The following is a 57,671-nucleotide window of genomic DNA, read 5'->3' on the forward strand; positions in this document are numbered from 1 at the left end:
TGCCTGGCAGGCTTTCCAGTCATGTTCATCGAAGCGTTGGGCGAAGGCACGGCGCTGACCCAGGCTCATCGGTGCCAATAGCAGCCGGGCGGCACGTTGTTGCGGGCTGTTGGGCGCTTCGGCTGCCAGTGCCCGTTGGCGTGCCATGAAGACCGGGCCTTGCTGGCGTTGCAACAGCCGCGCCCAATCTTGCGCCGGGCAGTCATGACCGGCGCCGCCATGCCAGTGCTGGCCGGCGCACACCGCGTCGAAGACCGTGCTCGACCAGTAGTGATTCTGCGCCAACAGGCGGGCCAGCCATTGGTTGAACCACTCGGCATGGGGATGATTGTTGACCCAGGGATGCTCGGCGCGCGCGGCATAGGCAGTCAGGAACGCGGCGTCGTCCTGTTGCTCCAGAGCCTGGCGCAACGGGTTCTGCAGGGCGCTGCGGTGCTTGCGCTCGAGCTTTTCGATCAGCTCGTCGGGCAACTCCAGGCGTTGCCACGCCGTCAGCCAGTTGAAGGTTTCAAAGGCCCAGCGGGCTTCTTCGGGGGTGAGATGCCCCTCGATAGCGCGCAGCAATAGATGGATTTCAAAGTGCAGCGCACTGCCATTGGTCATTGCCGCTTGATACTGCACGCCCAGGCTATCGCCCTGGGTTTCGATAACGACTTCGTCAGCGTCCTGCCGGCTTTGGCTCCACTCCAGCGCAGCCTCGTAGGCTTCGCGCAGGCGCTGGAAACCTTCGGGGTCGTCATCCGGCCGGGTTTTCTTCAGTAGCGCCGCATAGGTGCGCTTGATCGTGCGGCTATCGGCATCCGGCGCCAGGCCAAGGACATTCCAGCAAGTCATGCGCAGTGCAACTCCTTAGGCAATCGCGCGCACATTACCGGTTTTACGGGTTGATAAACCAGCGGTATCAGGGGGTAGCGCTCGCGGCAGGACAGGCCCGGTCCATCCCTGCGGCGACCGGGCACGTGGTGTTACTTCAGTGGCGTCAACGGCGGCAGCTTCCACTGGCCGTTACCCACTTCAGGCTTGGGCAGATAAATCCGCAGTACGGCGTAAAACGGACCCGGTGGGGCCGGCAGCCAGTTGCTCTGCTCGGCCTTCGGTGGCTCGTGGTGCTGCAAAGCCAGGGTCAGGCCACCGTCGGCGTCCCGCTTAAGGCTGGAGAGCATGCGCGAGTTGATCAGGTAGCGTTTCTTGTGGTTGGGCACCAGCTGCTTGGTCTTGGCGTCGTACATGGTCAGCGACCAGAACGCATCGGCTGGCGGCAACTGGTCCTTGGCGAAATGCACGGTGTAGCTGTGGCGTGCGCCGTTGGCAGGCTTGCCCTCGCTGTCGATGACGTAGCTCAGGTACGCGACCTCATCGCCGGAGTTACCGAAAATCCCCATGTCCGCACCGGCATAGCGGTACAGGTAGTTGTTGTTCAGGTGGTCGCGGCTGCCGTACAAATCGGCACTGGAGACCTGATGGGTGTCGACCTTGTCCTTTTTGAACGCGGCAAACTCGGCGCGGGCATCGGAGATACCGTCTTCCAGGGCCTTGCGCTGTTCAGCGGTCAACGCCTTGACCTTGAAGGGCGCGCCTGGGGCGATACCGATCCTGGCGAAGCGCGCCAGCAGGTCTTTCTCGCTGTCCTGGGGCGCGGCGAAGGCCAGCATGAAGTTCAGGTAGCGAAACAGTTGCGGGCCTTCGGTCATGGTCGCCATGGGCTTGGGCCACTCCACTTTCGGAGCCTTGGCCGGCGCGGCTTGCTTCACGTAGCTGCTCAGTGACTGTACTTTGTAGCCGTTCTGGATCTGCTTGACCTTGTTCAGGTCCTTCTCGTCGAACAACTGCGTACGGTAGAGGGCGTAGGCGATGTTGCTTTCGCTGTACACCACACGGTCCACGTTGACCGGCTGCTGACCTTTCCAGTCAGGGCCGGCGACCATGTAGTGGCCGCCGTTGTTGCCGGTGCTGCGGGTGCCCAGGTAGGCGATGTTCTGCGTATAGAGGTCGATCAACTGCACCGAGTAATAACGGTTGTCTTCGATCCTGGGCAGTGTCAGGACCTGAGGCTCGCTGCGCAGGTCCAGCCAGACAAAGGAGTAGGGCGTGTCCAGGTTCGGGGTGACGACCGCGGTGTCCTTGGGGGTGAACACCTGAGCTGTATTGCCGATATGGTTGAACGGCGCCTTGAAGTTGGCGCCGCCCTTGTCGACGGCCTGGGTGTAGAGCGTCTTGTACATCTCCACCACCGGGTAGCCATACAGGTAGGCTTCCTTGGCGATGGCCCGGGCTTCGCTGGGGGTGGCGGTGAAATCGGCCCAGGCGCCGGTACTCATGAGTATCGAGAGGCTCGCCAACAGCAGGCGCGTCGGTTTTCCAATCATGTTGTCGCGTCCTTCCAAAGTGCGTTTGACTGACGGGGAATAAAGGCGATGAGTTTCCTGTTTTATTTTCCGAACGTCACGTTAATCCCTGCGAATTATGCGAACTCGTCAATGCCGACCCGTACGGCGGCTTGAACCTGTGAGTAAAGACGCACAAAAAACCGCCTTGATGGGCGGCACTGTGTAAAAGAGGAGGGTCAGGCGGAAGGCAGCATCGATTTGACTTTATCGCGCAATTGATCGATGGAGAACGGCTTGGCGATCACCTGCATGCCGGCGGGTACATCGATGTTCTCGGCATAGCCGCTGGCAAACAGGATCGGCAGGGTGGGCCGCACTTCACGCACCTTGGCTGCCAATTGCTTGCCGTCCATGTCCGGCAGGCCGACGTCGGTCATCATCAGGTCGAGGTGCTGCGCGGCATTTTCGACAATCTTCAAGGCTTCTTCAGCGTCTGCAGCTTCAAGCACCAGGAACTCCAACTCTTCGAGCACATCAACGATCAACATGCGCACGATGGCATCGTCTTCGACGACAAGGAGGGTGGAGGGGGCTGAAGACATAATGAGGGTTCCCGAAAAAATGGAGGTGCAGGTCTTTAGCGGTTGAAAGACCATTCTCTAATGAGTCGCGTCAATCTCGGCAAGTTCCCACAGCAGGCGAGTATTGTGACGGCAACGGGCCAGAATGTCCCGTTTGGGAAAGAGAAGCAGGGGCATTTTTTGTCTGGTTGAGCACGGGGCCCATCAGTGTTGGCCGCGCACCTGAGCCTCACGCCTTCAAACGAGGCGAGGAGGCTCAGCGGACTCAATGCCCGAAACCGTACTTCATAGCGGCGTAAAGACCAGATGCGCTACGGCCAAGTCGTCAACCTTGTCGTAAACCACGTCGCGAGAATGGAACTCACTGACGTTGTACTCGATCGTCCCGCGTTTTGTGCCATAGGGATTTCGTGTTGGGGCAGTCAATCCGCTACTTAACACTTTATCCAATCCCTCTTGCATGGATTGCAATGTTTGAAACTTTACCAATCCCGCGTTTGGGTCGTAGAAAAACCAATCCGTAGTCCCATCCTTGACCCTGATGCCGGCAATTAATCCATGGTCTTTTTCACCGATTCTGAGTGTCTTCGATGTAGGGGAGTTGGTGAGATCCTCAATGATCTGCGCGACATTCAATTTCTTGAAGGGTTGATCTAAGTGATAACTTATCTTATGACCAGCGACGTCCTGGAAAGACCTCAGCGTCTTGATGAATTTTTGCGATTGCTGCGTGAGCGGAGAGGCCGCTGCGCGGTAAAGATTCGTCAGGAATAGATCCTCCTTTCCTTGCTCGATAGCCATGGCCATCGTATTTGCCATTGCGGCGCATTCGCCCCGTGACGCGGGGTCGACATGGGCGAGGTAGTGATGCTGTGAGGCAGGAGTCAACTGCACACCCGGAGCCTTGACGTCGGCATTAAGCAGTTGAGAGGCGTACTTGGCTTCCTCAATTGCCTTTAATTTTATTTGCTTGGCGAGTATGCCAATCTCCTCCGCTGTCAGGCTTGGGTCGGAAATCAGCTCGATGAGACCACTGCCGCTGATATTGGAATGGTAATTACGAAGTTTTGTCACTTCCCCATGGTCGTAGCCGCGATTTAAGTCGGAACGATTCTGCGGCTGTTGCGCCCGTTCCAGGTTTTGCTTGAACCCCTCATGATGAGACCCGTTCAGAGGGGTAGCATCGTTGATAGTTGTCACCCTGCCATTAATGGGGGTGAAGTCTTGCAAGGGGGCGCCAAAGGGTTGCTGCTTGACCGCGTCGTACGCATACCAGTTCCCGTCCCGGTGTACGGCGATCCCGTCGATATTACCCTCGGCAGCCTTGAACGATCCGATGGTTGCGGTGCCGTATTCCTTGTTTGCGGCCTTCAACAGGTCATAGCTTCCGGATGCGCCACGCACCTTGTTGATCAGTACCTGCCCGGAATCGCCGAGAAATCTTGCGCCGCGCGTGGCGAGCTTGGCGGCTCCCGTCGCCGCGCCCCTCACTCCGCTCAACGGGTTGAGCGAGCTGATAAGGCTACTGCCGATGATGCGACCCGCCTGCAATGCCTTTACGGCAGCGGACGCCGAGGATGCAGCCACCTTGGCGAGCTTTGCGGCAGCACCGTAACCCATGGTCAGCAGCCCGAGAGCATCCAGGCCGAGGTCGAAAAGCCCGGCTTCATAGTCACCGTCACGAAAGTTGACAATGGCCGATCTCAAGGGAATCAAGTTGAGAGAAAACTGCTTGAGTCGCTCATCACTTTCTTTCTGCTGATCGAGTGTCGTGCTTCCCCTGGCTTGCTGCCATTGGTTCCTGATACCAAGGTGCTCAAAAAAAGCGCCTGCCAGGTCGTGTGTTCGGGTAGAGGTGAAACTCGATGGGGGACGAGAAGGGTCCTCCGGCGGCTGTTCTCGCTCGAGCCGGTCCTTGTGCTCAGGGGCGAACTTTTCTACTTCGGTCGATATATTCGCGTCGCGCCATCCACCCCGCGTAATGGCTGCCTCACTCTGTCGCTTGACGATGCGTTTGTTCCGGATATCGATCTCATAAACATTGACCTGGGTTTCTCCGTCAACCTGCCTTTCGGTTCTTACCAGCAATTCATTGAGCCTGGATTGGAAGGTGGCCGGGTTTATGAAACCCCTTCCAATCTTGTATTGGTTGTATTGAAATAATTCGATTTTACCGAACTCCAGGTTTTTCCGATCGTCCAGTGGCAGCTCGGAAATCATGTGTTTTACCTGGGTCTGAATGCCTTCTTCGAGTGATTTGATCGCCGATTCGTATTGCTCTAGAAATATCCCATTGACGTTGAGCCGGGGTTGCTGATTGATCACATCGATCGGAAGGTCAGGGTCGTCGGTTTTCCAGTTGACGTTGATGCCCATCATGGCCATGTCCAGCATCGAGTACTTGCCATCCAGTTGCTTGGCTTTGTCATCGGTGACAGTTGAGAGACTTTTCGACTCAAAGTCCGTGCGCTCACCAAAATGCTCCTTGAGTTTTTCCAGGGCGATGGCTTTTCTACTTGGAATCTCGGCAGTGATTAATTGGGAGGCCTTGATTCTGGCGCTTAACTGCTCATTGAACGCGGTCCGGATGCTGTCCACTTCCTCAGGGGTGTAGAGGGCATCGTCCTTCTTTTCGACCAGACCATTGGACACTCCCCAATCCAGTAACAACGGCGTGATGGCGTGTTCCGCAGGACCATTCAAGGCTTGTGCGGCACTCATGACCTGGCCGTAGCTCATCTGCGATGCGGTCCCCGGCGCACTCGCTTCGACCTTGGCCACCGCAAGGCAGAAACTCACCCAGGCCTGGCTGCCGTTCACCAGTGTGTCGGGAATGTCCTTGACCAGGAACTGGGGCGCTATGCGTGACAGCAACAGGTGGGTGGCCAGCTTGGCTGTGGCCGTCGTGGCCCTGCCTTTAGTCACCAGATGTTTACTGAGCCCCTGGACGATGGCTGACGGTGGCAGGCCCCAATAGTCTTGATGGCCCAAGTCAAAGCCGGCGATTGAATTTCTCACAGGCAACCCGACGGACTCACGATCGAGACCGATGTGAAGGGCGGCCAACACGTAATCGCTGATACTGGCTGGCGTGGCGATACCATTCAGCCCGTCCTGGATCCCTTGCCCTATTGTCTGGGCCATCGGGGACTTGAGCAGGGTGTCCAGCGCCCTGGCCGGGTCTTGCAGTTCGACCTCCGAAAGAGCGCTGGCCTTGATAAGCGCACCCAGCGCCCCTTTGGCCAGCTCCGCCCGGAGTAAGGCGGGCTCGGTCCGGATATTGCCGCGCAGGATGCTGGACTCGACGATGACCCGTATCTTGTGCCGTTGTTCCAGGGTCAGGGGAAGGGGCCAGGATAAGCCCCCACCGAGATCACCCAGCGGCGGTTCCAGGGCGCGGGCGTTCGCGGCATCAGCCAAGTGAACCAGGTCGGCTCGGGTTTCAGGGATAGGTAAATCATGGTGCTTGATAAAGCTTTCCAGGTTGACAGTGGAGTCGCTGCCCGGCGCGCCGGACGCGTGAAAGGTCGAGTGTGGATCAATGACTGTTTGAGTGGTTTTCAAATGTGACAACACGGCTGCTGGAGTCGCGTCCTCTTCCAGGCTCTTCGTCACCTCGGTGAGCTGGTGCGCGAGGTTTTTCCAGTTCTGTGCGTTTGCCTGTGCGCGTGCTTGTGGTGAAAGAGGCAGCGACTCATCCGAGGAGCGTCGTGCAGGTGTGGAAGTTGGGTCGCTGTGTATGGACAGGGTGTTACCAGGGGTGGCCTGCGACTGAGCAGGCGTCGATGCAATGGAGTGATCTATAACCTGGGGCCGTGGCTGGAGGCTCATTGAGGATGCCATCTTCATTACCTTTGGTTGTTGGTCCTCCCTGGACCCGACTCAGACCTCTGTTGAGTGTCGGGGACGCACCCAGGTGTTCCTCCGGCATTGGTTCCATAAATGTCGGGCATCGGCGGTGGCAAGTTTGAGGTGTTCATGTGTTTAAACCTTAATCCGCGTCAGAAACGTAGCCCTCTACCGGCACTTTGGGGCAAACTCCCGGTTTTTCCCTATTTGGCCAAGGCATGCCCATGACTCCCGCGTCGTCCGTCGATGAAAAGAGCTTTCGTACACTGCTCAGCCGAAACGTGGCATTGCCCCTGGGTGTGGGCGTGCTCAGCGCGGTGTTCTTCGTCTGTCTGATCAGCTATTTGCTCTCGGTGATCCAGTGGGTGGAACACACGGACCGGGTCATCAACAACCTCAACGAGTCGTCCAAGCTGACCGTCGATCTTGAAACCGGCATGCGTGGTTTCCTGATCACCGGGGACGAGCACTTCCTCGACCCGTACGAAGTGGCCAAGCCGCGCATCATTGCCGACCTGCGTAACCTGCAGGAGCTGGTGGCGGACAACCCGCAACAGGTGGACCGTCTGAAACGCCTGGAAGCCCTGCAAGCCGAATGGAACAAATACGCCCAGTCGATGATCGACCTGCAGCGCGAAAGCGGTGACTATCGCAACGCCGTCAAGTCCGGCCGGGGCAAGCGCCTGACCGACGAAATTCGCAAGGAATACGAAGACGCGGTGGCGATGGAGCAGCAGTTCCGGATCACTCGCAATGAACAAGTCACGCGCACCACGGTGATAAGCGTCACTCTCTATCTGTTGTTCGTTCTCGGCCTGAGCGGGATCCTGGCCTATATCGGTAGAAAAAATTTAATCGCCCTGTCAGTTAGTTACAGCGCAAACCTCGCGTCACAACAGAAGATCGCACAACGCCTGGAGCGGCAGGCATGGCTGCGTAACGGCCAGACCGAACTGGCCGAACAGGTGCTCGGCCAACTGACCTTGAACATGCTCGGGCGCAATATCCTGCAGTTCTTTGCCCAATACATGGGCTCGGCGGTGGCGGCGCTGTATGTGCGCGAAGAGCACGGCGGCCTCAAGCGTGTGGCCACCTATGGCTTCTCCCGCGAGCAGGAACAGCTGGAGCAGTCGATCTACAGCGATGAGGGCATCGTCGGGCAGGCCGCCCAGCTCGATCGCCTGATTCGCCTGGACGACGTGCCGGTGGACTACTTCAAGGTCAGCTCCGGCCTGGGGGAAGGCTCGACCCGCAGCGTGCTGGTGGTTCCCACCAGCGATGACGACCGCGTCAACGGTGTGATCGAACTGGGCTTTTTGCGCCCGCTGGAGGAGCGCGACGTCGAACTGCTGGAGCTGATCGCCGGCAATATCGGCACCTCCATCGAAGCCGCCCGTTATCGCCAACGCCTGCAGGAAGTGCTGGCCGAAACCCAGCAGCTCAACGAAGAACTGCAGGTCCAGCAGGAAGAACTCAAGACCGCCAACGAAGAACTCGAAGAACAGTCGCGCATCCTCAAGGAGTCCCAGGCGCACCTGGAAACCCAGCAGGCCGAGCTGGAGCAGACCAACGAGCAACTGGCCGAACAGACCCAGACCCTGGCTGAGCAGCGCGACGCCATGGACCGCAAGAACGTCGAACTCAACCAGGCCCAGCTGGAGCTGGAAGATCGCGCCGATGAATTGCAGCGCTCCAGCAAGTACAAGTCCGAATTCCTCGCCAATATGTCCCACGAATTGCGCACGCCGCTGAACAGTTCGTTGATCCTGGCCAAGTTGCTGGCGGAAAACCCCCAGGAAAACCTCAGCGCCGAACAGGTCAAGTTTGCCGAGTCGATCTATTCGGCGGGCAATGACCTGCTCAACCTGATCAACGACATCCTGGATATTTCCAAGGTGGAAGCCGGCAAGTTGGAAGTGCGCCCGGAAAACTCAAGCGTCACGCGCCTGGTCGATGGCCTGCGCGGGATGTTCGAACCGTTGGCCGCCGACCGTAAGCTGGGCTTCCAGGTACAGGTGCAGGCCGATGCACCGATCATGCTGTTCACCGACCGCCAGCGCCTGGAGCAGATCCTCAAGAACCTGCTCTCCAACGCGATCAAGTTCACCGAGCAAGGCGAGGTCAGCCTGTCGGTCTCCCGCGCGCCGGGGGAAGGCATCGCCTTTACCGTGCGCGATTCGGGCATCGGGATTGCCCCGGACCAGCAGGAAAGCATCTTCGAGGCGTTCCGCCAGGCCGATGGCACCACCAACCGCCGTTACGGCGGCACGGGCCTGGGCCTGTCGATTTCCCGCGACCTGGCCGCGTTGCTTGGCGGCTATATCAGCGTGACCAGTGAGCCCGGCAAAGGCAGCACCTTTACCCTGGTGCTGCCGGAGCAGTATGTCGAACGCGAGGAAGATGCCGCGCCGATCGAGCAACCGCGCCAGGTGATTACCGCGCCCGCACCCACGCCCGTCGCAATTTCGCCGCTGCCGGTGGCCGACACCAAGCAGATCCCGCGCTTCGCCGATGACCGCGACAAGGCGCCGTTCACCACCCGCTGCATCCTGGTGGTGGAGGACGAACCGAACTTCGCCCGCATCCTGTTCGACCTGGCCCATGAGTTGGGTTACCAGTGCCTGGTGGCCCACGGCGCGGACGAGGGCTACAGCCTGGCCGAGGAGTACATTCCCGATGCGATCCTGCTGGATATGCGCCTGCCGGACCATTCCGGGCTCACCGTGCTGCAACGCCTCAAGGAGCACGCCAACACGCGCCATATCCCGGTGCACGTGATTTCCGTGGAAGACCGTGTCGAAGCTGCCATGCATATGGGCGCCATCGGCTATGCGGTAAAACCGACGACGCGCGAAGAGCTCAAGGACGTGTTTGCACGCCTTGAGGCCAAGCTGACCCAGAAGGTCAAGCGCGTATTGCTGGTGGAGGACGATGACCTGCAGCGCGACAGCATTGCCCGCCTGATCGGCGACGATGACATCGAAATCACCGATGTCGGCTATGCCCAGGCCGCCCTGGAGCTGCTGCGCACCAACGTCTATGACTGCATGATCATCGACCTCAAGCTGCCGGACATGCTGGGCAACGAGTTGCTCAAGCGCATGGCCACCGAAGATATCTGCTCGTTCCCGCCGGTGATCGTCTACACCGGGCGCAACCTGACCCGCGATGAAGAGGCCGAACTGCGCAAGTATTCGCGCTCGATCATCATCAAGGGCGCCCGTTCGCCAGAGCGCCTGCTCGACGAAGTCACACTCTTTCTGCACAAAGTCGAATCCCAGCTGTCCCATGACCGCCAGAAGATGCTCAAGACCGCCCGCAGCCGCGACAAGGTCTTCGAGGGGCGCAAGATCCTGTTGGTGGACGACGATGTGCGTAACATCTTCGCCCTGACCAGCGCCCTGGAGCACAAAGGTGCCGTGGTGGTGATCGGGCGTAACGGCCGCGAAGCCATCGAGAGACTCAATGAAGTCGACGATATCGACCTGGTGCTGATGGACGTGATGATGCCGGAGATGGACGGCTACGAGGCCACCGCCTTGATCCGCCAGGACCCGCGCTGGAAGAAACTGCCGATCATCGCGGTGACGGCCAAGGCCATGAAAGACGACCAGGAGCGCTGCCTCGCGGCGGGTTCCAACGACTACCTGGCCAAGCCGATCGACCTGGATCGCCTGTTCTCGCTGATTCGCGTGTGGCTACCGAAGATGGAACGCATTTAAGTGGAGCAACGTTTTTTGGAGAAGAGCAGCGATATTGAGCTGCGCCTGTTGATCGAGGCGATTTACCTCAAGTACAGCTACGACTTTCGCGACTACTCCGGTGCGTCGGTCAAACGCCGCGTGGCCCATGCCTTGCGCCAGTTCGACTGCGCCACGATTTCAGCGCTGCAGGAGCGGGTGCTGCACGACCCGGCGGCGTTCATGCAGTTGCTGCAGTTCCTGACGATCCCGGTGAGCGAGATGTTTCGCGACCCGTCGCACTTCCTGGCCATTCGCCAGGAAGTGGTGCCGCTGCTCAAGACCTACCCGTCGATCAAGATCTGGATTGCCGGCTGCAGCACGGGGGAGGAGGTGTACTCCATGGCCATCCTGCTGCGTGAGGAAGGGCTGCTGGAACGTACGATCATCTATGCCACCGATATCAACCCCGCGTCCCTGGATAAAGCCAAGCAAGGCATCTTCTCCCTGGAGAACGTGCGGGCCTACACCGCCAATTATCAGCAGGCCGGGGGGCAGCGTTCATTTGCCGACTACTACACGGCGGCTTACGATTACGCGATCTTCGACAAATCGCTGCGGGAGAATGTGACGTTTGCCGACCACAGCCTGGCGACCGATAGTGTATTCTCAGAAACTCAATTAATTTCATGTCGTAACGTACTGATTTACTTCAATAAAAAATTGCAGGATCGAGCATTTGGGTTGTTTCACGAGTCGCTGTGCCATCGAGGCTTCCTGGTGCTCGGCAGCAAGGAAACCCTGGAGTTTTCGGGGTACAGCAAGCAATTCGAGCCCTTGGTCAAGCAGGAACGGATCTACCGCAAATCATGAACGACGTTGCCGCCAACCCGATTCGCGGGATTGAAGCCATCGTCGTCGGCGCCTCCGCCGGCGGCGTCGAGGCGTTGCTGAGTATTTTCAGCGAACTGCCCGACACCTTCGGCCTGCCGATCATTGCCGTATTGCACCTGCCGGATGAGCGTCGCAGCCAACTGGCGGAAGTCTTTGCGCGACGCCTGTCGATTCCGGTACGGGAAGGGCAGGACAAGGAAGCGATCCAGGCAGGCACGTTGTATTTCGCCGGTCCCGGTTACCACCTTTCGGTCGAGCATGACCGCAGCCTGTCCCTCAGCCAGGAAGAGCGGGTACACCATTCCCGGCCGGCGATCGACTACCTGTTTGCCTCCGCCGCCGATGCCTATGGCAAGGGCCTGCTGGCGATTTTGTTGACGGGGGCCAACCAGGACGGCGCCCACGGGCTGGCCCATGTCAAGCATTCGGGCGGCACCACGGTGGTCCAGGACCCCAGCGAAGCACGGATTGCCGTGATGCCGCGGGCGGCCCTGGCCCTGCACACCCCTGACCATATTCTGACCCTGAGCCGCATTGCCGCATTGCTGGCTTCCCTGGAATCCTCCCCATGTTAAGTACTGTCCAGGCCAAACTGCTGATCGTCGACGATCTGCCGGAAAACCTGCTGGCCCTCGAAGCGTTGATCAAGCGCGAGGACCGTCAGGTCTTCAAGGCATTGAGCGCCGATGAAGCCTTGTCCCTGTTGCTGGAGCACGAGTTCGCCATGGCGATTCTCGATGTGCAGATGCCCGGCATGAACGGGTTCGAACTGGCCGAGCTGATGCGCGGCACCGAGAAAACCAAGAACATCCCGATTGTGTTCGTCAGCGCCGCCGGCCGTGAACTCAACTATGCGTTCAAGGGCTATGAAAGTGGCGCCGTGGACTTCCTGCACAAGCCGCTGGATATCCACGCGGTCAAGAGCAAGGTCAATGTGTTTGTCGACCTGTACCGCCAGAGCAAGGCGATGAAGCAGCAAGTCGAAGCCCTGGAGCGCAGCCGCCGCGAGCAGGAGCTGTTGCTCACGCGCCTGCAGGCGACCCAGGCCGAGCTGGAGCAGGCGGTGCGCATGCGCGACGACTTCATGTCGATCGTCGCCCACGAGGTGCGTACGCCCCTTAACGGCCTGATCCTCGAAACCCAGCTGCGCAAGATGCACCTGGCCCGGGATAACGCCGCCGCGTTCACCCTGGACAAGATGCACGCCATGGTCGACCGCGATGAGCGCCAGATCCAGAGCCTGATCCGCCTGATCGAAGACATGCTCGACGTCTCGCGTATCCGCACCGGCAAGTTGTCTATACGCCCGGGGCGCTTCGACCTGGCGCAATTGGTGAGCAACCTGGTGGAGAATTTCGCACCGCAGGTGGCTGCCGCCGAATCGTCGATGCACCTGGCGGCCGAGGGGCCGGTGCTGGGCAATTGGGATGAGTTTCGTATCGAACAGGTGGTCACCAACCTGCTGACCAACGCCCTGCGCTACGGGGCCAAGAGCCCGGTGGAGGTGCGCGTGTATACCGAGCATGAGGAAGCCAGGGTAGAAGTGCGTGACCACGGGATCGGCATCAGTGAAGAGAACCAGAAGCGTATTTTCCAGCAGTTCGAACGGGTGTCAGCCAGCCAGGTTGCCGCGGGACTGGGCCTTGGGTTGTTTATTTCCGAGCAGATCGTGGCAGCCCATGGCGGCACCATCGAGGTCGAGAGCCAGATAGGCGAGGGCGCCTTGTTCCGGGTGTGCCTGCCCCTTGAACCGTCGGCATGAAATCAATCGTCACCCCGACGCAACCTCTACGTGACCCCATGGTCGTAATTGCAGCAATTGACCGGACAAAGGCTTCCCATGAGTGAAGATGCACAAGATGTCGTACTGATCGTCGAGGACGACGAATCCATTATGTTTGTGCTGGGTGAGTACCTGGCCGGCCTGGGTTATCGGGTATTGAAGGCGATCAATGGGGAGCAGGCCTTTGAAATCCTCGCCACCAAGCCGCACCTGGACCTGATGGTTACTGACTACCGTTTGCCCGGTGGGATTTCCGGCGTGCAGATCGCCGAGCCGGCCATCAAGTTGCGCCCGGAATTGAAAGTGATCTTTATCAGCGGCTACCCGCAGGAGATTCTCGACTGCAACAGCCCGATCACGCGCAATGCACCGATCCTGGCCAAGCCGTTTGATCTGGATACGTTGCAGGAGCATATTCAGCGGTTATTGGCCTGATGGCGGGGCGGCGTCGAAAGTCCGACGCCGCTGCTTTCGCTTTCATAGGTTCAAAGTGTCAGTTTTTTCCTATTGGTATTGAGCGTACCCTGAATGAGAGGTGCCTTAGCTCACCATAAATGCCGGCGGTATGTCCCCTTTGACATAAAAGACCTCTAACTCCTGCCCGTTCAATTTTTCAACGGCTTGCAGAAGGGTTGCTTTAGTGATTTTTTTATCCCTGACCAGTCTTTCCCCGTCTTTAAGAACGATATCGACCACCGTTCGAAATGCGTCCGGGTCTTGGGTTGTGTCGACAGTAAAGACGGGGACCTTCTTAGTGGGTGTTGAGTACTGAGTGGCAAAACTATTGGCTTTGGCCTTGCTCGCGCTGAATGACATGACTTCACCGCCACTGCCTGATGTTCTTGCCGTATGTTGGATAATCGCAGCCAGATAGTCGTCGCCGGAAGAGTCCGTTCCCGCTGCACGCCTGAGGCCGGTCGCGAGAGTATCCCCGATAGCTGTATGCCCTCGAAATATTTGGGTTGGGACAGCGAAGTCAAATTTCTTCAGTTCCTCAAGAGTTCGGACACTCGCCTTGCTCCCGGGCGTGGCAAGACGTTCATTGAGTAAACTAACCATGAACTTTTCAGCACTTCTTTCGCTGTCTGGTCGGATGGCGAGTTGTGCGTCATACAGCTTTTTAACATCCGTACTCAGCACACTGTTTGTTCGCTGCCACGCATCAGTATGATCGAAGACCTTGAACTCCAACTTAGCGGGGTCAGTACTATGAGTCACGTAGCCTGGCTTCAGTTTCTTGTCGCGAGTCAGTTTCTCCAGTGCCTTTTCCATGTCCTGCGCATTGGAAAATTTCGCAAGCCCATGATTAGGGTCATAGAAGTAGAAGCTCTTTCCTGTGTCATCAACCCTTACGCCAGCCGCCATGGCGTGACCAGGAGAGTCGATCATTATTGACTTGGATACGCTGGCATCGGCCAGCTCATTCACGATGCCTTGAACCGTCTCCTGACGCACCGTCTGTTGAGCATGAAAAGCACTTCGCGCGCCGACTTGGGTTTGGATCTTGCTCAGTTTGGCAGTAAATTCTCTGGAGGCCGGATCGGCCGGGTAGGCCGCTGCACTGAGCATGTTTTTGATCAATAACTGTTCTTTGCCTTCTGCCATGGCGTCCGCCATGACGCGTGATAGCGCGGCACATTGCCCATTGGAAAATTGCCCGGTCTTGGAAAGGTATATGACTTGAGGCACAGGTATTACGCTTCCGAGCCCTGGTTCTATGGCATCGATAAAACGAGCTGAGCCAACTCGACCGATTTGGTAAGAGAGATCGTCGAACCGCTTGAGCAGCATCCCGACCTCCTTGGCGGTAAGGTTTTTATTGCCAGCCAAGGTTATGATATCTGCAGGCTTCATGGAATTGGAGAACCCTGTGATAGTTTGGGGGGTTCCTGATTGGTACCCGCTTTCAAACTGAGCTTTTTGCGGTCCAGTGCGATGGTCGTTAACGGTCTTTTTCCAGCTTTTGACAACGGCCTCATCGAGTGTCTTTCGGGGGCTGTCCGCAGTCGCCCATTTCCCGAGTTCTGCCATTTGGGCCTGCAGCGAGGGCAAGAAATCCTCCAGCGGTGCGCCATAAGGCTTTAGTGACAAGGGATCAAGTGCGTACCACTTGTTATCTTTGAACGCTGCCGCACCCTCCATAACTTCGCCTTGATACTTGAAGGTACCCATCGACACGCCGTCCAGGCCGTTAGGAGCATTGAGCAAACTGCGGCCAGACATCTGTAGGGAATGAACACCGTCAGAGAGTGACGATGCTGCGGATCTCGCACCTTTCGTCAACAAGCGCGTCAGGTCCGCCACGTCAGCGAAAAGATTGGCGTCTTTAAGCACGGCGCCACCGAATTTCTTGACGCCTGTCAGTAGCCTCATAGCCGTTGTTTTACTGGTTCTGTTAACAATGCCGCTGCCTTTGGCGCCAGGATTATAAAGCGCTATCAGATCCAGCATTGCATCGCCGATGGCGTCATCCCATTTACCCTCAATCGCGTTTTCGATAGCGGATTTGAACGGAATAATTACATTCAGAATGTCATTGCTGAGTTTATTGTTTTTCCGGTACCGCTTCTCAAAGTTTGTTTCACCTGAAGCATTTGCCTCGAAACTGTCCTTGTCGCTGAAAAAATGCTCGCTGACGGTCTTGGCAATCGCATCGGTCTTCGCGGTAAAGAATGTCTTGAGGGGGGCAGTTGTCGAATTCGGTTCGTCGGCGCCGGAGGTGACTGACGCGGGCTGGATATTGACCCGATCAATGATGACGGGGACTTTTGGCGGTGGTAGGCCTCCATTCCCGATCCCATACTTATCCAGGTCGAACGGCAGCCGTTCAAACCCTTCGATATATTTATCGCCGTCTACCCCACGGAAGATACGGGTTGCACCGATGGGCAGATCGTCAGGCAGGTCGGTTTTTTTGCGAATAGTCTGATCGCTTACAGAAAACTCATAGTAGGTTGATTTATCGCCACGCACCGTTTTAAACAATATGCAATCGCGTCCAATTTTTTTGTATTGTTTTTGACTGATATCATTTTCTCCATCTTCATGCAGTGGTAGGCGAACGGAGTAAGCCGTTAACCCCCCGAATCCAAAATTTTTTCGGTCTTCTAAAGGGAGTCGTGAAATTTGATTCTTTATACGCGAGGTAAAGGCTTTTTTTACCCCGTCGAAATAAGGCGTGAACGTTTCTTTAAATACTTCTTTGATATCGGGAAGCTCATCGAATTTAGGCTCGAGTTTTTTTAGTAGCTCCTTGTCAAAATCAGACCTGAGTGTATCGGCCTTGAGCCGACCCGACATATATAGATCAATAATCGAGTATGCTGTGCCACCTCTGTTTTGGCGGCCCAGCTTGATGAATTCTTTCTCGAGAGGGACGTCATCGCCCAGTACTTTTTTGAGTTCGGCTTCTGCCAAGGCTTTTCTGGTCGGCAGCGGTGAGGAGAACACCGCGAGGCGTGTACTCAGTTCTGTTATCTGCTCGTTGAATTTGCCCCGCGTGTGCTCAATCGCTGCTGGATCGTAGTTGTCATCGTCATTCTTGATGAGAAAACCATTGACGATACCCCAGTCAACCATGGCGTTGCGTTCAGCAAGGGCGGCGTGCACCGCTTGGCGCTCGCTGACCGCAGAGGTGTTGCCGAACTCGATCACTTGGTCAAATGTCATAGTCGCCGCAGTACCGGGCGCCTGTTGCTCAATGCGCGAAACGGCAGCACTGAACACAGCCCACTCGTTGGAACCGTACACCAGGTTTTCGGGCAACTGTTTGACCAGAAACTGCGGTGCGACCCGCGAGAGCAGCAAATAACCCCTCACGTCAGGGACATTGGCGTTTTCACGTTCTAGATGGTCATTGACCGCCGCGATGATCGCCGAAGCGGGTTTGCCCCAATTGTCGGGCTGGTTCAGGTCATAGCCTGCGATACGGTTGCGTTGTGTTTCGGGCGTGATGCCCAGTTCCAGTGCCACCGCTGTCATCAACCATTCATTGACACTGGTTGTGGTTGAAATGCCCTGCAGTTCGGCTTCCAGTTTCTGACCCAGTGCCTGCGCCTGGGGGTTTGCGATCAACTGTTCGAGTACCTTGCGAGGGGTTACGGGTGATTCCGTGTTGGTGACAGCGTGTATGATCAAGGACTGAATGCTGGTATTAGCTGATTCGTCGACGATAGCGCGCACGCGATCTTGCTGGGATTGAGCCAGGGGTACCGTCCGACCCAGCAGCCCCCCGAAATCACCCAGCGCAGGCGGTGCGGGCAATGGCATGGCAATTTTCTGGGTCAATCGCAAGGTCTCTTGCCAACTGGTGGGTAACGGCAAGCCCAGCGCCTGGATGTATCGTTCGGCGCTCATGCTTTGCCCTTCGAGAAGGTTGTTCTTGCGCGCAATGTAAGATTCTGGTGGCAGTGTTATCTGCAGGGATCTAAGCCGCCGTTCAGTGCCATAGTATCGATGTTTCTGCAACTCACCTGTTTTAGTCAGGCCATCGATAAGTGCCTGTAGGCCAATGGCATCTGCTGGCGTCATCGAATTTTTTTGCGGAGGTGGTGGCAACTGATTCTGGACACTTTGTTGGGCGAGAAGCGATCTCTGCCCAATGCTCCGAATAGATCGTTGATTACGTATCGGATCGATGTCCCGCTCGGAAGAGGATTCAGCAAGAGGCGCATGGGACGAGGCGGAAGTTGATGTTAGCGGGGCGTTCTGAAGATGGTGGCGGGGAAGAGTAACGCTATCGGGTGAAATCATGAGGGGCATTCTCTGAGAGGCAAATGAACATACCCCGGGTTTTGTAACTGCGCCCGCGGTTAACACTTGGTATTGGCATTAGCCTCTAGCGTTCCAACTCTACTCTTTGCCGGAAGTTTCTAAATGCGCTGGGCGCCGATACAAAAGTGATTCACCCGACGGCATTTGAGTATTACTTCCTATATCTACAAGTAAAACTTTAGACATTGCAGGTCATTAACGAAGTTTGCAATGAGCCAAATTCGTCCCTTCAACGTAAATAGCCTGTCAGCGGGCCCGATCGAGCGCCAGCGTTTCGCTTGGCCTGCGCCTCATTCACTGGCCCTTATGCCCGAATCATCTCCCGCACCTTCGCCGTCAACAAATCAAACGTAAACGGCTTGGTGATCAACTGCATCCCCGGATCCAGGAATCCACCACGCACCGCCGCATGCTCGGCATACCCGGTAATGAACAGCACTTTCAAGTCCGGTCGAACTTGCCTACCGATCTCTGCCAGTTGTCGCCCATTCATGCCGGGCAAGCCGACGTCGCTGATCATCAGGTCAATGCGTTGGCTGGATTCGATAATCGGCAGTGCGCCATTGGCATCGCCCGCTTCAACAAAAGCGTAGCCCAGCTCACTCAACACCTGGCTGACGAGCACGCGCACCGCCGGGTCGTCCTCGACGATCAGCACGGTTTCCCCGCTGTTGGCAATCGGCAACAGGGCAGGGTCCACGGTCACATCGGGGGTGATTTCGCCGACGAAACGCGGCAGGAACAGGCTCACCGTGGTGCCTTTGCCTACCTCGCTGTGGAGTGTCACGTGCCCGCGCGACTGGCGCGCGAAACCGTAGATCATCGACAAGCCCAGGCCGGTGCCCTGGCCAATGGGCTTGGTGGTAAAGAAGGGGTCGAAGACCCGGCCCATCAGGCTTTCCGGAATGCCGCAGCCGGTGTCACTGACGCTCAGTTCCACGTAGTCGCCGGGCTTGAGCGTGCCGTAGGCGGCGGTGAAGACGCTGTCGAGGTGACGGTTGCAGGTTTCGACAACCAGGCGGCCCCCACTCGGCATGGCATCCCGGGCGTTGAGCGCCAGGTTGAGCAGGGCACTTTCCAGTTGATTGGGGTCGGCCTCGGCGGTCCACAACTGAGTGTCCAGGCGCATGTCCAAGGCGATGCTTTCGTTGAGGCTGCGTTGCAGCAGCTCGCCCATGGACGTCACCAGCTGGTTGATCTGTACCGGCTTGGAATCCAGCGATTGGCGCCGCGAGAACGCCAGCAGGCGGTGGGTGAGGCCGGCGGCGCGGTTGGCGGAGGTCACGCCGAGGTCGATCAGGCTGTCGAGATCGTCCAGCTTGCCGCGGGACACACGCCTTCGCAGCAGCTCCAGGCTGCCGATAATGCCGGTGAGCATATTGTTGAAGTCATGGGCGATACCGCCGGTCAATTGGCCGACGGCTTCCATCTTCTGGGATTGACGCAAAGCTTCTTCATTGCTGCGCAACTGCGCCGTGCGTTCCTCGACTTGCTGCTCCAGGGTCTCAAGGGTGCGCTGCAGACGCAGTTCGCTCTCGCTCAGGTCGATCAACCTGTCCCGTGCCTCATATTGCCGACGCCGCCCGCGCAGGGCGGCGCTCACCAGGCTGATCAAGGTCACGGGGTGGAAGGGGCGCTCCAGGAACGTCACGTTGCCCAGCAGGCCGCTGAGGTGGGAAGAACCGTTCTGCTCACTGCCGCCGTGATGGGTCATCAGCACGATGGGCAGGTCGGACCAGGCGGGCTGCTGGTGCAGGTATTCCAGCAGGGGCTCCAGGTCCGCGCCGCGCAGGGCTTCGGCTGCGATGATAAGCATGCCGGCGCCTTGCTCCACGGCCTCGCACAATGCGGGCAGGCTGCTGGCAATCACGCCAGTGTAGCCGGCTTCCTTGAGCATCATCAGCGCCAAAGAGCCATCACGGCCCATGGGCGCCAGGACGATTGCGCGTTCGGATACGGGTGAAAGGTTGGTCACACGGCCTCATCCTTGAGCAAAGGCGAACCGGCGCCCATGTAGGTCGGGATGCCGCGCAAAACTCCTTGGAAATTGTCCAGCGGTTCCCCGACGGTCATGCCGCGGCTGCTGATACGGTATTCACGGATAGTCGACTCGTGGGCGCCGGTGCGTTTCTTGATAATCGAGATGGCGCGGCGCACCTTGCCCAGCGCCTCGAAATAACGCAGCAGAATCACGGTGTCGGCCAGGTAAGTGATGTCGACAGGAGCCTGCATGTCGCCGACCAGTCCATGTTGCGCGACGGTCATGAACGTCGCCGCGCCACGGCGGTTGAGGTACAGCAGCAGTTCGTGCATATGCAGGATCAGCGCGTTTTCTTCCGGCATCGCCGCCTGGTAGCCATTGATACTGTCGATGACCACCGTCTTGATCCCACGCTCGTCCACGCAACGACGCACGCGGTGGGAAAACTCGCCGGGGGACAGCTCGGCTGCGTCCACCTGTTCGATCAGCAGGTTGCCGGTGGCCTGCAGGGCGGCGAGGTCGATGCCCATATTGTTCATGCGCTCGAACAGCAGGCCCAGTTCTTCATCGAAGATAAACAGCGCGGCCTTTTCGCCCCGGCCTACCGCCGCTGCGGCGAAGATCATCGAGATCAGCGATTTGCCGGTACCGGCCGGGCCGAGAATCAGGCTGCTGGAGCCGGTCTCGACGCCGCCGCCCATCAGGGCATCCAGCTCGCGAATGCCGCTGCTCAAGGTCTGGCGTATGTAACCGCCACGATGCTCGGCGGCCACCAGGCGCGGGAATACGTGGATGCCATCGTGCATGATGGTGAAGTCGTGAAACCCACCCCGATATTTCTGCCCACGATATTTCACCACCCGCACGCGACGGCGTTCGGCGCCGTAGTTGGGGGTCAGTTCTTCCAGGCGAATCACCCCGTGGGCCACGCTGTGCACGGTTTTGTCGAGGGATTCGGTGGTCAGGTCGTCGAGCAGCAGCACGGTGGCGTCGTAGCGCACGAAGTAATGCTTGATCGCCAGGATCTGGCGGCGATAGCGCAGCGAGCTTTGCGCGAGCAGGCGGATTTCCGAGAGGCTGTCGATGACCACGCGGGTCGGCTTGACCCGCTCCACCACTTCGAAGATCTGCCGGGTCGCTTCGCCTAGCTCCAGGTCCGAAGAGTACAACAGGCTCTGCTGATGCTCGGCATCCAGCAGGCTCTCCGGCGGGGTCAGTTCGAAGATATGAATATTGTCGTCCAGGTCCCAACCGTGGGACTCGGCGCCCTGGCGCAACTCACGCTCGGTTTCGGACAGTGTGATGTAGAGCGTTCGCTCACCCGCTTTCGCCCCGGCCTGCAGGAAGTGCAGGGCGACCGTGGTTTTACCGGTGCCAGGTTCACCTTCCAGCAGGAACAGGTGGCTGCGCGATAGCCCTCCGGCAAGAATGTCGTCGAGACCTTCGATGCCGATGGCTGCTTTTTCGGTTAACAACGCTTTGGATGTAGACAAGAAGTGCCCTCAGGTCACATACGAGTAGAGGATGCGCATCCAGGTGGACGCGCCATGTTCTCTTGACCGTAGCGCTTTGTGGCGGTTCAAACTGATGCGCGATTATTGTGCCTACAGGCCTTGCTGCAGTGCCGGATCGTCAGGGTTTTGCTGTTCGAGCTGGGCGAGCAGCACCTGCACATTCTGCAATTGGCCGCTTTCTTTCCAATAGTTGACCAGCAACACCCGCGCCTTGCGATTGGCCGGGTGACGCTGGACGATTTCCTCCAGCTGGCGCTGGGCCGCTTCCAATTCCTGCTGGGCATGCAGGGTCGTGGCGAGGTCGTAGCGGTAATCCTGATTGTCCGGTTCCAGCTCCACGGCCTTGGACAGGCCGAGCAGGGCATAGGTGCGCTCGCCATGGTGCAGCAGCCACATACCCAGGGCATGTTGCAGGTAGGCCGACTCAGGGTGCGCCGCCAGTTGCCGGGCCAGCAGTTGGCGGGACTCATCGGTCTTGCCCTGTTTATCCAGCAACTCGATCTGCGCGACCACCGCTTGCAGGTTGTCCGGTTGCAAACGCATGGCCTGTTCCAGGGCGTTTTGCGCTTCCGGCAGCAGGGCGCTGTGAATGTACAGGCGCGCCAGTTGAATCCAGCCTTCGGCCGTTTCCGGCTGGGCCTTGAGCTTTTTCACGAACTCGTCCAATACCTGCTGCAACGGCCCGAAGTACAGGCCCAAGGTGTCGGGCGACAGGCCGAGCAGGGCATTGGCGGCGGCAAAGCGTACGCTTTGTTCGGGATCGTCGAGCACCGGGCCCAGCAGCAGGGTGCGCTGGCCGCTGGGCACCAGGCCGACAATGCTGTGGATGGCCGCTTCGCGCACCTGCGGGGCGTCGCTGGTGAGGTCTTTGTCGGCGAGCTTCAAGGCCTGGGGGCTGGGGTAGTTGGGCAATTCGGCATGCAGCGCGGCGCGGCGTTCGGGTGACAGGTCCGGCCGGCCCAATTGCTGATACAACACGCGCGCGGCGCCCGGCTCACCGTTACGTGCCTGCTTCAAGGCTTTCGAATAACCGTGGGCAATGGCCGCAGGCACGGCCACCTGGGTGGTGCGGGAGAAATACCAGGTGATCAGCACAATCAACAACAGGGCGCACAGGCCGACGATGGAGTAACGGCGTGACTTTGACATGCAGGCGTCCGAAAAGCTGAAGAAGCAAAGCCGCAAGCTTCGGCCAGACCACGGCAGGTGTCAAACCCGCGTCAGGTCAGCACGTATTCCACCGGTTCCAGGGCCGGCGGCAGGTCGGTTTCGCCGAGGGCGGCGAGCAGCTCACGCTCCAGGGTGCGCAGGATCGCATTGCAGGGCAGGTCGTTTTCGTCAAAGCCGAAAGGGTCTTCCAGGTCGTCGCCGATCTCATCGAGGCCGAAGAAGGTGTAGCTGACAATGGCGGTAAACACCGGCGTCAGCCAGCCCAGGGGTTCTGCCATGGCGAACGGCAAGAGGATGCAGAACAGGTAAATGGTGCGGTGCAGCAGCAAGGTATAAGGGAAGGGCAGCGGCGTGCTTTTGATGCGCTCGCACGCGGCCTGTACTTGGCTGAGGCTGACCAGGCGGGTTTCCAACTGGGTGTAACGCCATTCGCTGAGGGCGCCTTGCTCGGCCAAGGCGGAAAATCCCGCGCCAATCTGTTGCAGCACCCGGTCAGGCAGGTTGGGATGACTCGCTTCCACACTGGCCCAGGGCTGGATCGCCCGGGCTTCGTCTTCGTGGCGCAAGCGCGCGACCAGCCCGTGGGCGAAGCCGCCCAGGCCCCGCAGCAGGCGCCCACGCTCCGTCGGGTCAGTGAGCACCTGGGTCTCGCGAATCAGCGAGCGCACCTCAATGATCATCTGCCCCAGTTGCTTGCGGCCTTCCCACCAGCGGTCATAGCAGGCGTTATTGCGAAAACTCATGAAGATCGACAGCGACAGCCCGAGCAACGTAAAGGGCGTGGCGTTGACCTTGGAGAAATAGGCCGGGTGCAGGGTTTCCACCAACACGATCACCGACGCCAGCAGCGTGACCAGCAGGCTGCGCAGAGCGATGCGCTTGGCAATCGAGCCCTTGAGGGAAAACAGGATGCCCAGCAGGTTCGGTTTGGGACGTACGATCATCGGGCGGAGGACTTCTTCGGTGGCGCAGGCCCTCAGGTTAGGAGCTTGCACGGCGCACGTCCAATCGCTTGGGCTGACCGGCCGATCAGCGCGGTCGATGATTGGCCAAACCAGTCAGCCATGTTGAAGGCTTTGACCATTGCTGCCGTGGCGTTGCAGAGCGACTATTTCGACGATCTCGACCGTTCAAGGAAACAATAATGCAGATTGAGAACAAGGTTTTTCTGGTCAGCGGCGGCGCGTCCGGCCTCGGTGCAGCCACCGCAGATATGCTGGTCGCGGCCGGCGCCAAGGTCATGCTGGTGGATTTGAATGCCGACGCCGTGGCGGCCAAGGCCAGGCAGCTCGGCGGCAACGCCCGCAGCGCAGTAGCGGATATCAGCCAGGAAGCGGCTGCCGAAGCCGCCGTGCAGGCAACCGTCGCGGTGTTTGGCGGTTTGCATGGCTTGGTCAATTGCGCGGGGGTGGTACGCGGTGAAAAGATCCTCGGCAAGACTGGCCCCCACGGGCTGGCCAGCTTTGCCCAGGTGATCAACGTCAACCTGATCGGCAGCTTTAACCTGCTGCGCCTGGCGGCAGCCGCCATCGCCGAAACTGAAGCGAACGCCGACGGCGAGCGCGGGGTGATCATCAACACCGCTTCGGTGGCTGCATTCGACGGGCAGATCGGCCAGGCCGCTTATGCGGCGTCCAAAGGCGCGATAGCCAGCCTGACCTTGCCCGCCGCACGGGAGCTGGCGCGCTTCGGCATTCGCGTGATGACCATCGCCCCGGGCATTTTCGAAACCCCGATGATGGCCGGCATGACCCCGGAAGTACGCGACTCCCTGGCCGCCGGCGTGCCGTTTCCACCACGCCTGGGCAAGCCTGCCGAATACGCCGCGCTGGTGCGGCACATCATTGAAAACAGCATGCTCAACGGCGAGGTGATCCGTCTCGACGGCGCCTTGCGCATGGCGGCCAAGTAAGGAGGATGAGCCATGAATGATCCCATCGTGATTGTCAGCGCCGTGCGCACCCCCATGGGCGGGTTCCAGGGCGACCTCAAGGGTCTCACCGCACCGCAACTGGGCTCTGCGGCTATCCGTGCGGCGGTCGAGCGTGCCGGCATCGCCGCCGACGCCGTGGATGAGGTGTTGTTTGGGTGCGTGCTGCCCGCCGGCCTGGGCCAGGCGCCTGCGCGTCAAGCCGCCTTGGGCGCCGGGTTGGATAAGTCCACGCGTTGCACCACCCTCAACAAGATGTGCGGCTCGGGCATGGAAGCGGCGATCCTCGCCCATGATTCGCTGCTGGCCGGCAGCGTCGACGTGGTGATCGCCGGCGGCATGGAAAGCATGTCCAACGCGCCCTACCTGCTGGACCGCGCCCGCAGCGGCTATCGCATGGGCCATGGCCGCGTCATCGACCACATGTTCCTTGACGGCCTGGAAGATGCGTATGAAAAGGGCCGCCTGATGGGCACCTTTGCCGAAGAGTGCGCGCAGCTCAACGGCTTCAGCCGTGAGGCGCAGGATGCGTTCGCCATCGCGTCGCTGACCCGTGCGCAGGAGGCGATCACCCATGGCAGCTTCGCCGCCGAAATTGTCCCGGTACAGGTCACCGTCGGCAAAGAGCAGAAAACCATCCTGCATGACGAACAACCCCCCAAGGCCAGGCCGGAAAAAATCCCCGGCCTCAAACCGGCGTTCCGCGAAGGCGGCACGGTGACGGCGGCCAATTCCAGCTCGATTTCCGACGGCGCGGCCGCATTGCTGCTGATGCGTGAGTCCGAGGCGCAAAAGCGTGGGCTCAAGCCGCTGGCGGTGATCCACGGGCATGCGGCGTTTGCCGATGAACCGGGGCTGTTTCCGGTGGCGCCGGTGGGCGCGATTCGCAAGCTGATGAGCAAGACCGGCTGGAGCCTCGACAACGTCGATCTGTTCGAAATCAACGAAGCCTTTGCCGTGGTCAGCCTGGTGACTATGAGCAAGCTGGAAATCCCCCACGCCAAGGTCAATGTCCACGGCGGTGCCTGCGCCCTGGGCCACCCGATTGGCGCGTCCGGCGCGCGGATCCTGGTTACCCTGCTCTCGGCCCTGCGCCAGAAAGGCCTCAAGCGGGGCGTCGCCGCCATTTGTATCGGCGGCGGTGAAGCCACGGCCATGGCCGTCGAATGCCTGTATTAAGGACTGAGCCCAATGCTGCCCAATGACGAACAACTGCAAATCAGCGACGCCGCCCGGCAATTTGCCCAGGAGCGGCTCAAACCGTTTGCCGCCGAGTGGGACCGTGAGCACCGCTTTCCCAAGGAAGCCATCGGCGAAATGGCCGAACTGGGCTTTTTCGGCATGCTGGTGCCGGAACAGTGGGGCGGGTGCGACACGGGTTACCTGGCCTACGCCATGGCCCTGGAAGAAATCGCCGCCGGTGACGGCGCCTGCTCCACCATCATGAGCGTGCACAACTCGGTGGGCTGCGTGCCGATCCTGAGCTTCGGCAACGATCAGCAGAAAGAGCAATTCCTCAAGCCCCTGGCCAGCGGCGCCATGCTCGGTGCTTTCGCCCTGACTGAGCCGCAAGCCGGTTCGGATGCCAGTGGCCTGAAAACCCGTGCACGCCGTGAAGGCGATCATTACGTGCTCAATGGCTGCAAGCAGTTCATCACCTCCGGCCAGAATGCCGGGGTAGTGATTGTGTTCGCGGTGACCGACCCCGCAGCGGGCAAGCGTGGCATCAGTGCGTTTATCGTGCCCACTGATTCGCCGGGTTACAGCGTGGCGCGGGTCGAGGACAAGCTCGGCCAGCATGCCTCCGATACCTGCCAGATCCTGTTCGAGAATGTAAAGGTCCCGGTGGCCAACCGTCTTGGGGAGGAGGGCGAGGGTTACAAGATCGCCCTGGCCAACCTTGAAGGCGGTCGCGTCGGCATCGCCTCGCAATCGGTGGGCATGGCCCGCGCCGCTTTCGAGGCTGCACGCGACTACGCCCGCGAGCGTGAAAGCTTCGGCAAGCCGATCATTGAGCATCAGGCCGTGGCCTTTCGCCTGGCGGACATGGCCACGCAAATCGCCGTGGCGCGGCAGATGGTGCACTACGCCGCCGCCCTGCGGGACAGCGGCAAGCCGGCGTTGGTCGAAGCTTCCATGGCCAAGCTGTTCGCCTCGGAAATGGCCGAAAAAGTCTGTTCCGCCGCCTTGCAAACCCTCGGCGGTTACGGTTACCTGAGCGACTTCCCCGTGGAGCGGATCTACCGCGATGTGCGGGTCTGCCAGATTTACGAAGGCACCAGCGATATTCAACGCATGGTCATCTCACGCAATCTCTAAGGAGCCGATACATGAGTTACGACACCATTTTGCTCGACGTTCAGGGCCGCGTCGGGTTGATTACCCTCAACCGCCCGCAAGCCCTGAATGCCCTGAATGCGCAGTTGGTCAGTGAGTTGAACCAGGCGCTGGATGGCCTGGAAGCCAACCCGGAAATCGGCTGCATCGTACTGACCGGCTCGAAAAAAGCCTTCGCCGCCGGCGCCGACATCAAGGAAATGGCCGAGCTGACCTACCCGCAGATCTACCTCGACGACCTGTTCAGCGACAGCGACCGCGTGGCCAACCGCCGCAAGCCGATCATCGCCGCGGTCAACGGTTTCGCCCTGGGCGGTGGCTGCGAGCTGGCGCTGATGTGCGACTTTATCCTGGCCGGTGACGGCGCCAAGTTCGGTCAGCCGGAAATCAACCTCGGCGTGCTGCCGGGCATGGGCGGCACCCAGCGCCTGACCCGCGCGGTGGGCAAGGCCAAGGCCATGGAAATGTGCCTGACCGGACGGTTTATCGATGCGGTGGAAGCCGAGCGCTGCGGGATCGTCGCGCGCATCGTGCCCGCCGATGAACTGCTCGACGAGGCGCTGAAAGTCGCCACGCTGATTGCCGGCAAATCGGTGCCGATCAGCATGATGGTCAAGGAAAGCGTGAACCGTGCGTTTGAAGTGAGCCTGTCGGAAGGCGTGCGCTTTGAGCGCCGGGTGTTCCATGCCGCGTTCGCCACGCAGGACCAGAAGGAAGGCATGGCGGCGTTTGTGGCCAAGCGCGCGCCTGAGTTCAAGGATAAGTAGTCGTTGCCAGCTGTATAGCTTCAAGCTGCAAGCTGCAAGTAATCGCCAATGCGCTTTTACTTGAAGCTTGCAGCTTAAGACTTGCAGCTCCTACAGCTGGTAGTTTTTGAGTTCCCGGGCAATCACCATCCGCTGTATCTCGCTGGTCCCTTCGTAAATCTGCGTGATCCGCGCGTCCCGGTAGTAACGCTCCACCGGGTAATCCTCCAAATATCCATAGCCGCCATGAATCTGCATTGCGCTGGAGCAGACTTTCTCGGCCATTTCCGAGGCGAACAGCTTGGCCTGGGACGCTTCCGAGAGGCAGGGCTTGCCGGCGCTGCGCAGGCGCGCCGCGTGCAGGATCAGTAAACGGGCAGCGTTCAAGCGGGTTTGCATGTCCGCCAGCAGGTTGGCCACGCTTTGGTGTTCGATGATCGCCTTGTCGAATTGCACCCGGTCGCGGGCATAGGCCAGCGCCGCCTCGAAGGCCGCACGGGCGATGCCCAGGGCTTGGGCGGCAATGCCGATGCGGCCGCCTTCGAGGTTGGACAGGGCGATGGCCAGGCCTTTGCCGCGCTCGCCGAGCAGGTTGGCCTCGGGCACGCTGCAGTGGTTGAGGGTCACCGCGCAGGTGTCCGAGGCTCGAATACCCATCTTGTGTTCGGTACGGTCGACCACAAACCCTGGGGTATCGGTGGGTACCAGGAACGCGGAAATGCCTTTCTTGCCCAGGTCCGGGTCGGTCACGGCAAATACAATCGCCAGCTTGGCGCGCTTGCCGTTGCTGACGAATTGCTTGGCGCCATTGATGACCCACTGGCCATCGCGCAGTTCGGCGCGCGTACGCAGGTTGTGGGCCTCGGAGCCGGCCTGGGGTTCGGTCAGGCAGAAGCAGCCAATCGCCTGGCCACTGGCGAGGTCGGCCAGCCAGGTGTGTTTCTGGGCATCGGTGCCGTAGTTGAGGATTGGCCCGCAACCCACTGAATTATGGATACTCATCAGTGCGCCGGTGGCGCCATCGCCGGCCGAGATCTCTTCCACGGCCAGGGCATACGCCACGTAGTCGACATAGGTGCCGCCCCATTCTTCCGGCACTACCATGCCCAACAGGCCCAGTTCACCCATCTTCGCCACCAGGGCGTCGTCGATCCAGCCGGCTTTTTCCCAGGCTTGGGCATGGGGGGCGATTTCGCCACGGGCGAAGTCGCGCGCCATGTCACGGATCATTACCTGTTCTTCAGTATATTCAATGTCTTGCATGGCTTATTTCGCAACCTGCTCGAAGTGATGGAAGAAGCTGTCGACATGGCTTTTGTCCAGGCCATGGAGCGTCGGCGGGTTCCAGCGAGGGTTCTTGTCCTTGTCGATGATCAGCGCGCGGACCCCTTCGATCAGGTCGCCGCGTTCGAACCATTGGCGGTCAAGGTGCAGCTCCAGGGCAAAGCACTGTTCCAACGGCAGGCGCCGGCCGCGTCGCAGCATTTCCAGGGTCACGGCCATGGCCAGGGGCGAGCGGGTTTGCATCAGGTGGACGGTGTTCAGTGCCCACTCATGGCTGTCGGCGACGGTGACTTCCTGGAGTTGCTCGACGATGCTCGGAATATCCGGCAGGCCGAAGAAGTGGTCGATAGCGGGGCGCAATGCGGCCAGCGGCGGGTCGGGCAGGCGCTGCACCGCCAGCTTGGCCAGCACGCCTTGCAGGTCTTTGAGGGGCGACTCATGCCATTGCAGGCTGTCGAGTTTCTCGTCGAGGCTGGCCAGCTTGGCGCTGTCCAGGTACCAGTTGGCCAACCCGCAATACAGGGCGTCTGCCGCGCGAACCTGCACGCCGGTCACACCGAGGTAAATGCCCAGCTCGCCGGGAATGCGCGGCAGGAAGTAGCTGCCACCGACGTCCGGGAAGTAACCGATCGCCACCTCCGGCATCGCCAGGCGGCTGCGTTCGGTGACGACGCGCAAATCCGCACCCTGCACCAGGCCCATGCCGCCGCCCAGGACAAACCCGTCCATCAGGGCCAATACGGGCTTGCGGTAATGGTGGATGGCCAGGTCCAGCGCGTACTCCTCGACGAAGAAGTCTTCGTGCAGGGTGTCGCCGCGTTTGAAACTGTCATACAGGCAGCGGATATCGCCGCCGGCACAAAATGCCTTTTCGCCCGCACCGCGCAGGACTACAGCATGCACCTGCGGGTCGTCTGACCAGGCTTGCAGCTGTTGCGACAGGCTGCGGACCATGTCCAGGGTGATGGCATTCAAGCCGGCGGGGCGATTGAGGGTGAGGTGACCGATATGGTTGCGTACTTCGGCCAGTACGTCGTCCTGACGCCTGTCGGCGCTGCTTGCTTCGCTTGAAACCTGAGCAGTCATCTGTAACTCCCTGCTTTTATTGTTCTTTATCAAGATGGTCGTGCGCAAACACTCCCGTGATCGTACCAGTGCAAATTTGCACAGTACAACCCGGAATCATGCAGGTCGTTTTTGCATTTATGCAGGGTGTCGGGCGCGGGTTCAGGTCACGCGGGTTGCCAGTACTTCACCGATGCTGCGGCGCCGCGCGTGGGTTTCTGCAGCGTGGATCAATTGTTCCAGCTCCGTCGGGGCCACGTCGTAGAATTGCTCCATGTCCGCCAGCGCCAGCTTCAAGTCGGCGGCCGTAATAGCGGGGTCTCGGGCGGCCCTGGGGTCAGGCAGGACAGACGTCGACGTCTCGACAGCTCCCTTGGGGTAGCGCGTTCGCGTCGCATTATTGTAGGCCAGTGCGCAGGCCAGCAAGGCGCCGGCACCGAGTAATACGGCCCCCAATTCGTGCCAGCCCAGGGCGGCGGAGGCAGGGTCGGCCAGGACCAGGCTCATGGCCAGTCCACCGGCGGGCGGGTGCAGGCACCGCAGCCAGCACATCAGCACCACGGCCATGCCGGCCGCCAGGCAGGCACCGCCCAGGGTGCGCCCCAGGACGCGGGCCACCAGCAATGCCACGACACCGGCGCACAGGTAGCTGCCGATGATCGACCAGGGTTGTGCCAGCGCACCGGACGAGACCGCAAACAACAACACTGCCGAAGCCCCCAGCGGGCCCAGCAGGTGCAGCGCCACCTCCATGCCAAAGACCTGGGCGCAGAGCCACACACTGAAGAATGTACCCAAGGCCATGCCAATCGCGGCACGGCTCCATTCGGTGGGGCGGGTGTTGATAGCAGCGGGAAACCAGCGAGAGCGCATTGAAAGGAAATCCATAAACGGCGGGCAAAAAAAAGGCTTGTCTGGTCGCCCGGAAAAGCCCTTTGAAAGTTCCTGCATTTGGGGGAGGAACCCGCGCAGTGTGCCGTGCCTGCCAGGGCACCGCCAATGCATATTAATGAGGGTTAAATACAAAAATAATGAGTTTATCAGGGCATGACGGGAGAATTGAGCTTGCCCAGCACACGAATATCGGTCTCTTCATTGAACAAATGTTTTTGCAGGTTTTCCTGCAACCCTGGCTCCCCGGCCAGTGGACCTTTGAGGGCCACCAGGGCATTGCGCAGCCACATCAGCCGATCCAGCGGCGCAATGGGCACGTAGCCAATATGGATTTCATTACGGGTCATTGAAGCTGGGGTATACGGTAAACGCTCATCCGGCACGGTTTGCCCTCTCACGAAGTAAGCCGCGGTGCTGGCTGCGGCTCCTGGCGTCCTTGTTGTTATCCATGGCCTGTGGCGGTAGACAGTTACCGCGCGTGGCCATCGAGTTTACAGTTGGGTTTCAGACGCGGGAAAGGGAAATGACACCAGCCATTACGCATAGCTGCGTAGGATCTTTCTGCGTCGCAACTCAAGGCTGAGGGGCTTTGGCCAGGTACAGCAGCACATAGGGGTTTCGGTCGAACTCACCGCTCAGGGTTGGACTAATTGCACGCAGGCGCGGGTCCTGCAAACCGTCGAAATCCGCCTGGCTCATCACCAGCCACGCCGGCCCTTGCAGCGGTGCCAGGTCAGAGGCTTGTTGGGTAAACAACGGCACCTGGTCGCAGTCGAGGTTGACCATGTATTTGATCGCCTTGGCGTCTTTGCCCAGGCCGTGCAATACCACGGGGGCGCGCTGTTGCTTGACCTGCTCATGCACTTGCAGGGTAAAGGTGCGGGTGTCGTAGACGCTGCGCTCGAGCGGTTCGACCACGGCAATATAGGTTGCCCACACCGCAAGCACGGCGGCAAGCGCCGGACCCAGCGGCCGCAGGCGAGCCCTGAACAACGCCAGCAATGCCAAGGCTTGCAACACGCCGAGAACGGCGAACACCGGCCCCAGCTCGCTCAACTGCTGCGGATAGCGTGGCCGCGCGAATACCACCCCGACGATCAGCAGGCATGGCAGCAGCGTCCATAGACCCAGCATCAGCCCACGCAACCCTGCAAACAACCGCCCCTCAGCGGCCTGGAACGGGTACGCCGCAATGATCGCCGCCATAGGCAACATCGGCAGCACATAGCGGGCCTTCTTTGCCTGGGGAATCGACAGGCCCAGCATCACCAGCAAGCCTGCGGCGGCGCAATACAGCACCAGTTGCAACGCCGGCGTCGGCACGCGGCGCCCACCGACCGCAACCGCCAGCAGCACCAGCAGCGCCACGGGATAGGCGAGCGCGTAGTTGCCCAGCGAGCTGGTGAAGTAATACAACGCGCCGCTGGAGCCTTCACTGCCGTCCATGCGCCCCAGGAACTGCATGCGGATCACATCCTGCATGAAGCTCTCGCCGCCACTGAGCTTGGCCATCAGCAACAGCAGGCCGACACAGGCCCCCAGCAGCGCCAGGGCCAGCAGGCCAAAACTGAACAGTTGGCGCCATTGCCGGTTGATCAGGTAGTAACTGCACAGCACGCCCGTGGGAATGACCAGCCCGATCGGCCCGCGAATCGCAAAGCCGAGGATCAGCAGCAGGTACAGCCAGTACAGGCGTCTGCCCGCACCGAAATGGTCATGGGCATAACCGAGGTAGAACACCGCCAGGGCGATGGCGGCGAGCATCTGGTCGAGGGATACCGCACGGGTTTCACTGACGAAGGTACTGCTCAGCAACAACAGGGCGATGCTCAGCAGGCCCCAACGCTGGGAGTAGGGCGCCGTCAGGCGATACACCAGGATGACGATCACTGCCGAGGCAATCGACGTGGGCAGCCAGGCCGTGAGGCTGGTGACCTGGCCCAGGGGCAGGGACAACAGCCAGGTCATCAGCGTCGAGGTGGCCAGGTAATCGGCATACGGCTGTCCGTAGGTGGTGGGGAAAAAGCCCGGCCCATGGCGCAGCATCTCCTGGGCAAACACCACGAAGCGTGAGTCGAAACCGATAATCGCCTGGTGCCAGCTGCCGGCGATGAACAACAACAGCGCCAGCAATCCCAAGCCGAGGGATTGGCGACGAATCGTCGGGCTGAGCAGGGACGGTTGAGCTTTGTTCACGACTCAGGCTTCCACGACCCGGGGCATCCACTGTTGCTGGGGGATCGGCAACTGGCAGGAATCGCCACGGCCGATCGGGTAGTACTGGAAGCCTTTGCGCGCCAGGCGCTCACCGTCATACAGGTTGCGGCCGTCGAAGATCACCGGGGTTTTCAGGCGCTGGTGGATCAGCTCGAAGTCGGGCGCCTTGAACTGCTGCCATTCGGTGCAGACGATCAGCGCATCGGCGCCGAGCAACGTAGATTCCGGCGTGCCCATCAGCATCAGCCGCTCCTCGTCAGCGTAGATGCGCTGGGTTTCCTGCATGGCTTCCGGGTCGAACGCCCGTACATTGGCGCCGGCGGCCCACAACGCTTCCATCAGCACGCGGCTGGGTGCATCGCGCATGTCGTCGGTGTTGGGCTTGAACGCCAGGCCCCACAGGGCAAAGGTCTTGCCGCGCAGGTTGCCCTGGAAGAACGCATTGATACGTTCGAACAGCTTGCTCTTCTGGCGCTGGTTGATGGCTTCCACGGCTTCCAGCAGGTCGCTGGAGCAGTTGGCCTGCTTGGCGCTGTGGATCAAGGCGCGCATGTCCTTGGGGAAGCACGAGCCGCCGTAGCCGCAGCCGGGGTAGATAAAGTGGTAGCCGATGCGCGAGTCGGCACCGATGCCCAGGCGCACGGCTTCGATATCGGCGCCCAGGTGTTCGGCCAGTTCGGCGATCTGGTTGATGAAGCTGATCTTGGTCGCCAGCATGCAGTTGGCGGCGTATTTGGTCAGCTCGGCGCTGCGCAGGTCCATGAAGATGATGCGGTCATGGTTGCGGTTGAACGGCGCGTACAGGTCGCGCATCACGTCGCGCACTTCTTCGCGCTCGCAGCCGATGATGATGCGGTCCGGGCGGCGGCAGTCGGAAACGGCCGAGCCCTCCTTGAGGAATTCCGGGTTGGAGACGATATCGAACTCCAGGTGCCGACCGGCCAGGTGCAGGGCTCTTTCGATATGGGCGCGCAGGGTGTCGCCGGTGCCCACCGGCACGGTGGATTTCTCCACCAGGATCACCGGTTCGATACGGTGGCGGGCTACTGCGTCGCCCACCGACAGCACGTACTTGAGGTCGGCCGAGCCGTCTTCATCCGACGGCGTACCCACCGCGATAAACAGCACTTCGCCGTGTTCGACGGCAAGCTTTTCGTCAAAGGTGAAGTGCAGTCGCCCGCTCTCCAGGTTTTCCTTGACCATGGCCGCCAGCCCCGGCTCGAAGATGCTCACATGGCCTTGCTGCAGGAGCTTGACCTTGTTCTGATCGACGTCCATGCAGATGACATCGTGACCGACTTCGGCTAATACGGTGGCCTGTACCAGACCGACGTAACCACTACCAAATACACTGATTTTCATGGGGCATTCCTGGCGCTTGCAGCGCTAGCACGGCGAGAGTTAATAACCAGCACACCAAGGATGACAAGCGCCACCCCCAGGGTTTTCGAGAGAGAAAAATGTTCGTTGAACACCGGCAGGCTGGCGGCCAGCAGGTACACCAGCGCGTAGCTGATGCTCAGCAGCGAATAGGCGCGGCCCAGGGGCAGGTGCTTGAGGGCGCCGAGCCAGCAGAGCATCGACAGCGCGTAGGCCAGGATCGCCAGGCTTACTACGCCCAACGCGGTGAAGTCGATGGCGTTGCTGTTGAACGCCGTCAGCCATTCGGTAGGCAAGGGCAGGCGCGTCATGCTCCAGCGCATGCCCAACTGGGCGGCGCTGACCAGGCCAACGCTGCCCAGGGCCAGGGCAAACCCACGCACGCGGCTCATACCTGGCGCCCCAGCAGCACCACACCGGCAATCACCAGCACCACACCCAGCCAATGCCGTGTGTCGATGGGCTCCTTGAATACACAGCGTGCCACCAGGGTGACCAGGACAAAATTGAGACTGAGCATCGGGTAGGCGATGCCGACTTCCAGGCGCTGCAACACCAGCAACCACACCAGCAAACCAAAACCCAGGCACAGCAGGGCCGACCACAACCACGGCGAGCGCAGTTTCAGCGCCCAACCGTCGGGCTGGCCGCGCCAGCCTTCTACGGCGAATTTCTGCGAGACCTGGCCCATGCATGTCAGCAGGCAGGCCGCCAATAACAGGAGCAGTGTGATCATGGCGCAACCTGCGGAAACACCAGGATCACGATATTGCCTTGCTCGTAGCGCTTGCCGTCCTTGGGCAGCAAGTCCACTTCGGCGATTTCGTCGTCACCCTTGACGCGCATCACCACACCGACCGCGCCGTGTTTGCGCGCGTCGCTCATCCATTGCTGGACCTGTGTGGTGTCGACCTTGTGATGGGCCGCATCGTCGAAGGCCAAGCCATATTTCACTTCGCCGACGGTGTTATAGAGGGTCACGTCCGGGCGCTTGACGCGCCACGCCAGGGCGGAGGCCGCGCCGAGGTCGTTGCTCAGCAACGCGCTGGTCTGGCTCAACTCCTGGAGGTGATCGATGATGAACTGGTCCGGGGTCTTGTTATAAACCACCGAATGGGGCAATGCGGCCGGGACCAGCGCCACCAGCAACCAGCTGCCGATCACCGGCGCTGCCCACAAGCGCAGCGGGCGCGAGGCCTGCAACAGGTTGGCAACGATCCAGCCGAACAGGAAGACAAACACCAGCACCAGGCTGAGGGTTTCACTGCCGTGCTCGTACACCGATTTTTTCAGTTGGAACCAGGTCAGGGCCAGTAACGCCACAACGCCAATCACCAGGTTCAGCCAGCCGTTGATGCGCAATACACGACCACGGGCCTGGGCCAGTTTGTCGGCCAAGGTGTGGCCCATCAGCAACGCCAGCGGCAGCAGGCACGGCATGATGTAGGAGGGCAACTTACCCTTGGCCAGGCTGAAAAACGCCAGGGGCATCAGCAGCCACAACAACAGGAAGGCGGTTTTCGCCGCGCGTTTTTCCTGCCACGCCTGTTTCAGGGTGGACGGCAACAGCGCCACCCACGGCAGGCAGAAGGCGATCAGCAGCGGCAGGTAGTACCAGAACGGTTCGGCGTGCTGGGCATCCTCGCCGGCAAAGCGCTGGATGTGCTCGTGCCAAAAGAAGAAGTTCCAGTAGTCCGGCTCCTGCAGGTGCACGGCCAGGGCCCACGGCAGGCTCACCGCAATGGCCACGACCACGGCGACCAGGCCGTAGCCGAGCAGTTCGCGAAAGCGCTTCTGCCAGATCGCGTAGGGCAGGGCGATCAATACCGGCAACAGCCACGCCAGGAAGCCCTTGGTCATAAAGCCCATGCCACAGGCGAAGCCGAGCAGCGCCCAGGCCCCCAGGCGGCCGTTGCGGGTGGTGCTGTCGAAGCAGAACCACAGGGCGACGCCGGTCAGGTTGACCCAGAACGTGAACTGCGGGTCGAGGTTGGCATAGCCACCCAAGGCCGCCACGCTGACAAAACTCATGTACAGCACACTGCTGACCAGGCTTTTTTGCGGGTCACTCCACAACCGGCGCGACACCAGGTACACCAGCAGGATGCTCAAGCCGGTGCTCAACGCCGATGCGAAGCGCACGCCAAACAGGTTTTGCCCGAAGATCGCCTGGCCCAGCGCGATCATCCAGTAACCGGCAGCGGGTTTTTCGAAGTAGCGGATCCCCATGAAGTGCGGCGAGGCCCACTTGCCGGTCAGCAGCATTTCCTGGCTGATCTGTGCATAGCGGGTTTCATCCGGAATCCACAGGCCGTGGGTGGCCAGCGGCAACAGGTAAAACACACCGAACGCCAGCAGGAGCAGGGGCAAGGCCCAACGCCGGATCATGCCTGCTGCACTCCGAGCCAACCCTCACGGCCGCTCAAGGCGCCGCGCACCAGGTGTTGCCGGGGCAGGGTGGTCAGGTCCGCAGGCAGCAAGTCGCCCAGGGGGTTGAAGTCGATGCCGCGCTGCCCTGCCTGGGCGAGCAACTGGCGAAAATCATTGGCCATCAGAATCCCTTCTACTTCTGCGTGGATCGTGTAGACGTTGAGCTTCGACTCGGCAAACCGGTCAAGAATGAAGCCGTTGAAGTCTTTGGCGGCCACCACCGGCCCGACGACTTCGTCGAAGGTCGGCAGGTCCACCGGAATTTGTGGCGTACCCGCGCTGCCATCTGCCAATGTCGGCCGAAACAGGCTGGTACCCCGGCAATCGCTGTTGTAGCGGAAGTTGAAACCTTGCTTGGCCTGCACCACCCGCTCATCGGCACGCCAACCGGCGGCCGCCGAACAGTCGATGCGCTCGCCGAGGATGTCGCTCAAGGTCTCCACGCCGCGTCGAATCTGCTCCACCAGCTGTGCATCGCTCCAACGCCCGGTGTTGGCCTGCCAGCCGTGGTGATCCCAGGCGTGCAGGCCGACTTCATGCCCCGCCGCCTTGGCCTGGCGCATCAAGTGCCCCAGGTCACGACCGATCGGCTTGCCTGGCCAGGCGGTGCCGGCCAGCAGGATGTCCCAGCCGTACAGGCCGGCCGCGTTGGAACGCAGCATCTTCCACAGGAACTGCGGGCGGATCAGGCGCCACAAGTGGCGCCCCATGTTGTCCGGCCCGACACTGAAGAAGAACGTCGCCTTGACCCCGGCCTCATCCAGGGATTCGAGCAACCGTGGCACGCCTTCGCGGGTGCCGCGGTAGGTATCGACGTCGATGCGCAAGCCTGCCTTCATTACTTTTTGTCCGCGATTTCGAGCATGGCTTCACGCAGGAAGAAGTCCAGCGTGTTGCCGATGGTTTCGCTCATCTCCACGGTCGGCTCCCAGTTCAGCAGGCGCTTGGCGTTTTCGATGCTTGGCTTGCGGTGCGCCACGTCCTGGTAACCGGTGCCGTAGAACGCCTTGCTCTCGACGTCGCGGAAACCGGCGAACGGTGGGAAGTTGCCGCGCAGCGGGTGCGCCTCGAACTGACGCAGCAGCTCTTCGCCCAACTGGCGGATGCTGGCTTCGTTTTCCGGGTTGCCGATGTTGATGATCTGGCCGTTGCAGGCATCGTTGTCGTTATCGATGATGCGCGCCAGGGCTTCGATACCGTCGGCGATGTCAGTGAAGCAACGCTTCTGCTCGCCACCGTCGAACAGGCGGATCGGCGTACCTTCCACCAGGTTCAGGATCAGCTGGGTGATCGCCCGGGAGCTGCCGATACGCGCCGAATCCAGGCGGTCCAGGCGCGGGCCCATCCAGTTGAACGGACGGAACAGGGTGAAGTTCAGGCCCTTGGCGCCGTAGGCCCAGATCACGCGGTCCAGCAGTTGCTTGGAGACCGAGTAGATCCAGCGCTGCTTGTTGACCGGGCCGACCACCAGGTTGGAGGTGTCTTCGTCGAAGTACTGGTCCTGGCACATGCCATAGACTTCGGAAGTCGACGGGAAGATCACGCGCTTGTTGTACTTGACGCAGTAGCGCACCAGCTTGAGGTTTTCTTCGAAGTCCAGCTCGAACACGCGCAGCGGGTTGCGGGTGTATTCGATCGGTGTGGCGATGGCCACCAGCGGCAGAACCACGTCGCACTTCTTGATGTGGTACTCGATCCACTCGGTGTGGATGCTGATGTCGCCTTCGACGTAATGGAAGTTCGGGTGGCTGCGCAGGCGCTCGATGGCGTCGGAGCCGATGTCCAGGCCGTAGACTTCATAACGGTCGTCACGCAGCAGGCGCTCGGACAGGTGGTTACCGATAAAGCCGTTCACACCCAGAATCAGCACGCGGGTCCGGCGCGGCTTGCGGCCGGACTCGGCACCGCGCAGTACGGAGCCGTCGACCAGGCCCAGTTCGTTGGCCAGTGACGGGCCGGCCAGGTACAGGCCGTTGTCGTTGCGCTGGCCGAACTTGACCACCAGAGAGTCTTCGCCGCAGGCGATGCGCAGCGGGTTGACGCTGATCACACGGCCCGGCGCCAGGCCTTCATTGCCCTTGACCACTTCGGCGTGCCAGACGATGAGCTTGTGCTCGCCGACGGCGCAGAACGCGCCTGGGTACGGTTGAGTCACCGCGCGCACCAGGTTGAACAGTTCTTCAGCGGGTTTTTTCCACTCCAGCTTGCCGTCGGCGGCCGTGCGGCGACCAAAGTAGGTGGCCTGGCTTTCGTCCTGGGCCGTCTCGGTCAGCTTGCCCGCAGCCAGTTGCGGCAGGGCGTCGCGCAGCAGGCTGGTGGCCGCATCACGCAGCTTGGCGTGCAGGGTCAGGCCGGTGTCGGTGCGCTCGATCCCGACTTTTTGCTGGGCCAGGATCGCCCCGGCATCGGCGCGCTTGACCATGCGGTGCAGGGTCACGCCGGTTTCGGTTTCGCCGTTGACCAGCACCCAGTTGGCCGGGGCACGGCCACGGTATTTAGGCAGCAACGAGCCGTGCAGGTTGAACGCGCCTTTGCTGGCGGTGGCCAACAGCGGCTCGCTCAGCAGATTGCGGTAGTAGAAAGAAAAAATGTAGTCCGGATTCAACTTGGCGATGCGCTCGATCCACAGCGGGTGGTTGGCGTCTTCCGGCGCGTGTACCGGGATGCCGTTGCGCGCGCAGAGTTGGGCGACGGAGCCGTAGAAATTGTTTTCCTTGGGGTCGTCGGCATGGGTGAACACGGCGGCAATGTCGTAGCCGGCAGTCAGCAGGGCTTCAATGCCCGCACAGCCAATATCGTGGTAAGCGAAGACAACGGCTTTTGAATTCATGACGAAACCTGATCGGAAGGAAAAGTAGTGGTGGAATGGGAAGACACCAGGCCGTCGACGACGACCACGGGTGCCGGTGCTGCCGGTTGGTTGCGCAGCACTTTTTCAATAAAGAAGCGGGGGCGGGCGCGCACATCGCTGTACATGCGGCCCAGGTATTCACCCAGCAGGCCCATGCCGATGAACTGGCCGCCGGTAAACACGAACAGCACCGCGAACAGTACGAACAGACCGTCACCGGCCCAGTCGGCGCCGAAGGCCAGGCGCATCACGATCAACGCAAAGGCGAAGAACACCCCCAGCGCCGCCAGGCTGAAGCCGACGATGGACAGCAAGCGCAGCGGCGTGGTGGTCATGCAGGTCAGCAGGTCGAACATCAGGCTGATCAGGCGCATGGCGCTGTATTTGGATTCGCCGTGTTCACGCTCGGCGTGGTGCACCAGGATCTCGGTGGTGTGACGGGCAAAGCCGTTGGCCAGGATCGGGATGAAGGTGCTGCGCTCGCGGCAGGCGAGCATGGCGTCGACGATGGTGCGCCGGTAAGCGCGCAGCATGCAGCCGTAGTCGCTCATGGCGACGCCGGTGGAGCGTTGCACGGCGAGGTTGATCAGCCGCGAAGGCCAGCGGCGAAAGGCCGAGTCCTGGCGATTGTTGCGTACCGTGGCGACCACGTCGTAGCCCAGGGCGGCTTGTTCCACCAGGCGCGGGATTTCTTCGGGAGGGTTCTGCAGGTCGGCGTCGAGGGTAATCACCACGTCGCCCCGGCACTGCTCGAAACCGGCCATGATCGCCGCGTGCTGCCCGTAGTTGCGATTGAGGATCACCGCCACCACGTTGCTGCCGTCTTGCGCGGCGGCGTCTTCGAGCAATTGGGCGGAGTTGTCGCGGCTACCGTCATCCACCAGGATGATTTCGTATTCGTAGGCCAGTTGCCTGCATGCGGCAGTGGTACGACGCAGCAGTTCAGGCAGGCTTTCTTGTTCGTTGTAGACCGGGATAACGATCGACACGCAATGAATAGGGTAGGGTTTCAAAGATTCATGACCTCGGGGCTAGAGCAACTTGGAGCGTGAAAACAGCAGTATTCATTGGGCAAGCGTAGGGCTCGCAGGTAAAAAGCGGCGTTAAAGGTGGAACGTAATCAACAGGTTAGCTGGTGTAATGTGATTTGCTCTGAAGTTTCACGTTCAAGATTAAGCGCAAAAATGTTGAACAGATATGAAAGGCAGATGAAAAACTCGTTTATTTGACAGGTAGACAGCTAGGGTTCAGCTACGTAATTAAGACATGGCCGAGCAGTGCTGACTGGCGAAACAGGCGTTGTCAGCAGGCGGGGTGCGTCAATCCCTGGGAGTAAGGCCGGCCCTTGGTCCTAATTGAAGAATCTTCTCTGCAATGCGCCTCAAGTGCCGGTAAAGTAAGCCATCTCTTGCCAGGGTACTCGGATGAATAGCGTGCAGCGTATAAGCGGCCAATGGCGGCCCGTTTTGATCGGATTATTGATGACGGCGGCCTGCGTCAGCGCCGTACGGGCAGATGATGGCGTGGCGCTCACCGCGCTCGCCCAAGTGCCTGAGGGTGTTGAAGTGCGCGGCAGGCAGGTCGCCGCCTATACCTGGGACGACCGCCAGGGCAAGAACCTGCTGGTGCTCTCCGAGCAGGTCAGCGAACGCGAGGATGACGGTACCCAGTCGGCGTTTGTCTATGCGGCCCAATACCTGATCGACGGTGACCGTCCCAAGCGCATGTGGATGCTCTACGACGACGTGCAGCATTGCCAATTCGATGCGGCGCTGCGCTTCGACATGGCCGCGACCAAGGTCACCGACCTCACTGGCGATGGCGTCACCCAGGCCACCGTGGGCTATTCGCGCACCTGCACCAGCGATGTCAGCCCCAACGAATTCAAGCTGATCATGCATGTCGGCAAGTCGCAGAAGTACCGCCTGCGGGGTGTCGATCGGGTCGGCGCAGCCTGGTGGGATGAAGAGGCCGGGGCCCTGCGTGGCATGCCGCTGCCCAAGGATTGCAGCGTGGCCGGGCAGCAGGCGCTGGTCAGCCAGTACAAGGAGCAGGGCACGGAGCTGCCGTTGCCGGGTTGCTATGGCGATGAGAAGGACTTTGCCAAGGCGCCGGAAGCTTACCTGGCCTTTATGCGTCAGCACTGGTTCGCCCTGATGCAGAAGCAGGATGCCGAATGGAGCCAGGCCCAGACCCAGCCCCAGGCGCCCACCGAGGATGAAGACACGGCACCGTGATTTTGTGCCAGGGCTTTTCCTGGGTTAGACTCGGTCTTCGCCAATTCACTAAATACCTCGATTAAACAATGAGTTGTTCGAGGTATTTAATCCAAAGGCTGATCTACCTTGACCGAGTCTATCCGCAACCCGTTGACCCTCTACCTCACCCGCCTGGCCCCCTCCAGCCAACTGACCATGCGCTACGTGCTGCAGGACGCCGCCGACCGCCTGGGCTTCGAAGACATCAACCTCGAAGACATCGACTGGCACCTGCTGCAACCCGAACATGTCATCGCCCTGGTCGCAGCATTGCGTGAAGACGGCTACGCACCGAATACCTCATCCTTGTACGTGAATGCCGTGCGCGGGGTGATGAACGAAGCCTGGCGCATGAGCCTGATCAGCCAGGAACATCTCCTGAAAATGCGCACGGTCAAGGCCACGCCCGGCACGCGCCTGGGCCAGGGCCGCAATCTGCGGCGCACGTTGATCCGGGAAATGATGGAAGTCTGCGCCGCCGACCCGCGCCCCCAGGGCCTGCGTGATGCAGCGGTCATCGGCATCCTGTACGGCTCGGGCATGCGCAAGTCCGAGTCGGTCAACCTCGACCTGGCGCAGGTCAACTTCGATGAACGCAGCTTGCGGGTAATCGGCAAGGGCAATAAGGAATTGGTCAAGTATGCGCCGGACTGGGCTTTCGCCAAGCTGCAGGCGTGGTTGGCGTTCAGGCGCGAGCAACTCAAGGAAGGCGAGCAGGACGACAGCTTCCTGTTCAACCGCATACGCCGGGGCAGCCATATCACCCGGGAACGTATCACCAAGCATGCGATTTACTACATCGCCCGCCAGCGGGGTGAGCAGGTCGGGGTGAAGATCATGCCCCACGACTTTCGCCGCTCGTTTATCACGCGGGTGATCGAGGAGCATGACCTGTCGATTGCACAGAAGCTGGCGCACCACACCAATATCCAGACCACCGCCAGCTATGACGTGCGTGACGACAACGAGCGGCGGCGGGCGGTGGATCGGTTTGATCTGTAGACGAACAGTTGCGGACCTACAGAATCGGTTTGCCGCCGGTGACCGCATAACGCGACCCCGAGATATAGCTGGCCTCGTCCGATGCCAGCAGCACATAAATCGGCGCCACTTCCACCGGTTGGCCGGGGCGGCCCAGTGGGGTTTCGCTGCCGAAGTTCTGCACGTCTTCATCAGTCATGGTCGCCACGATCAACGGCGTCCAGATCGGGCCGGGCGCGACGCTGTTGACGCGGATGCCCTTGCTGCCGAGTAATTGCGCCAAGCCACCGGTGAAGTTGGCGATTGCGCCCTTGGTGGCGGCATAGGCCAGCAGGGTCGGCTTGGGCATGTCGGAGTTCACCGAGCTGGTGTTGATGATCGAACTGCCGGCCTTCATATGCGGCAGCGCAGCCTTGCAGAGGCGAAACATCGCGGTGATGTTGATATCGAAGGTCTTGACCCATTCCTCATCCTCGATCTCTTCGAGCGTCTCGTGGGTCATCTGGAATGCCGCGTTATTGACCAGCACGTCAATGCGCCCGAACTGTTCCACGGTCTTGTCGACCAGCGTCTGGCAGGTGGCTTTTTGCGCGATGTCACCGGGCAGCAACAGGCATTGGCGGCCCGCTTCCTCGACCCAGCGTGCGGTTTCCCTGGCGTCTTCGTGTTCGTCCAGGTAGGCGATGGCCACATCGGCGCCTTCACGGGCGAAGGCGATGGCCACTGCGCGGCCAATGCCGCTGTCGGCGCCGGTGATCAAGGCGATCTTGTTGGCCAACCGGCCAGAACCCTTGTAACTCTGCTCCCCACAGTCCGGGTACGGGTCCATGGTGCGTTGGGTACCGGGCACGTTTTGCGCCTGGGGGGCGAAGGGCGGGCGTGGGTAGTCAGTCATTTCCAATCTCCATAGGTTTCGAACGGTGCTATGGGATTAGTAGTTTCATGGCCGGCGATAGTTGTAATGGATGCCGGCCAGGCCCGACGAGCGGTATCGCTCAGCCGTGGGGCGGGGCGCTCGCCAGGTGCGCCGGCAGGCGGCGCAAGGTCCATAGGGTGGTGAGCATCGCCGCGACGGCGCACAGCGCAATGCCGACCAGCATCGGCGCCGGAGTGTGGTCGGCGAACACTCCTACCAGGGTCATGGACACGGCAGCGGTGATCATCTGGATCGCGCCCAACAGGGCGGAGGCAGAGCCCGCCACAGCACCATGATCTTCCAGGGATAACACGCCCGCCGCCGGCAACAACAGGCCGAGGAAACCGAAGCCGATAAACAGCAACGCCATCATCAAGGCCAGGCTGTCGACCCACAGCGTGGTCGCGGCCAGCAGCACCATCACGGCGGCTACGGCGACCACCGACCAACGAATCAGTGGCGCCAGGCCAAAGCGCGCGCTCAAGCGTGCAGTGAGTTGGCTCATGGCGAAAAACGACGCGGCGTTCAGGGCGAAACACAGGCTGAACTGAGTAGGCGTGAGGCCGAAGTATTCGATATACACGAAGGGTGCACTGCCGATAAACACGAAGAACGTCGCCAGCCCGAACCCGCACACCACCGACAGACCGATGAAGACCGGGTCACGCAGCAGTGCGCCGTAGCTGCTGAACGCCGTGCCCAAGGTCTTGCCCAGCCGGCGCTCGGCGGGATGGGTTTCGGGCAGCTGCACAATTGTCATCACCAGGCACAGCACGGCCACCACCGCGAGCACGACGAACACTTCGCGCCAGCTCCACAACGAAATCACCAGGCTGCCGGCCAGCGGCGCGAGAATCGGCGACACACTCATCACCAGCATCAGCAACGCCATCAACCGCGCGGCTTCATGGCCGGTGTACAGGTCGCGCACGATCGCCCGAGGAATGACCATCCCGGCACAGGCGCCGAAGGCCTGCACGGCACGAAAGCCGATCAGCACTTCAATGGTGGGCGCCAGCGCGCAGCCGACGCTGCCCACGGCAAAGATCAGCAGACCGGCGTAAATCGGCGGCTTGCGCCCGAACACATCGCTGATCGGGCCGTAGAACAGCTGGCACACCCCAATGACCATGAAGAACACGGTGAGGCTCATCTGTACCGCCGCCGGCGAGGCGTGCAGGCTGGCGCCCAGGGTAGGCAGGGCGGGCAGGTAGATGTCGATGGCGAACGGGCCGACGGCGGTGATCAACCCCAGCAGCAACGCAAGGTGGGCAATACTTCGGGACATGGGCGGTTTCCGGCAGCGCAAAAGTCGATCAGCTTAAGGGATCCGCGCAGATCCGCAAACTTAGGCTTCACTAACAGGGATTGATGCCGATAACGGTAAGAACGTTGCTTCGACGGTTGGGTATGGGGATGTCAGCATGACGATCAAATTACGCTTGATGCTGTTGATTGCCACCGGGTTGCTCACGGCTCTGGTCATGAGTCTGGCCGGCTACCTGGGGAATGTTCGGATGAGCGAGGCCGTACAGGATAGCGAGGTGAGCATGACGGTCCTGCGCAATCATATGGAAGCCGACATGATGCATGACGCACTGCGTGCCGACGTGCTGTCTGCCATGCTCGTGGGGTTGGGCAAAAGTACCAGCGGCAAGGACGAGGTCAATGCCTCGCTGAAGGAACACGCTGAGCACTTCCGTCAGGTACTGGGGGATAACCTCAAGTTGCCGCTGGATGCCACGATCAAGACCGGCCTGGAAAAAATCAGACCCAGCCTGGACACCTATATCGGTGCCGGCGAGCGCATCGTCGCGCTGGCACTGGAGAATCCCGAGGCCGCTCGCGGAGAACTGGACACCTTCAACAAGGCGTTTTCCCAGCTGGAAGATCAAATGGCCGCATTGAGCGAGCTGATCGAAAGTCATACTCAGCAGACCAGCGCCAGTACGCGGCAGACCATCAGTCACGCCAATTTGACCTTGGGCGCGGTACTGATCGCCAGCCTGCTGTTGCTCCTGGCTCAGGGCCGCTGGGTCATCTTGAGCATCATGGGGCCGCTGCAGACCGCCAGCCGCATTGCTGCGAGTATCGCTCGTGGCAACTTGAGCGAGCCGATCGTCGAACCCGAGCGCAAGGACGAAGCCAGCTCATTGATCCGCAGCCTTGCCACCATGCAGCGAGATCTACGCGGCATGATCGAGGTGGTGCGCAGCAATGCCCACGGCGTCAATGGCATGAGCGAACGCTTGAGCCAGGGCTGCCATGACGTCGCCGGCAGCAGCCAGCAGCAAAGCGCGGCCGCCAGCACCATGGCGGCGGCGGCCAGTGAAATGACCGCCAGTATTGAAGAAATCACCCGGCATGCCGGACGCGCCCTGGACATGGCCAACCAAGCCGAAGCCCTGGCCAAGGACGGCGGCCGGGTGATCCATCAGGTGGTGAAGGACATGGATGGCATTGCCCGCTCAGCGCAGCAATCGGCCCAGGTCATTCGTACGCTGGACAAGGAGTCCGAGGCGATCTTCAGCATTATCCAAGTGATCAAGGGCATCGCTGACCAAACCAACCTGTTGGCCCTGAACGCCGCGATTGAAGCCGCCCGCGCCGGCGAACAGGGACGCGGGTTTGCGGTGGTCGCCGATGAAGTGCGCAGCCTGGCGGGCCGCACCAGCGCCTCGACCCAGGAAATTGCCAGCATGGTCGGGCGTATCCAGCAGAACACCCGGGAAGCGGTGACCAGCATGGAGGAGGGCGTCACCCAAGTGGACAAAGGCATGGCGGTGACTGCCGAGGTGGAGCGAGCGATCCGCGATATTCTGCAGGCCACCCTGAATACCACCGAGTTGGTGAACGACATCTCGCGCACCATCGGTGAACAGAGCCTGGCCAGCAACGAGATCTCCCACCAGGTGGAGATGATTGCGGGGATGTCGGAAAACAACAGCCGCATCATCGGCGAAACCGCCTCGACCACCGATGAACTGGCCGGTCTGGCCGGCAAGTTGTCGCAATCCGTGGATCGCTTCAGCCTGTAACACCGCACAGACCTGATACACGCTTTATGGACCGGCCCCCTGTGGGTCGGTTTTTTTTGCCCGGTCCACCGGCCCACCCGCAGCGCTCATTGACCGGGCCTTGCAAAAAAAGATTGAATATTCACACCTAATGTTATTTAAATAACAAAACAAGAGCGCCACGACCTGCCTGGTCGGGGTGCAACAAGGTGGAATTGCAATGAGCAAGATCGCAGTCATCGGCAGCAATATGGTGGATTTGATCACCTACATCGACCGCATGCCGGCCCAGGGCGAAACCCTGGAAGCGCCTGGTTTTGCCCTCGGGTGTGGCGGCAAGGGGGCGAACCAGGCGGTGGCGGCAGCCAAGCTTGGGGCGCAGGTGCTGATGTTGAGCAAGGTCGGCGACGACATGTTTGCCGACAACACCCTGGCCAACTTCCAGCGTTTTGGTATCGACACCCGTCATGTGCAGCGGGTGCCTGGGGTTTCCAGCGGTGTCGCGCCGATTTTTGTGCGGGCCGACTCCCACAACAGCATTCTGATCGTCAAAGGCGCCAATGCGCATTTGTTGCCGGCGGACATCGACGCGGCGGCCGCCGACCTGCGCGAGTGCACGCTGATCGTGCTGCAGTTGGAGATCAATCTGGAGACGGTCTACTACGCCATCGAATTTGCGCACCGGCACGGCATCGCGGTGCTGCTCAACCCGGCACCGGCCCTGGCCGGCCTGAGCGGGGAGCACCTGGCGCAGCTGGACTTCCTGATCCCCAATGAATCGGAACTGGCGTTGATCACCGGCCAGGTCGTGGACTCGCCGGACGCCGCCCAACGCGCCGCGCGCACGCTGGTGGCCAGCGGTATTCGCCACGTGATCGTCACCCTCGGTGAACACGGTGCGTTGTACGTGGGAGAGGAGGGCGAATTCCGGGTGCCGGGCCGAAAGGTCGTGGCACGGGACACCACAGGCGCCGGCGATGCCTTCATCGGTTGCTTCATTCAGCACTGGAGCCGCGACGGCGGTATCCGGCAGGCCATGGAACAGGCCGTGGCGTATTCCGCCTGCTCGGTCATGGCCCTGGGCACCCAGACGTCATATCCCGACAGCGAGGCGTTCGCCCGTTTCCAGCAACAGCCGTAACCCCCAAACCAGCCCGGAGAACAATAATGAACAAACCTGCGCTGCAACAGACACCCGATGGTTTCTACCTGAACCGCACGCCCTGGTTCGCCTTTATCCTGCTGTGCAGCATCTTTGCGCTGTGGGCGGCGGCGGCAAGCATGAATGACGTGCTGATCGCACACTTCAAGAAAGCGTTTCTGCTCAGTGATTTCCAGACCGCCTTTGTGCAGTCGGCGTTTTATCTGGGCTATTTTTTCGTGGCGATTCCGGCGGCGATGGTGGTGCGTCGTTTCAGCTACAAGAGCACGATCCTGATCGGGTTGCTGCTGTACATGTTCGGCTGCCTGCTGTTTTTCCCGGCGGCGTCGACGGCCAAGTACGGCATGTTCCTGCTGGCGCTGTTTGTGATTGCGGCCGGCCTGTCGTTCCTGGAAACCGCCTGCAACACCTACTCGACCCTGATGGGGCCACGGGAAACCGGGACGCGGCGCTTGAACATCTCACAGACGTTCCACCCCTTCGGTGCGATGGCCGGGGTGTACGTCGGCAGCTTCGTGATGTTCAAGGACACCGACGCGACCACGGAACAACTGACCCGGATGAGCGCCTCCGAGGCCGCCGTGCAGCAGTTGCAGATGATCCAGTCCACGCTGTTGCCCTACAAGTGGATGATCGCCGTGCTGGTGCTGATGTTTATCCTGGTCGCGATCACCCGGTTCCCGGCCTGCAAGGGCAATAAGCCGGCTGACAGCAAGCCTGGCAGCCTGCGCCACAGCCTGGGCCGGCTGTGGCGTAACCCGCGCTTTACCTTTGGCGTATTGGCGCAGTTTCTCTACGTGGGCGCCCAGGTCGGCGTGTGGAGTTTCACCATTCGCCTGGCGATGCAAATGGGCGGAATGAATGAGCGCAGCGCTTCATGGTTTTTGCTGACCACCTTTGCCGCCTACTTTGTCGGCAAGATGATCGCCAACCTGTTGATGCGCCGCCTGCATCCGGCCAAGGTCCTGGCGATCTACGGTGTGCTGTGCATTGTGCTGCTGGCCTACACCATTCTGGTGCCGAATATTTCGGCGGTTTACGCAGCGGTCGGCGTGAGTATTTTCCTCGGCCCGTGCTGGCCGACCATTTACGGCCTGACCATCGATGGCCTGGGTGAAGACACCGGCGTCGGCGGTTCATTGCTGGTGATGAGCATCGTCGGCGGCGGGGTGATTCCGATCTTCCAGGGCCTGTTGTCCGATGCCAGCGGCGGCAATATGCAGCTGGCCTACAGCGTGCCGTTGCTGTGCTTTATCGTGATCGTGATGTACGCGGTCAAGTGCATGCGCCAACCCGGCACGTTGCCGTCGAGCGCCGCGGCGGCGGTGGCCTCATGAATACGCGGATCCCGCTGTATCCAGCGGTGTTTGCCGAGCAGGAGAGAATCCTGTTGCAGTCCGAGGATTTCAAGGTCGGCGCCTGGATCTATCCGTCCGGCGTGCTGGCCGTGAGCCTGGAGAACAGCCGTGGACGCCTGGTGCTGCTGCCCTATCAAGGGCAGATGATCTGGTCGGCGATGTTCGACGGCTGCGACCTGACCATGAGCAACCTGTTCGAGCAACCCCGGCCCAGCCCGACGGTCATTGATACCTACGGCTGCTTCATGTTTCACAGTGGCCTGTTGCGCAACGGTTGCCCGGCGCCGGATGACACCCACGCCTTGCACGGCGAAATGCCTTGCGCCCCGATGGACTCGGCCTGGCTGGACATCGGCGAGGGCTTTGTGCGCCTGGGCGGTTGCTATCAGTACGCCAAGGGCTTCGGCGATCGCTACCGGGCGTGCCCCAGCGTGACCCTGCGCGCCGATTCGGCGGTGTTCGATATCGACATGGACGTGACCAACCTGGCCGGCAAGCCTATGGAACTGATGTACATGGCCCATATGAACTACGCCTTTGTGGCCGGTGCGCGGTTTGTCGAGCCATGGGGCATGCAGCGACTGCGCCTGCGCACCAGCATTCCGGGCCACGTCAAGCCGACGCCGGACTGGAGTGCCTACATGGCGCAACTGGCCGAACAACCCGGGCAATTGGCCTGTCTCGATCAGCCGGGGTTGTACGACCCTGAAATCGTGTTTTTCTTCGACGGCGTCGGCACGGACGCCACCGGCCAGGCGCACTTCCTGCTGGATCATCCAGGTGGCGCGGCGTTCTACACCCGCTATCGCCCCGAACAATTCGCCCACGCCGCACGCTGGATCCTGCATACGCCGGATCAGCAAGTGGCGGCGTTCGTGCTGCCATCGACGTGCGAACCCGAGGGCTATAACGCCGAGAAAGCCAAAGGCCACGTGCGTCTGCTGGCGGCGGGAGCCAGTGCTTCGTTCAGTGTCACCACCGGCTACCTGAGCGCGCAGGAACGCCAGCGGTTGCTGGGTTAAACCAGCAATTGCGCGCCGTGGGCCTGGATGGCGTCCTTGTAGCTGCGGGGGATTTTCTTGTCGCTGACCACGTACTGAAAGTCCTCCAGGGTGGCGAAGTGAGCGGTGCGCACCGTGTCGAACTTGCTGAAGTCGGCGAGCAACACACGTTGCTGGGCCTGGCGCATGACCTTTCGCTTGACCTCGACTTCATTGAAGTTGAAGCACGTCACGCCGAATGCCTGGCTGACGCCGGCGGCCGTCACGAAGGCCCATGTCAGGCGCACGCTGTCGAGGATGCTGCTTTCGGCACTGTTTTCAAACACCTGGTTCTTGCGGTGGAAGGTGCCGCCGCACAACACGATGTGGCAGTTGGGCTTGTTATGCAGCTTGAGCAGCACGTTCAAGGAGCTGCACACCGCCGTGAACTCCAGGTCCTCGGGGATGAAGTCGATCACAAACGGCGAGGTGGTACCGCAGTCGAAAAACACCGTGTCACCGGGCTGGATCAGGCTCGCGGCGAGTTTGCCGATGCGGCGCTTTTCCTCGACGTGGCGGGTGTCCTGCTCCGCAACCCGGTAATCGCTGACCTCGCTGCCGACCCGGGTGATGTAGCCACCCAGCAGGCGCAGGTGATCACTGAAGTGATTGAGATCGCGGCGCAGGGTCATCTCCGAAACCTCCAGCAGCGCCGCCATTTCCCTCAGGTGAATGGCGTTCTGGTCCTGCAAGGCTTGTTGGATAAGCTTGAGTCGCTCGGCTTTTCTACTGTCCACGAGTATTCCAGGGCTTGATTGTTTGTGTTAGATAAGTAACATTTAATGTTATTATTGTAACGCATTAGTGTGGGTGCTGTGACAAGCGGCACACGACCATTCGCAACATACAGGCAAGGGCACGTTAAATGAACACTCTTCAACCCGCAGCATTGGCCAAGTACATCGATCACACCTTACTGGCGCCCGACGCCTCCCGCGAGCAGATTCGCACCTTGTGCGAGGAAGCCCGGGAGCACGGTTTTTATTCGGTGTGCCTGAACTCAGGGCAGGTGCCTTACGCCGCTTCCTGCCTGACCGACGACAGCGTGGTGATTTGTGCCGTGGTGGGCTTTCCCCTGGGCGCCGGCCTGAGTGACACCAAGGCCTTCGAAGCCGAACGGGCGATTGCCGCCGGGGCAGGGGAGATCGACATGGTGCTCAATATCGGCTGGTTGAAGGACGGTTTGCTGGAGGCAGTGCGCGAAGACATTGCCTTGGTCCACAAGGCCTGCGGCGCCGTGCCGTTGAAGGTCATCCTGGAAACCTGCCTGCTGGACGACGAAGAGAAAGTCCAGGCCTGCGAAATCTGCCGGGACCTGGGTGTGGCGTTCGTCAAGACCTCCACGGGGTTCAGCCGAAGCGGTGCCACCGCCGAAGACGTGGCCCTGATGCGTAAAACCGTGGGCGCCGCGGTTGGGGTCAAGGCGTCGGGGGGGGTGCGCGATTATCCGACGGCACTGAAGATGATTGAAGCCGGGGCGACACGTTTGGGCAGCAGTTCGGGGATTTCGATTGTCGGCGGGGCGATGACGGCGGCCAGTGGTTACTGAGTTTCGGGCCGGCGCCTGGCAGCCTGTAGGGAAATCCCTACAGGCTGCGCAAATCATTAGAGCACTATCCGGATTTCTTCATGGCTCTTTGCTATATGTCACGCTAGAGTGATTGGAAGATTCAATGAAGTCTTGATTTCTCCGGCCTCGGCCGAGGCCGCAGGACACTTCATACCTGTGGAGTGCACCATGAAAGTTCTAATCGCCGATGATTCATCCATGTCCCGCAAGATGGTCTTGCGTTCCCTGCCGGAATCACTGACCGAAGATGTTCGCCAGGCCTGCAACGGTGCCGAGGTGATGGAGGCTTACCACGCCGGTTTGGTCGACCTGCTTTTTCTCGACCTCACCATGCCCGTCATGGACGGCTTCCAGACCCTGGAGGCACTCAAGCGCGAAGACGCCAATGTGGTCGTCGTGGTGATCAGCGCAGACATCCAACCCCTGGCCAGGCAACGGGTATTCGACCTGGGCGCTGCTGCATTCGTAGCCAAGCCGGTTACGGCTGAAGCTGTAGTCAATGCCTTGCACGTCATAGGAGTGCTTTGATGGAAACCTTGGCCGCACTCACCGAAGACCAACGTGATGCCCTGCAGGAACTGATGAACATCGCCATGGGACAGGCGGCCGAGCGACTGGCGCTGCTGACCGATACCATGGTGACGCTTTCGGTTCCCTTTATTCACCCGCTGATCCGGGAACAGAATAACCTGTTGATTCCGGAGCATCTGCGCCGGAGCTTCATGATCGTCACCCGCCAGTCTTTTCTGGGTGAGTTACGTGGCGAAGTGTTCGTGTGCTTTGGCTCCAAGGGGGCCGATGAACTGGCCGAACTGCTGGGCTACAAGGGCAGCGGCCTGGAGCAGCAGCACGAGTTGATGCTTGATGTCACCAACATCCTGACCGGCGCCTGCATCAGTGGCCTGGCAAGGCAGGTGGCGACTCAGGTGAGTTATGACGCACCGTCCATTCTCGTCCACACCGAACATGCGGCGAATGCACTGGATGAATTGAACCTGAATGAACACCTGGCGATGGTGCTGGAAATCCGTTTCGAGGTTCAGGCTCATCAGTTCTCCTGCGACTTGTTGATCTGCATCACTGAACGTACGGCTGGGGTTGTCGTTCGGGCCATCGATCGTTTGCTGGACGAACTTTGAAGGGGCCTCTTCATGACAGACAGCAAGGCAATTTCCCGGGAAACCCTTGAGTCGATGCTCAAGGCCATCAACATGGGCGTGCTGCTGGTCGACCAGGACTGCAAGGTGCTGTTCTCTAACCAATTCATGTCCATCAACAGTGGCCGCAGCGCGGAAGAACTGGTCGGCCGTACGCTGTTCGAAGCCTTTCCGGAGCTGCCGGAGGCCTGGACCCGGCAGAAGATCAACAGCGTCATTACCCTGCAAAACTTTGCGTTCACTTCATGGCAGCAGCGGCCGCACCTGTTCAATTTCGAGAGTACCCGGCCCATCAGTGGCATGGTCCGGCTCATGTATCAGAACTGCACCTTCTTCCCCGTGCAAGATGCCGATGGCAGCAATCTTGGCGTGGGCCTGGCCATCAGTGATACGACTGACACGGCTGCCCGCCAACTGGAGTTGACGCAACTTAACAAGTTGCTGGAAGAAGAGAAGGGTGCCCAGGCGCTGCTGATCGCGCGGCTTGAAGACGCACAGGCGCAGTTGCTGCAGTCCGAGAAGATGGCGGCGATAGGGCAACTTGCTGCAGGCGTGGCCCACGAGATCAATAACCCGATCGGGTTTGTCGGCTCCAACGTCAACAGCCTGCGTCGTTACCTGGTGGACATCTTCGCGCTGCTCGAAGCCCATGAACAGGCGACCGACGAGAGGCATGCCAGCGCTCATCCCGAGCTTGCGGTGATGCGGGACAAGATGGATTACACCTTCATGCGCCAGGACATCGACGACCTGCTGGCCGAGTCGGTCGACGGCCTTGACCGGGTCACTCGCATCGTCAAGGACCTGCGCGAGTTCTCCCACGTCGACAGTTACGAATGGCAGCTGGCCGACCTGCACAAGGGGCTCGACAGTACCCTCAACGTTATCTGGAACGAGATCAAGTTCAAGGCTCAGGTGATCAAGTGCTACGGCGATGTCGAGCCCATCGAATGCATGGGCTCACAGATCAACCAGGTCTTCCTGAACCTGCTCATCAATGCCAGCCATGCCGTGGGCGCCGACGGCGAAATCACCATCAGCAGCGGCAGGGAGGACGGTGGAGTCTTCGTCGAAATCGCCGACAATGGCCATGGCATTCCCCTTGAAATCCAGAACCGGATATTCGAACCGTTCTTCACAACCAAGCCGGTGGGCATGGGGTCGGGCCTTGGCCTGTCGTTGTCGTACAGCATCATGGTAAAGCACCATGGACGGCTCACCGTCGACAGTGAGCCGGGCAGGGGGAGTCGCTTCCGCGTCTGGTTACCCTTACGCCAGCCGGTAATCGAGGCTGTCTCTACCTGCGCCGTTGAAGGACGCTGATCATGGACACGCTGTCTTCCTGCGAAAAACGACACATCGTCATGCTGGTGGATGATGAGGAAAGCATCCTCAACAGCCTTCGACGCCTGCTGCGCGCAAAGCCTTACGACTTGCTGCTGGCCACGAGCGGGGCCCAGGCGCTGAGCCTTTTCGAACAACACGCGGTGGACCTGATCGTCTGCGACGCGCGCATGCCGTTCATGGACGGGCCGACCTTGCTGCGCGAGGTGCATAGGCGCGATCCGCACTGCGTGAATATCCTGCTGACCGGTTATGCCGATATGAGCATGATCACCCAGGCGATCAACGATGGGTATGTGTTCCGTTACATCAGCAAGCCCTGGAATGATGAAGAGCTCAAGCTCAGTCTCGATCAGGCGCTGGAAATGAAGAGAGCGCTCGCTGAGGGTAACCCTGCGACTTCGCCCCCACGTCTATAGCTCAACTAAATAGTCATTTAGTTGAGTTGGCTATCGGAGCAGGGCTCAGGCCTGGGCGAGGGCGCTGATACGCCGTTCGCTGATGCGTTCGACCGTGTCCATATGTTCGGTGCCCCACACGCACAACGCGCCCAGCGCAGTGGCCAGGGACTGCCCGAAGGGTGTCAGGGAATACTCGACCTTGGGCGGGATCTCCTGGAAGTCGATCCGCGCAATGATTTCGTCGCGTTCCAATTCCTTGAGTTGCTGGATCAACACCTTGTCGGTCACGCCGCCAATCGCACGCCTTAACTCGCCATACCGATGAACATGTCGCGCCAGGTTATACAGGACCAGCGGTTTCCATTTGCCGCCAATCACCGCCAGGGCAGCCTCGAGCCCGCAATTGAAGGTGTTGTTCGCCATGTGATAGGTGCTCCAAAGGGGTACTTACTAAAAGGTGCATACTATTCAAAATAATAGTCTGGATCTAGAGTTGGGCTTCAACATTCTTCGGAGTTAACCATGAGCAGGCTCGACGGAAAAATTGCAGTGATCACCGGTGGCAACAGCGGCATTGGCCTGGCAACCGCCATGCGCTTTGCAGCGGAAGGTGCACAGGTTGTGATTGTGGGACGCAGGCAGGAAGAACTGGACAAGGCGCTCGGGCTGATCGGGCCTGGAGCGCTCGCCATTCAAGGGGATATCTCGAGGCTGGACGACCTGGAGCGCATTTTCACCCACATCAAAAGCGTCAAAGGTCGCGTAGACGTGCTGTTCGCCAATGCAGGCCTGGGGGATTTCCAGCCGCTCGGGTCGATCACCGAAGAGTCGTTCGATCGCACGTTCGGCATCAACGTCAAAGGCACACTGTTCACCGTGCAAACAGCGCTGCCACTGATGCACGCCGGCGGTTCGGTGATCCTCACAGGTTCGACCACCGGCACCATGGGCACACCGGCATTCAGCGTGTACAGCGCCACGAAAGCCGCATTGCGTAATTTCGCCAGGAGCTGGGCGCTGGATTTGAAAGGCAGCGGTATTCGCGTCAACGTTCTTTCACCGGGGCCGATCTCGACACCGGGCCTGGACCTGGCGCTTTCAAGTACCGGCCAGAAGGATGCAATCATTGACGACATGACGGCGCAGTTGCCACTGGGCCGTATCGGCCAACCGGAAGAAGTTGCGGCGGCGGCATTGTTCCTGGCGTCGGACGACAGCAGTTTCATGACAGGCAGCGAAATGTTCGTGGATGGAGGGTTCGCTCAGGTTTGAACCAGAGAGGGGTTTTGCCTGTTGGAATCTGACGGGCACTGCCCCTCATTACGTAACATCGTATTACGCATAATGTATATTATGTTAAATCACGTGTCTGGCTCAGCCACTTCCAGCTCTCGTCGCCTACTGCGGTGCACCATCGCTCTCATAGGTGCTGGGTTCGTACCTGACGGCATTACTCATCGCCGGAGGGAACGCTAATGCTTGACTTACCTCGCGTCTAACACATGGTTTAAGTCGCTCGCTGGGACGACGTTCCGCCGCCCCTTAACCAAACGTTAGGCACTATGAACATACTTCTCAGCGAATCAAGATTCATGAGTGTGTTCCCGGAACGCTTACGTACTCGGCACCGTGAATCCGGCTTCACGTCGCGGACTTCACCCTTAATTTCATGCAGCAACTGGATATAACTCAGGTATCGCCATGATAGCGCTCGAAGCGTTTAAGGGAGAAAGACGAGAGATCCAAGTCGGTCGAACCGCGTATGCACCACTGTGCAAACGCCTCGCCCAACGCGGCGGAATGTTTGAAGCCGTGACCGGAACAGGCGGACACCACCAAGGTGTGCTGCCACGACGGATGCTCATCGATAATGAAATGGCGATCCGGCGTCACGGTGTAGGCGCAGACAGCAGACTTAACCACGCTCGAGGTAACACCGACGATGCGGCCGCGCACCTGGTGCTCATACATGTCCCGCTCTTCCGCCGGCGAGACCGTACGATCCATTGTTTGCGGCAACGAAGTCGTGTGGTATTGCGCGGTGGCGATTTTAAGGCTGCCCTCGCCGTGTAATGCGGGAAAGCCGTAGTTGATTTTGTCGTCGCCACGGCCGTGAGTGAGGATAAACGTCGGTGAGTGATCCACCCACTCGGCGCCCTCCTCCAACCCGAACCAGAACAGCTTCTGCCGGTAGACGCTGAGCAGGCTGTCAAACGGCTCGCCCAGCAAACCGCCGCTCCAGTTGCCGGCGCTAATCACAAGCTTGTTTGCAAAGAGCGTGCGCAGATTCGTAGTGACATGGACTCCCTGCTCATTCGAGCTAATCCCAGTGACGGTTTCGCCTTTGTAGAGGATTGCTCCGTGTTGCTCGGCCAACTTGAGCTGCACATCAATGCAACGTTCAGGACGTACAAAACCTCCACCTGGCTCGAAATAGCCGATGGCAGTGTCGTGTACGTTGGCAAATTGTGGAAAGCGCTGGCGAATCTGTTCGGCGGATAAAACGTCGTGCTCGATACCATAGGCCTGTGCTAGGCCGATGGTGCGCAATGTGAAGTCGGTTTTATCGTTGGGGTCAAACTCGGGACTCGAAGTCAGAACCAATAGACCCGACTGTTCGAACAGCGACTCCCCGGACAATTGCTCAAGCTCGCGCCAGATGCGGTGGGAATTGCGCACAATGGGAACGTACTGCGCGCCCTCACCCACCGAAAGCCGGGTAATACGCGTATCGCCATGGCTGGAGCCCAGGTTGTGAGGTGGGTGATGGCGGTCGATACC

General features: G+C 60.2%; 46 protein-coding genes and 1 pseudogene (2 of these 47 only partly in view). 21 read left to right on the plus strand and 26 right to left on the minus strand.

Annotated elements, in window-relative coordinates:
- From J3D60_RS04465 to J3D60_RS04480, 4 genes are all read right to left on the minus strand, one after another.
- Window positions 1-834, minus strand: partial view of a J domain-containing protein gene (locus J3D60_RS04465; RefSeq protein ID WP_253490061.1) — the 5' portion only. 714 nt of this gene lie to the left of the window's left edge; 834 of the gene's 1,548 nt are visible here — the first part of the coding sequence; the start codon lies at window positions 832-834; the stop codon falls past the left edge of the window.
- Window positions 835-965: 131 nt separating this feature from the next.
- The gene (locus J3D60_RS04470; protein WP_253490063.1) at window positions 966-2,366 is read right to left on the minus strand and encodes a DUF1254 domain-containing protein; all 1,401 of its coding nucleotides are present in this window, start codon (window positions 2,364-2,366) and stop codon (window positions 966-968) included.
- A 197-nt stretch (window positions 2,367-2,563) separates the two neighbouring features.
- Window positions 2,564-2,929: a response regulator gene (locus J3D60_RS04475; RefSeq protein WP_065941541.1), complete on the minus strand. Its 366-nt coding sequence runs from the start codon at window positions 2,927-2,929 to the stop codon at window positions 2,564-2,566.
- 264 nt (window positions 2,930-3,193) lie between these two features.
- Window positions 3,194-6,739, minus strand: a complete 3,546-nt coding sequence (locus J3D60_RS04480) for a hypothetical protein (protein ID WP_253490065.1) — start codon at window positions 6,737-6,739, stop codon at window positions 3,194-3,196.
- Window positions 6,740-6,981: 242 nt separating this feature from the next.
- Here J3D60_RS04480 and J3D60_RS04485 point away from each other — a divergent pair, with 242 nt between their 5' ends.
- The 5 genes from J3D60_RS04485 (at window position 6,982) to J3D60_RS04505 (ending at window position 13,549) form a co-directional block, all read left to right on the plus strand.
- Entirely contained in the window at window positions 6,982-10,479 is a 3,498-nt protein-coding gene (locus J3D60_RS04485) for a response regulator (RefSeq protein WP_253490067.1), read from the plus strand.
- On the plus strand, window positions 10,480-11,310 hold the full coding sequence (locus J3D60_RS04490) for a protein-glutamate O-methyltransferase CheR (RefSeq protein ID WP_174557012.1): 831 nt from the start codon (window positions 10,480-10,482) through the stop codon (window positions 11,308-11,310).
- Window positions 11,307-11,906, plus strand: coding sequence for a chemotaxis protein CheB (locus J3D60_RS04495; protein WP_253490070.1), 600 nt, complete (start codon window positions 11,307-11,309; stop codon window positions 11,904-11,906). The genes J3D60_RS04490 and J3D60_RS04495 overlap by 4 nt, the downstream gene beginning before the upstream one ends.
- On the plus strand, window positions 11,900-13,093 hold the full coding sequence (locus J3D60_RS04500) for a hybrid sensor histidine kinase/response regulator (RefSeq protein WP_253490071.1): 1,194 nt from the start codon (window positions 11,900-11,902) through the stop codon (window positions 13,091-13,093). The genes J3D60_RS04495 and J3D60_RS04500 overlap by 7 nt, the downstream gene beginning before the upstream one ends.
- A 78-nt stretch (window positions 13,094-13,171) precedes the next feature.
- The gene (locus J3D60_RS04505; RefSeq protein ID WP_027605876.1) at window positions 13,172-13,549 is read left to right on the plus strand and encodes a response regulator; all 378 of its coding nucleotides are present in this window, start codon (window positions 13,172-13,174) and stop codon (window positions 13,547-13,549) included.
- 105 nt (window positions 13,550-13,654) lie between these two features.
- Here the strand turns inward: J3D60_RS04505 and J3D60_RS04510 are convergent, their stop codons facing one another.
- From J3D60_RS04510 to J3D60_RS04530, 5 genes are all read right to left on the minus strand, one after another.
- Window positions 13,655-17,866, minus strand: coding sequence for a YopT-type cysteine protease domain-containing protein (locus J3D60_RS04510; protein ID WP_253490073.1), 4,212 nt, complete (start codon window positions 17,864-17,866; stop codon window positions 13,655-13,657).
- A gap of 325 nt (window positions 17,867-18,191) precedes the next feature.
- The gene (locus J3D60_RS04515) at window positions 18,192-19,862 is read right to left on the minus strand and encodes an ATP-binding protein (protein ID WP_253490075.1); all 1,671 of its coding nucleotides are present in this window, start codon (window positions 19,860-19,862) and stop codon (window positions 18,192-18,194) included.
- Window positions 19,859-21,361, minus strand: a complete 1,503-nt coding sequence (locus J3D60_RS04520) for an ATPase domain-containing protein (protein WP_065941535.1) — start codon at window positions 21,359-21,361, stop codon at window positions 19,859-19,861. The genes J3D60_RS04515 and J3D60_RS04520 overlap by 4 nt, the downstream gene beginning before the upstream one ends.
- Window positions 21,362-21,472: 111 nt before the next feature.
- A complete protein-coding gene (locus J3D60_RS04525) occupies window positions 21,473-22,531 on the minus strand; it encodes a tetratricopeptide repeat protein (protein WP_065941534.1) in 1,059 nt (352 codons plus the stop codon).
- Between the two features lie 71 nt (window positions 22,532-22,602).
- Window positions 22,603-23,496: a bestrophin family protein gene (locus J3D60_RS04530; RefSeq protein ID WP_027605872.1), complete on the minus strand. Its 894-nt coding sequence runs from the start codon at window positions 23,494-23,496 to the stop codon at window positions 22,603-22,605.
- A 200-nt stretch (window positions 23,497-23,696) separates the two neighbouring features.
- On the opposite strand from J3D60_RS04530, the gene J3D60_RS04535 reads away from it, so the two are divergent.
- Genes J3D60_RS04535 through J3D60_RS04550 form a run of 4 tightly spaced genes read left to right on the plus strand, consistent with a single transcriptional unit; the run spans window position 23,697 to window position 27,586 of the window.
- The gene (locus tag J3D60_RS04535) at window positions 23,697-24,464 is read left to right on the plus strand and encodes an SDR family NAD(P)-dependent oxidoreductase (protein ID WP_253490077.1); all 768 of its coding nucleotides are present in this window, start codon (window positions 23,697-23,699) and stop codon (window positions 24,462-24,464) included.
- Window positions 24,465-24,476: 12 nt separating this feature from the next.
- Entirely contained in the window at window positions 24,477-25,661 is a 1,185-nt protein-coding gene (locus tag J3D60_RS04540; RefSeq protein ID WP_027605870.1) for an acetyl-CoA C-acyltransferase, read from the plus strand.
- A gap of 12 nt (window positions 25,662-25,673) precedes the next feature.
- Complete coding sequence (locus tag J3D60_RS04545; protein WP_253490079.1) at window positions 25,674-26,801, plus strand: acyl-CoA dehydrogenase; 1,128 nt, start codon at window positions 25,674-25,676, stop codon at window positions 26,799-26,801.
- A gap of 11 nt (window positions 26,802-26,812) precedes the next feature.
- Window positions 26,813-27,586, plus strand: coding sequence for an enoyl-CoA hydratase (locus J3D60_RS04550; RefSeq protein ID WP_253490080.1), 774 nt, complete (start codon window positions 26,813-26,815; stop codon window positions 27,584-27,586).
- Between the two features lie 90 nt (window positions 27,587-27,676).
- On the opposite strand, the gene J3D60_RS04555 is transcribed toward J3D60_RS04550, so the two are convergent.
- The 12 genes from J3D60_RS04555 to arnC form a co-directional block, all read right to left on the minus strand.
- Window positions 27,677-28,828, minus strand: coding sequence for an acyl-CoA dehydrogenase family protein (locus J3D60_RS04555; protein WP_115487315.1), 1,152 nt, complete (start codon window positions 28,826-28,828; stop codon window positions 27,677-27,679).
- 3 nt (window positions 28,829-28,831) lie between these two features.
- Window positions 28,832-29,935 (minus strand): enoyl-CoA hydratase/isomerase family protein, encoded by a 1,104-nt coding sequence (locus tag J3D60_RS04560; protein ID WP_253490081.1) that lies wholly within the window; start codon window positions 29,933-29,935, stop codon window positions 28,832-28,834.
- Between the two features lie 141 nt (window positions 29,936-30,076).
- Window positions 30,077-30,787, minus strand: a complete 711-nt coding sequence (locus J3D60_RS04565) for an HPP family protein (RefSeq protein ID WP_141157766.1) — start codon at window positions 30,785-30,787, stop codon at window positions 30,077-30,079.
- Window positions 30,788-30,954: 167 nt separating this feature from the next.
- A complete protein-coding gene (locus J3D60_RS04570) occupies window positions 30,955-31,155 on the minus strand; it encodes a type VI secretion system contractile sheath small subunit (RefSeq protein ID WP_301294458.1) in 201 nt (66 codons plus the stop codon).
- A 226-nt stretch (window positions 31,156-31,381) separates the two neighbouring features.
- Window positions 31,382-33,004, minus strand: coding sequence for a glycosyltransferase family 39 protein (locus J3D60_RS04575; protein WP_253490082.1), 1,623 nt, complete (start codon window positions 33,002-33,004; stop codon window positions 31,382-31,384).
- A 3-nt stretch (window positions 33,005-33,007) separates the two neighbouring features.
- Complete coding sequence (locus tag J3D60_RS04580; RefSeq protein WP_253490083.1) at window positions 33,008-34,387, minus strand: UDP-glucose/GDP-mannose dehydrogenase family protein; 1,380 nt, start codon at window positions 34,385-34,387, stop codon at window positions 33,008-33,010.
- Complete coding sequence (gene arnF / locus J3D60_RS04585; protein ID WP_065927529.1) at window positions 34,384-34,797, minus strand: 4-amino-4-deoxy-L-arabinose-phosphoundecaprenol flippase subunit ArnF; 414 nt, start codon at window positions 34,795-34,797, stop codon at window positions 34,384-34,386. The genes J3D60_RS04580 and arnF overlap by 4 nt, the downstream gene beginning before the upstream one ends.
- A complete protein-coding gene (arnE, locus tag J3D60_RS04590; protein WP_141157763.1) occupies window positions 34,794-35,141 on the minus strand; it encodes a 4-amino-4-deoxy-L-arabinose-phosphoundecaprenol flippase subunit ArnE in 348 nt (115 codons plus the stop codon). The genes arnF and arnE overlap by 4 nt, the downstream gene beginning before the upstream one ends.
- Complete coding sequence (gene arnT / locus J3D60_RS04595) at window positions 35,138-36,793, minus strand: lipid IV(A) 4-amino-4-deoxy-L-arabinosyltransferase (protein ID WP_253490084.1); 1,656 nt, start codon at window positions 36,791-36,793, stop codon at window positions 35,138-35,140. Before arnT ends, arnE begins: the two co-directional genes overlap by 4 nt.
- Window positions 36,790-37,674: a 4-deoxy-4-formamido-L-arabinose-phosphoundecaprenol deformylase gene (arnD, locus tag J3D60_RS04600; RefSeq protein WP_027605859.1), complete on the minus strand. Its 885-nt coding sequence runs from the start codon at window positions 37,672-37,674 to the stop codon at window positions 36,790-36,792. Before arnD ends, arnT begins: the two co-directional genes overlap by 4 nt.
- The gene (gene arnA / locus J3D60_RS04605) at window positions 37,674-39,665 is read right to left on the minus strand and encodes a bifunctional UDP-4-amino-4-deoxy-L-arabinose formyltransferase/UDP-glucuronic acid oxidase ArnA (protein ID WP_253490085.1); all 1,992 of its coding nucleotides are present in this window, start codon (window positions 39,663-39,665) and stop codon (window positions 37,674-37,676) included. The genes arnD and arnA overlap by 1 nt, the downstream gene beginning before the upstream one ends.
- Complete coding sequence (gene arnC, locus J3D60_RS04610) at window positions 39,662-40,699, minus strand: undecaprenyl-phosphate 4-deoxy-4-formamido-L-arabinose transferase (RefSeq protein ID WP_065941521.1); 1,038 nt, start codon at window positions 40,697-40,699, stop codon at window positions 39,662-39,664. Before arnC ends, arnA begins: the two co-directional genes overlap by 4 nt.
- Before the next feature lie 411 nt (window positions 40,700-41,110).
- On the opposite strand from arnC, the gene J3D60_RS04615 reads away from it, so the two are divergent.
- Together J3D60_RS04615 and xerC are read left to right on the plus strand one after the other, a co-directional pair.
- Complete coding sequence (locus J3D60_RS04615; RefSeq protein ID WP_253490086.1) at window positions 41,111-41,923, plus strand: M949_RS01915 family surface polysaccharide biosynthesis protein; 813 nt, start codon at window positions 41,111-41,113, stop codon at window positions 41,921-41,923.
- Between the two features lie 108 nt (window positions 41,924-42,031).
- Window positions 42,032-42,946, plus strand: a complete 915-nt coding sequence (xerC, locus tag J3D60_RS04620) for a tyrosine recombinase XerC (RefSeq protein ID WP_253490088.1) — start codon at window positions 42,032-42,034, stop codon at window positions 42,944-42,946.
- Window positions 42,947-42,962: 16 nt separating this feature from the next.
- Here the strand turns inward: xerC and J3D60_RS04625 are convergent, their stop codons facing one another.
- Window positions 42,963-43,820: an SDR family oxidoreductase gene (locus J3D60_RS04625; protein WP_253490089.1), complete on the minus strand. Its 858-nt coding sequence runs from the start codon at window positions 43,818-43,820 to the stop codon at window positions 42,963-42,965.
- Window positions 43,821-43,920: 100 nt separating this feature from the next.
- Window positions 43,921-45,129 (minus strand): multidrug effflux MFS transporter, encoded by a 1,209-nt coding sequence (locus J3D60_RS04630; RefSeq protein WP_253490090.1) that lies wholly within the window; start codon window positions 45,127-45,129, stop codon window positions 43,921-43,923.
- Window positions 45,130-45,265: 136 nt separating this feature from the next.
- Here J3D60_RS04630 and J3D60_RS04635 point away from each other — a divergent pair, with 136 nt between their 5' ends.
- From J3D60_RS04635 to J3D60_RS04650, 4 genes are all read left to right on the plus strand, one after another.
- Window positions 45,266-46,879, plus strand: coding sequence for a methyl-accepting chemotaxis protein (locus J3D60_RS04635; RefSeq protein WP_253490091.1), 1,614 nt, complete (start codon window positions 45,266-45,268; stop codon window positions 46,877-46,879).
- A 199-nt stretch (window positions 46,880-47,078) separates the two neighbouring features.
- A complete protein-coding gene (rbsK, locus tag J3D60_RS04640) occupies window positions 47,079-47,999 on the plus strand; it encodes a ribokinase (RefSeq protein WP_115487328.1) in 921 nt (306 codons plus the stop codon).
- 26 nt (window positions 48,000-48,025) lie between these two features.
- Window positions 48,026-49,357 (plus strand): L-fucose:H+ symporter permease, encoded by a 1,332-nt coding sequence (fucP, locus tag J3D60_RS04645; RefSeq protein ID WP_027605850.1) that lies wholly within the window; start codon window positions 48,026-48,028, stop codon window positions 49,355-49,357.
- Window positions 49,354-50,400 (plus strand): aldose 1-epimerase family protein, encoded by a 1,047-nt coding sequence (locus J3D60_RS04650; protein ID WP_253490092.1) that lies wholly within the window; start codon window positions 49,354-49,356, stop codon window positions 50,398-50,400. The genes fucP and J3D60_RS04650 overlap by 4 nt, the downstream gene beginning before the upstream one ends.
- Here J3D60_RS04650 and deoR read toward each other — a convergent pair.
- Entirely contained in the window at window positions 50,397-51,155 is a 759-nt protein-coding gene (deoR, locus tag J3D60_RS04655; RefSeq protein ID WP_253490093.1) for a DNA-binding transcriptional repressor DeoR, read from the minus strand. The two genes, J3D60_RS04650 and deoR, sit on opposite strands and share 4 nt — an antisense overlap.
- Before the next feature lie 128 nt (window positions 51,156-51,283).
- On the opposite strand from deoR, the gene deoC reads away from it, so the two are divergent.
- The 5 genes and pseudogenes from deoC to J3D60_RS04680 all read left to right on the plus strand — a co-directional run.
- Window positions 51,284-51,967: a deoxyribose-phosphate aldolase gene (gene deoC, locus J3D60_RS04660; RefSeq protein WP_253490094.1), complete on the plus strand. Its 684-nt coding sequence runs from the start codon at window positions 51,284-51,286 to the stop codon at window positions 51,965-51,967.
- Window positions 51,968-52,156: 189 nt separating this feature from the next.
- Window positions 52,157-52,516 (plus strand): response regulator, encoded by a 360-nt coding sequence (locus J3D60_RS04665; RefSeq protein ID WP_065927544.1) that lies wholly within the window; start codon window positions 52,157-52,159, stop codon window positions 52,514-52,516.
- Window positions 52,516-53,127 carry a chemotaxis protein CheC gene (locus tag J3D60_RS04670; protein ID WP_065941511.1) on the plus strand — a complete coding sequence of 204 codons (612 nt, stop codon included), beginning with the start codon at window positions 52,516-52,518 and terminating at the stop codon, window positions 53,125-53,127. The genes J3D60_RS04665 and J3D60_RS04670 overlap by 1 nt, the downstream gene beginning before the upstream one ends.
- Window positions 53,128-53,139: 12 nt before the next feature.
- The gene (locus J3D60_RS04675) at window positions 53,140-54,468 is read left to right on the plus strand and encodes an ATP-binding protein (RefSeq protein WP_253490096.1); all 1,329 of its coding nucleotides are present in this window, start codon (window positions 53,140-53,142) and stop codon (window positions 54,466-54,468) included.
- A gap of 2 nt (window positions 54,469-54,470) precedes the next feature.
- A pseudogene (locus tag J3D60_RS04680) lies at window positions 54,471-54,863 on the plus strand (response regulator); the annotation flags it as partial.
- Window positions 54,864-54,953: 90 nt separating this feature from the next.
- Here J3D60_RS04680 and J3D60_RS04685 read toward each other — a convergent pair.
- Window positions 54,954-55,313, minus strand: a complete 360-nt coding sequence (locus J3D60_RS04685; RefSeq protein ID WP_027605843.1) for a helix-turn-helix domain-containing protein — start codon at window positions 55,311-55,313, stop codon at window positions 54,954-54,956.
- A 99-nt stretch (window positions 55,314-55,412) separates the two neighbouring features.
- Between J3D60_RS04685 and J3D60_RS04690 the strand changes: the two genes are divergently transcribed.
- Complete coding sequence (locus J3D60_RS04690; protein WP_027605842.1) at window positions 55,413-56,162, plus strand: SDR family NAD(P)-dependent oxidoreductase; 750 nt, start codon at window positions 55,413-55,415, stop codon at window positions 56,160-56,162.
- A gap of 417 nt (window positions 56,163-56,579) precedes the next feature.
- Here the strand turns inward: J3D60_RS04690 and solA are convergent, their stop codons facing one another.
- Window positions 56,580-57,671, minus strand: the 3' portion of a protein-coding gene (solA, locus tag J3D60_RS04695; protein WP_065927548.1) for an N-methyl-L-tryptophan oxidase. 93 nt of this gene lie beyond the right edge of the window; the window shows 1,092 of its 1,185 coding nt (coding positions 94-1,185); the start codon falls outside the window, past its right edge; it ends in the stop codon at window positions 56,580-56,582.

Source organism: Pseudomonas sp. S3E17, assembly GCF_024168685.1.
GTDB classification, from domain to species: domain Bacteria; phylum Pseudomonadota; class Gammaproteobacteria; order Pseudomonadales; family Pseudomonadaceae; genus Aquipseudomonas; species Aquipseudomonas marginalis.

Bases quoted from the DNA above. Each gene is read 5' to 3' on its own strand.
- J3D60_RS04470 (WP_253490063.1), bottom strand. From the start codon at position 2,366: ATGATTGGAAAACCGACGCGCCTGCTGTTGGCGAGCCTCTCGATACTC.
- J3D60_RS04475 (WP_065941541.1), bottom strand. From the start codon at position 2,929: ATGTCTTCAGCCCCCTCCACCCTCCTTGTCGTCGAAGACGATGCCATC.
- J3D60_RS04480 (WP_253490065.1), bottom strand. From the start codon at position 6,739: ATGAGCCTCCAGCCACGGCCCCAGGTTATAGATCACTCCATTGCATCG.
- J3D60_RS04485 (WP_253490067.1), top strand. From the start codon at position 6,982: ATGACTCCCGCGTCGTCCGTCGATGAAAAGAGCTTTCGTACACTGCTC.
- J3D60_RS04495 (WP_253490070.1), top strand. From the start codon at position 11,307: ATGAACGACGTTGCCGCCAACCCGATTCGCGGGATTGAAGCCATCGTC.
- J3D60_RS04500 (WP_253490071.1), top strand. From the start codon at position 11,900: ATGTTAAGTACTGTCCAGGCCAAACTGCTGATCGTCGACGATCTGCCG.
- J3D60_RS04505 (WP_027605876.1), top strand. From the start codon at position 13,172: ATGAGTGAAGATGCACAAGATGTCGTACTGATCGTCGAGGACGACGAA.
- J3D60_RS04510 (WP_253490073.1), bottom strand. From the start codon at position 17,866: ATGATTTCACCCGATAGCGTTACTCTTCCCCGCCACCATCTTCAGAAC.
- J3D60_RS04525 (WP_065941534.1), bottom strand. From the start codon at position 22,531: ATGTCAAAGTCACGCCGTTACTCCATCGTCGGCCTGTGCGCCCTGTTG.
- J3D60_RS04530 (WP_027605872.1), bottom strand. From the start codon at position 23,496: ATGATCGTACGTCCCAAACCGAACCTGCTGGGCATCCTGTTTTCCCTC.
- J3D60_RS04535 (WP_253490077.1), top strand. From the start codon at position 23,697: ATGCAGATTGAGAACAAGGTTTTTCTGGTCAGCGGCGGCGCGTCCGGC.
- J3D60_RS04540 (WP_027605870.1), top strand. From the start codon at position 24,477: ATGAATGATCCCATCGTGATTGTCAGCGCCGTGCGCACCCCCATGGGC.
- J3D60_RS04545 (WP_253490079.1), top strand. From the start codon at position 25,674: ATGCTGCCCAATGACGAACAACTGCAAATCAGCGACGCCGCCCGGCAA.
- J3D60_RS04550 (WP_253490080.1), top strand. From the start codon at position 26,813: ATGAGTTACGACACCATTTTGCTCGACGTTCAGGGCCGCGTCGGGTTG.
- J3D60_RS04555 (WP_115487315.1), bottom strand. From the start codon at position 28,828: ATGCAAGACATTGAATATACTGAAGAACAGGTAATGATCCGTGACATG.
- J3D60_RS04560 (WP_253490081.1), bottom strand. From the start codon at position 29,935: ATGACTGCTCAGGTTTCAAGCGAAGCAAGCAGCGCCGACAGGCGTCAG.
- J3D60_RS04565 (WP_141157766.1), bottom strand. From the start codon at position 30,787: ATGCGCTCTCGCTGGTTTCCCGCTGCTATCAACACCCGCCCCACCGAA.
- J3D60_RS04570 (WP_301294458.1), bottom strand. From the start codon at position 31,155: ATGACCCGTAATGAAATCCATATTGGCTACGTGCCCATTGCGCCGCTG.
- J3D60_RS04580 (WP_253490083.1), bottom strand. From the start codon at position 34,387: ATGAAAATCAGTGTATTTGGTAGTGGTTACGTCGGTCTGGTACAGGCC.
- arnF (WP_065927529.1), bottom strand. From the start codon at position 34,797: ATGAGCCGCGTGCGTGGGTTTGCCCTGGCCCTGGGCAGCGTTGGCCTG.
- arnE (WP_141157763.1), bottom strand. From the start codon at position 35,141: ATGATCACACTGCTCCTGTTATTGGCGGCCTGCCTGCTGACATGCATG.
- arnT (WP_253490084.1), bottom strand. From the start codon at position 36,793: ATGATCCGGCGTTGGGCCTTGCCCCTGCTCCTGCTGGCGTTCGGTGTG.
- arnD (WP_027605859.1), bottom strand. From the start codon at position 37,674: ATGAAGGCAGGCTTGCGCATCGACGTCGATACCTACCGCGGCACCCGC.
- arnA (WP_253490085.1), bottom strand. From the start codon at position 39,665: ATGAATTCAAAAGCCGTTGTCTTCGCTTACCACGATATTGGCTGTGCG.
- J3D60_RS04615 (WP_253490086.1), top strand. From the start codon at position 41,111: ATGAATAGCGTGCAGCGTATAAGCGGCCAATGGCGGCCCGTTTTGATC.
- J3D60_RS04625 (WP_253490089.1), bottom strand. From the start codon at position 43,820: ATGACTGACTACCCACGCCCGCCCTTCGCCCCCCAGGCGCAAAACGTG.
- J3D60_RS04630 (WP_253490090.1), bottom strand. From the start codon at position 45,129: ATGTCCCGAAGTATTGCCCACCTTGCGTTGCTGCTGGGGTTGATCACC.
- J3D60_RS04635 (WP_253490091.1), top strand. From the start codon at position 45,266: ATGACGATCAAATTACGCTTGATGCTGTTGATTGCCACCGGGTTGCTC.
- rbsK (WP_115487328.1), top strand. From the start codon at position 47,079: ATGAGCAAGATCGCAGTCATCGGCAGCAATATGGTGGATTTGATCACC.
- fucP (WP_027605850.1), top strand. From the start codon at position 48,026: ATGAACAAACCTGCGCTGCAACAGACACCCGATGGTTTCTACCTGAAC.
- J3D60_RS04650 (WP_253490092.1), top strand. From the start codon at position 49,354: ATGAATACGCGGATCCCGCTGTATCCAGCGGTGTTTGCCGAGCAGGAG.
- deoC (WP_253490094.1), top strand. From the start codon at position 51,284: ATGAACACTCTTCAACCCGCAGCATTGGCCAAGTACATCGATCACACC.
- J3D60_RS04665 (WP_065927544.1), top strand. From the start codon at position 52,157: ATGAAAGTTCTAATCGCCGATGATTCATCCATGTCCCGCAAGATGGTC.
- J3D60_RS04670 (WP_065941511.1), top strand. From the start codon at position 52,516: ATGGAAACCTTGGCCGCACTCACCGAAGACCAACGTGATGCCCTGCAG.
- J3D60_RS04675 (WP_253490096.1), top strand. From the start codon at position 53,140: ATGACAGACAGCAAGGCAATTTCCCGGGAAACCCTTGAGTCGATGCTC.
- J3D60_RS04685 (WP_027605843.1), bottom strand. From the start codon at position 55,313: ATGGCGAACAACACCTTCAATTGCGGGCTCGAGGCTGCCCTGGCGGTG.
- J3D60_RS04690 (WP_027605842.1), top strand. From the start codon at position 55,413: ATGAGCAGGCTCGACGGAAAAATTGCAGTGATCACCGGTGGCAACAGC.